This window comes from Providencia sp. UF-183 (assembly GCF_058246155.1).
On sequence record NZ_JBSICD010000001.1, the window covers coordinates 1 to 57,671 of the forward strand.

General features: G+C 42.8%; 49 protein-coding genes and 1 rRNA gene (1 of these 50 running past the window's edge). 31 read left to right on the plus strand and 19 right to left on the minus strand.

The features are described 5' to 3' along the window. The first annotated feature begins 191 nt into the window (after positions 1-191). The 6 genes from rrf to megL all read left to right on the plus strand — a co-directional run bounded on the left by rrf (position 192) and on the right by megL (position 6,548). A 5S ribosomal RNA gene (gene rrf / locus AC4IFT_RS00005) occupies positions 192-307 on the plus strand. A gap of 1,770 nt (positions 308-2,077) precedes the next feature. Further along, positions 2,078-2,869 (plus strand): endonuclease/exonuclease/phosphatase family protein, encoded by a 792-nt coding sequence (locus AC4IFT_RS00010; RefSeq protein WP_490734400.1) that lies wholly within the window; start codon positions 2,078-2,080, stop codon positions 2,867-2,869. 60 nt (positions 2,870-2,929) lie between these two features. Then, a complete protein-coding gene (locus AC4IFT_RS00015; RefSeq protein WP_490750302.1) occupies positions 2,930-3,514 on the plus strand; it encodes a DUF1287 domain-containing protein in 585 nt (194 codons plus the stop codon). Between the two features lie 222 nt (positions 3,515-3,736). Then, entirely contained in the window at positions 3,737-4,924 is a 1,188-nt protein-coding gene (locus AC4IFT_RS00020; RefSeq protein ID WP_490734404.1) for an NAD(P)/FAD-dependent oxidoreductase, read from the plus strand. Positions 4,925-4,937: 13 nt separating this feature from the next. Beyond that, positions 4,938-5,330 carry a helical membrane plugin domain-containing protein gene (locus AC4IFT_RS00025; protein ID WP_490734406.1) on the plus strand — a complete coding sequence of 131 codons (393 nt, stop codon included), beginning with the start codon at positions 4,938-4,940 and terminating at the stop codon, positions 5,328-5,330. A 15-nt stretch (positions 5,331-5,345) separates the two neighbouring features. Beyond that, positions 5,346-6,548, plus strand: a complete 1,203-nt coding sequence (gene megL / locus AC4IFT_RS00030; protein ID WP_490750303.1) for a methionine gamma-lyase — start codon at positions 5,346-5,348, stop codon at positions 6,546-6,548. 56 nt (positions 6,549-6,604) lie between these two features. Here the strand turns inward: megL and AC4IFT_RS00035 are convergent, their stop codons facing one another. Further along, positions 6,605-7,972 (minus strand): amino acid permease, encoded by a 1,368-nt coding sequence (locus tag AC4IFT_RS00035; RefSeq protein ID WP_490750304.1) that lies wholly within the window; start codon positions 7,970-7,972, stop codon positions 6,605-6,607. Positions 7,973-8,145: 173 nt separating this feature from the next. Here AC4IFT_RS00035 and queE point away from each other — a divergent pair, with 173 nt between their 5' ends. After that, a complete protein-coding gene (gene queE, locus AC4IFT_RS00040; RefSeq protein ID WP_490734411.1) occupies positions 8,146-8,817 on the plus strand; it encodes a 7-carboxy-7-deazaguanine synthase QueE in 672 nt (223 codons plus the stop codon). A gap of 62 nt (positions 8,818-8,879) precedes the next feature. Here the strand turns inward: queE and queD are convergent, their stop codons facing one another. Further along, on the minus strand, positions 8,880-9,245 hold the full coding sequence (queD, locus tag AC4IFT_RS00045; RefSeq protein WP_273840452.1) for a 6-carboxytetrahydropterin synthase QueD: 366 nt from the start codon (positions 9,243-9,245) through the stop codon (positions 8,880-8,882). 364 nt (positions 9,246-9,609) lie between these two features. Here queD and cysJ point away from each other — a divergent pair, with 364 nt between their 5' ends. From cysJ to rpoS, 15 genes are all read left to right on the plus strand, one after another. Beyond that, entirely contained in the window at positions 9,610-11,415 is a 1,806-nt protein-coding gene (gene cysJ, locus AC4IFT_RS00050) for an NADPH-dependent assimilatory sulfite reductase flavoprotein subunit (RefSeq protein ID WP_490750305.1), read from the plus strand. Continuing rightward, positions 11,415-13,148 carry an assimilatory sulfite reductase (NADPH) hemoprotein subunit gene (gene cysI, locus AC4IFT_RS00055; protein ID WP_490750306.1) on the plus strand — a complete coding sequence of 578 codons (1,734 nt, stop codon included), beginning with the start codon at positions 11,415-11,417 and terminating at the stop codon, positions 13,146-13,148. Before cysJ ends, cysI begins: the two co-directional genes overlap by 1 nt. Further along, positions 13,145-13,879, plus strand: a complete 735-nt coding sequence (locus AC4IFT_RS00060; RefSeq protein ID WP_490750307.1) for a phosphoadenylyl-sulfate reductase — start codon at positions 13,145-13,147, stop codon at positions 13,877-13,879. The genes cysI and AC4IFT_RS00060 overlap by 4 nt, the downstream gene beginning before the upstream one ends. A 460-nt stretch (positions 13,880-14,339) precedes the next feature. Next, a complete protein-coding gene (gene cysG, locus AC4IFT_RS00065) occupies positions 14,340-15,755 on the plus strand; it encodes a siroheme synthase CysG (protein WP_490750308.1) in 1,416 nt (471 codons plus the stop codon). A 14-nt stretch (positions 15,756-15,769) separates the two neighbouring features. Then, the gene (gene cysD, locus AC4IFT_RS00070) at positions 15,770-16,678 is read left to right on the plus strand and encodes a sulfate adenylyltransferase subunit CysD (RefSeq protein ID WP_490734421.1); all 909 of its coding nucleotides are present in this window, start codon (positions 15,770-15,772) and stop codon (positions 16,676-16,678) included. Between the two features lie 25 nt (positions 16,679-16,703). Further along, entirely contained in the window at positions 16,704-18,149 is a 1,446-nt protein-coding gene (cysN, locus tag AC4IFT_RS00075) for a sulfate adenylyltransferase subunit CysN (RefSeq protein WP_490750309.1), read from the plus strand. Positions 18,150-18,153: 4 nt separating this feature from the next. Next, on the plus strand, positions 18,154-18,762 hold the full coding sequence (gene cysC, locus AC4IFT_RS00080) for an adenylyl-sulfate kinase (RefSeq protein ID WP_490750311.1): 609 nt from the start codon (positions 18,154-18,156) through the stop codon (positions 18,760-18,762). Between the two features lie 170 nt (positions 18,763-18,932). Beyond that, positions 18,933-19,229, plus strand: a complete 297-nt coding sequence (gene ftsB / locus AC4IFT_RS00085; RefSeq protein ID WP_047757167.1) for a cell division protein FtsB — start codon at positions 18,933-18,935, stop codon at positions 19,227-19,229. Between the two features lie 59 nt (positions 19,230-19,288). Continuing rightward, on the plus strand, positions 19,289-20,011 hold the full coding sequence (gene ispD / locus AC4IFT_RS00090; protein WP_490734428.1) for a 2-C-methyl-D-erythritol 4-phosphate cytidylyltransferase: 723 nt from the start codon (positions 19,289-19,291) through the stop codon (positions 20,009-20,011). Between the two features lie 9 nt (positions 20,012-20,020). Continuing rightward, positions 20,021-20,533 (plus strand): 2-C-methyl-D-erythritol 2,4-cyclodiphosphate synthase, encoded by a 513-nt coding sequence (ispF, locus tag AC4IFT_RS00095; protein WP_490750312.1) that lies wholly within the window; start codon positions 20,021-20,023, stop codon positions 20,531-20,533. Next, positions 20,499-21,557 (plus strand): tRNA pseudouridine(13) synthase TruD, encoded by a 1,059-nt coding sequence (gene truD, locus AC4IFT_RS00100; RefSeq protein WP_490734430.1) that lies wholly within the window; start codon positions 20,499-20,501, stop codon positions 21,555-21,557. The genes ispF and truD overlap by 35 nt, the downstream gene beginning before the upstream one ends. Then, entirely contained in the window at positions 21,535-22,296 is a 762-nt protein-coding gene (gene surE, locus AC4IFT_RS00105) for a 5'/3'-nucleotidase SurE (protein WP_219246040.1), read from the plus strand. The genes truD and surE overlap by 23 nt, the downstream gene beginning before the upstream one ends. Continuing rightward, positions 22,293-22,919 (plus strand): protein-L-isoaspartate(D-aspartate) O-methyltransferase, encoded by a 627-nt coding sequence (locus AC4IFT_RS00110; RefSeq protein WP_490734433.1) that lies wholly within the window; start codon positions 22,293-22,295, stop codon positions 22,917-22,919. The genes surE and AC4IFT_RS00110 overlap by 4 nt, the downstream gene beginning before the upstream one ends. A gap of 314 nt (positions 22,920-23,233) precedes the next feature. Then, positions 23,234-24,313 carry a murein hydrolase activator NlpD gene (nlpD, locus tag AC4IFT_RS00115; protein WP_490750313.1) on the plus strand — a complete coding sequence of 360 codons (1,080 nt, stop codon included), beginning with the start codon at positions 23,234-23,236 and terminating at the stop codon, positions 24,311-24,313. Positions 24,314-24,367: 54 nt separating this feature from the next. Then, positions 24,368-25,354 (plus strand): RNA polymerase sigma factor RpoS, encoded by a 987-nt coding sequence (rpoS, locus tag AC4IFT_RS00120; RefSeq protein WP_273805090.1) that lies wholly within the window; start codon positions 24,368-24,370, stop codon positions 25,352-25,354. Positions 25,355-25,434: 80 nt separating this feature from the next. On the opposite strand, the gene miaE is transcribed toward rpoS, so the two are convergent. Together miaE and mutS are read right to left on the minus strand one after the other, a co-directional pair. Further along, positions 25,435-26,199 (minus strand): tRNA isopentenyl-2-thiomethyl-A-37 hydroxylase MiaE, encoded by a 765-nt coding sequence (miaE, locus tag AC4IFT_RS00125; RefSeq protein WP_490734435.1) that lies wholly within the window; start codon positions 26,197-26,199, stop codon positions 25,435-25,437. 1 nt (position 26,200) lies between these two features. Further along, entirely contained in the window at positions 26,201-28,768 is a 2,568-nt protein-coding gene (gene mutS, locus AC4IFT_RS00130; RefSeq protein ID WP_490750314.1) for a DNA mismatch repair protein MutS, read from the minus strand. Between the two features lie 214 nt (positions 28,769-28,982). Between mutS and AC4IFT_RS00135 the strand changes: the two genes are divergently transcribed. Next, on the plus strand, positions 28,983-29,312 hold the full coding sequence (locus AC4IFT_RS00135; protein WP_490750315.1) for a zinc ABC transporter substrate-binding protein: 330 nt from the start codon (positions 28,983-28,985) through the stop codon (positions 29,310-29,312). 22 nt (positions 29,313-29,334) lie between these two features. Continuing rightward, complete coding sequence (locus tag AC4IFT_RS00140; protein WP_490750316.1) at positions 29,335-29,679, plus strand: hypothetical protein; 345 nt, start codon at positions 29,335-29,337, stop codon at positions 29,677-29,679. A gap of 60 nt (positions 29,680-29,739) precedes the next feature. On the opposite strand, the gene AC4IFT_RS00145 is transcribed toward AC4IFT_RS00140, so the two are convergent. The 6 genes from AC4IFT_RS00145 to AC4IFT_RS00170 form a co-directional block, all read right to left on the minus strand. After that, positions 29,740-31,059: a cytochrome c gene (locus tag AC4IFT_RS00145; protein WP_490750317.1), complete on the minus strand. Its 1,320-nt coding sequence runs from the start codon at positions 31,057-31,059 to the stop codon at positions 29,740-29,742. Between the two features lie 11 nt (positions 31,060-31,070). Next, positions 31,071-31,637 (minus strand): (2Fe-2S)-binding protein, encoded by a 567-nt coding sequence (locus AC4IFT_RS00150; RefSeq protein ID WP_375084058.1) that lies wholly within the window; start codon positions 31,635-31,637, stop codon positions 31,071-31,073. After that, a complete protein-coding gene (locus AC4IFT_RS00155) occupies positions 31,634-34,552 on the minus strand; it encodes a xanthine dehydrogenase family protein molybdopterin-binding subunit (protein ID WP_490750319.1) in 2,919 nt (972 codons plus the stop codon). The genes AC4IFT_RS00150 and AC4IFT_RS00155 overlap by 4 nt, the downstream gene beginning before the upstream one ends. Before the next feature lie 422 nt (positions 34,553-34,974). Further along, complete coding sequence (locus AC4IFT_RS00160) at positions 34,975-36,210, minus strand: c-type cytochrome (protein WP_490750320.1); 1,236 nt, start codon at positions 36,208-36,210, stop codon at positions 34,975-34,977. After that, entirely contained in the window at positions 36,207-36,758 is a 552-nt protein-coding gene (locus AC4IFT_RS00165) for a (2Fe-2S)-binding protein (protein WP_353241920.1), read from the minus strand. Before AC4IFT_RS00165 ends, AC4IFT_RS00160 begins: the two co-directional genes overlap by 4 nt. Then, positions 36,755-39,550: a xanthine dehydrogenase family protein molybdopterin-binding subunit gene (locus AC4IFT_RS00170; protein ID WP_490734449.1), complete on the minus strand. Its 2,796-nt coding sequence runs from the start codon at positions 39,548-39,550 to the stop codon at positions 36,755-36,757. Before AC4IFT_RS00170 ends, AC4IFT_RS00165 begins: the two co-directional genes overlap by 4 nt. Positions 39,551-39,754: 204 nt before the next feature. Here AC4IFT_RS00170 and AC4IFT_RS00175 point away from each other — a divergent pair, with 204 nt between their 5' ends. After that, positions 39,755-40,318, plus strand: a complete 564-nt coding sequence (locus AC4IFT_RS00175; protein ID WP_490750321.1) for a nucleotidyltransferase family protein — start codon at positions 39,755-39,757, stop codon at positions 40,316-40,318. Positions 40,319-40,326: 8 nt separating this feature from the next. Further along, the gene (locus tag AC4IFT_RS00180; RefSeq protein ID WP_490750322.1) at positions 40,327-41,340 is read left to right on the plus strand and encodes an XdhC family protein; all 1,014 of its coding nucleotides are present in this window, start codon (positions 40,327-40,329) and stop codon (positions 41,338-41,340) included. Between the two features lie 57 nt (positions 41,341-41,397). Here AC4IFT_RS00180 and AC4IFT_RS00185 read toward each other — a convergent pair whose 3' ends face one another. The 4 genes from AC4IFT_RS00185 to gltS form a co-directional block, all read right to left on the minus strand. Further along, on the minus strand, positions 41,398-41,751 hold the full coding sequence (locus AC4IFT_RS00185) for a RidA family protein (RefSeq protein ID WP_219246053.1): 354 nt from the start codon (positions 41,749-41,751) through the stop codon (positions 41,398-41,400). A 2-nt stretch (positions 41,752-41,753) separates the two neighbouring features. After that, complete coding sequence (locus AC4IFT_RS00190) at positions 41,754-42,995, minus strand: D-amino acid dehydrogenase (RefSeq protein WP_490750323.1); 1,242 nt, start codon at positions 42,993-42,995, stop codon at positions 41,754-41,756. A gap of 56 nt (positions 42,996-43,051) precedes the next feature. Next, on the minus strand, positions 43,052-43,960 hold the full coding sequence (locus tag AC4IFT_RS00195) for a LysR family transcriptional regulator (protein WP_490734457.1): 909 nt from the start codon (positions 43,958-43,960) through the stop codon (positions 43,052-43,054). Positions 43,961-44,143: 183 nt separating this feature from the next. Next, positions 44,144-45,349, minus strand: coding sequence for a sodium/glutamate symporter (gene gltS, locus AC4IFT_RS00200; RefSeq protein WP_490734459.1), 1,206 nt, complete (start codon positions 45,347-45,349; stop codon positions 44,144-44,146). Between the two features lie 837 nt (positions 45,350-46,186). On the opposite strand from gltS, the gene mdlC reads away from it, so the two are divergent. Further along, the gene (gene mdlC / locus AC4IFT_RS00205) at positions 46,187-47,815 is read left to right on the plus strand and encodes a benzoylformate decarboxylase (protein ID WP_490750324.1); all 1,629 of its coding nucleotides are present in this window, start codon (positions 46,187-46,189) and stop codon (positions 47,813-47,815) included. Positions 47,816-47,985: 170 nt separating this feature from the next. Continuing rightward, positions 47,986-48,390: a RidA family protein gene (locus tag AC4IFT_RS00210; protein WP_490734463.1), complete on the plus strand. Its 405-nt coding sequence runs from the start codon at positions 47,986-47,988 to the stop codon at positions 48,388-48,390. Between the two features lie 56 nt (positions 48,391-48,446). Here AC4IFT_RS00210 and AC4IFT_RS00215 read toward each other — a convergent pair whose 3' ends face one another. Both AC4IFT_RS00215 and AC4IFT_RS00220 read right to left on the minus strand, forming a co-directional pair. Continuing rightward, positions 48,447-49,790 carry an NCS2 family permease gene (locus tag AC4IFT_RS00215; protein WP_490750325.1) on the minus strand — a complete coding sequence of 448 codons (1,344 nt, stop codon included), beginning with the start codon at positions 49,788-49,790 and terminating at the stop codon, positions 48,447-48,449. A gap of 32 nt (positions 49,791-49,822) precedes the next feature. Further along, the gene (locus tag AC4IFT_RS00220) at positions 49,823-51,598 is read right to left on the minus strand and encodes an adenine deaminase (protein ID WP_490750326.1); all 1,776 of its coding nucleotides are present in this window, start codon (positions 51,596-51,598) and stop codon (positions 49,823-49,825) included. A gap of 145 nt (positions 51,599-51,743) precedes the next feature. Here AC4IFT_RS00220 and AC4IFT_RS00225 point away from each other — a divergent pair, with 145 nt between their 5' ends. From AC4IFT_RS00225 to AC4IFT_RS00235, 3 genes are all read left to right on the plus strand, one after another. Continuing rightward, positions 51,744-52,670 carry a LysR family transcriptional regulator gene (locus tag AC4IFT_RS00225; protein ID WP_490750327.1) on the plus strand — a complete coding sequence of 309 codons (927 nt, stop codon included), beginning with the start codon at positions 51,744-51,746 and terminating at the stop codon, positions 52,668-52,670. Between the two features lie 231 nt (positions 52,671-52,901). After that, positions 52,902-53,804, plus strand: coding sequence for a hypothetical protein (locus tag AC4IFT_RS00230; RefSeq protein WP_490750328.1), 903 nt, complete (start codon positions 52,902-52,904; stop codon positions 53,802-53,804). 180 nt (positions 53,805-53,984) lie between these two features. Beyond that, positions 53,985-54,719, plus strand: a complete 735-nt coding sequence (locus AC4IFT_RS00235; RefSeq protein ID WP_490750329.1) for a vWA domain-containing protein — start codon at positions 53,985-53,987, stop codon at positions 54,717-54,719. A gap of 169 nt (positions 54,720-54,888) precedes the next feature. Here AC4IFT_RS00235 and efeB read toward each other — a convergent pair whose 3' ends face one another. The 3 genes in view from efeB to AC4IFT_RS00250 are tightly spaced (at most 11 nt apart) and all read right to left on the minus strand, a layout consistent with a single transcriptional unit that may run on beyond the window. Beyond that, on the minus strand, positions 54,889-56,160 hold the full coding sequence (gene efeB / locus AC4IFT_RS00240) for an iron uptake transporter deferrochelatase/peroxidase subunit (protein ID WP_490750331.1): 1,272 nt from the start codon (positions 56,158-56,160) through the stop codon (positions 54,889-54,891). Positions 56,161-56,171: 11 nt separating this feature from the next. Next, positions 56,172-57,074, minus strand: coding sequence for an EfeM/EfeO family lipoprotein (locus AC4IFT_RS00245; protein WP_490750332.1), 903 nt, complete (start codon positions 57,072-57,074; stop codon positions 56,172-56,174). Next, a protein-coding gene (locus AC4IFT_RS00250; RefSeq protein WP_490734480.1) for an FTR1 family iron permease crosses the window boundary here: on the minus strand, positions 57,052-57,671 show its 3' portion. Its footprint extends 229 nt past the window's final position; 620 of the gene's 849 nt are visible here — the last part of the coding sequence; the start codon falls outside the window, past its right edge; it ends in the stop codon at positions 57,052-57,054. The genes AC4IFT_RS00245 and AC4IFT_RS00250 overlap by 23 nt, the downstream gene beginning before the upstream one ends.

A 57,671-nucleotide genomic window follows, 5' to 3' on the forward strand; every position in this document is an offset into this window, starting at 1 on the left:
TAGCGATACGTTGAGCTAACCAATACTAATGAACCGTGAGGCTTAACCTGACAACACCGAAGGTGTTTTAGAGAGATGAGTTGATTCAATGAAGAGTCAGAAGCCGAAAGGTGAAGGACACACAGCTTGTTTAAGATTGAAGTTCTGGTTTAGTGCACAAAAGTGAATTAAACGGGAACGAACCGAATTTGTCTGGCGGCAATAGCGCGGTGGTCCCACCTGACCCCATGCCGAACTCAGCAGTGAAACGCCGTAGCGCCGATGGTAGTGTGGGGTCTCCCCATGTGAGAGTAGGGAACTGCCAGACATTAAATTAGTGAGAAAGCCACCCAATGGGTGGCTTTTTTGCGTTTGGGGGAAACGGGAAATGGCGCAATTTACGGTGGCGTGAGCCACGTGGTGTGCTTCGCTTTGTTTACTCTGCCCGTTACTTTTTATAGTTGAAAGAGGAAGCGGCTCAAATGCCATAAGTTAATCAATGATCCACTTATCATTAAAGGTGATAAGGCAATCAGTAGTCAGCTCAGCAATTAAGCCATTAGGTGAACAGGATGATGGCGAGTGGGTATTTCTTTGTTGACTCCACTAGTGACTTTTCGTGATGAGTCATTCAGCTAGCAACTGTTCTTTGCATTAATGCTATTGCTAATCAATACTGCACTCAATAACTCACGGGTATGTTACGCCAATTTTCATCATATTAGCCCTTATTGTAGTTCCTTTTCTCATCCGAAATCACCCCAGTATTTATGCGACACCTTTTATTGCTCATCAATAATCCACTTAGCAACTAACTTATCTGTTTATGGCACTTTTGTAATTTAAACGTACTTGAGAATGAATAGTGGTGCTTCACTTGGTTAATTTTGCCCACTACTTTTTATGTTTGAAAGAGGAAGCGGCTCAAAAGCCATAAGTTAATCCATAATTCACTCAGCAACTAACTTATCTGTTTATGGCACTGTAGTTGCGTAAGTGAGGCTGGTAAAGATTAGCGGGTATTCTTATTGTTGGTGCTGTCTTTTTAGCGTAGGTAAGGCCTGAAGATGAAGCGATAAAGCCCATCGCCAGTTAATGATAAGGCAATTAGTAGTCCACTTAGCAATTAACTTATTTATCTAGGGATCTTTTTATCATTGTTAATCAATAATACGCTTGGCAACTAACTTAGCTGTTTATGGCACTGTAGTCATGTAAGTGAAGTTGGTAAAGATTAGTGGGTGGACTCTGTCTTTATGCCACTTCTTGTTATTGTTAATCAATAATCCACTCAGCAACTAACTTAGCTGTTTATGGCACTGTAGTCGTGTAAGTGAGGTTGATAAAGAATAGTGGTGCTTCGCTTGGTTAACTTTGCCTGTTACTTTTTATGGTTGAAAGAGAATGAGACTAAAAAGCGATAAGTTAATCCATAATTCACTCAGCAATTAACTTGTGTATTTATAGTATTTTTGTAATTTAAACGCACTTGATAACAAAGAGTGGTACTTCGCTAGGTTTGCCTTTTCGTTACTTCTTGTGGTTGAAGTTGAAAGTGAAGAATACAAAAAGCGATTAATGTATCAATAGTTTACTAAGTAACTCGTTTTTGGGTGTTATCACAGCCCTTATCTCATTTATTTATAAAATTGGTAGTACAACTCTTTCAGTAATACATTTTCCTCTAATTCACCATTAACGATTAATTAGTGCTTTAAGGTATTTAATTCATTTGTTTACGACTCCATATTTTTTTCGCTCTTTCATGCAGGAAATTTTGCTTGCATTGTTGCTATCAATTCCGGCTTTATTGCACTTATGCGCCTCATAATGACCTTTTATACAAACTAGGATGATTGTTAATTAAGAATCATGTAGATGGATTGGAGCGTGAAGATAAAGCTATCAGACAGGATGTCTAGGCTGGCTGGGACTAACGATAATGATGGTCGCCTGATAGATGATATGGCAGAGCGAAAGAAGCCATTTGCTAAATTTGATAAGCCATAACATGGTGTATTTGGTATACTGAATCACAAGTACAAGTCATAAAGCCTAGAATTTATCATTTTATTGTAAATAATGTAGGAAGTTGAATTTGGCGAAGAGAACTTATTCTGTTCGATATATAGCAGGCCAACCCGCTAAACGCATTCAGCCTATGCCTGTTCATATGCTAGGGGAATCACTCCCAATTGGTTTACCTTTGTTTGCTGCTGGTGAAACGCTGGATGTTGTTATATGGAACATTTATAAACAACAGCGGCCAAATTGGAAAGCAGCGTTAAGCGAGTTAGTTAAAGATCGTAAGTTGATCTTATTGCAAGAAGCTCAGATGTCTCCTGAATTGATTTCTTTTGCTGCTTCCCAGCAGCTTATTGCCGATCAAGTTCCAGCTCTTCCTTTTTCTCCTCACCCATCAGGAGTCATGACCCTCGCAACCTCCCACCCTATTTATTGTTGTCCGTTACGAGAAAAAGAGCCTTTGCTTCGACTTGCTAAATCAGCATTGATTACGGTATATCCCTTGCCCAATGGTAAGCAATTAATGGTAGCAAATGTCCATGCTATCAACTTTAGCTTTGGCGTTGACGTTTATACAAGGCAATTGAATAAGCTTGGTGTTCATATTAGTAAGCATGTTGGGCCTGTTATTCTTGCTGGGGATTTTAATGCATGGAGCCGACAGCGAGTGAATGCATTAAAACGATTTATTCGTAGTGTTGGACTAAAAGAAATCACTTTTGATGAGGATTTACGGACTAAAGCGTTTGGTAGACCATTAGATTATATCTTTTATCGAGGGCTTAAAGCTATTGATAGTAAAGTGTTAATCACGGATGCCTCTGATCATAACCCGATTATGACTCGATTTGATGTGTCCAGATAATTAAGATTTTCATACCTTATTTTTCGCGGTTTTTACTGTAGATTTTATCCATATCTTTATATGGAGAATATTTCTTTGAAAACGACATTGTTAGTTGTTTTATTATTATCCCTTCCTCAAGTCGCAATTAGTGCTAATTTAGCCTTAGCAAAGCATGCCGAGGAGCTACCCCGTTTAGTTATTTATGATCCTGCATATCGGGAAATAGCCTATCCCAATGGAGATGTTCCTACGAATTATGGTGTCTGCTCTGATGTTGTGATACGAAGTTACCGAAAAATAGGTATCGATCTGCAACAATTAGTTCATGAAGATATGAAAGCTAACTTCAGTAAATATCCAAGCCAACGTATTTGGGGATTGCGTAAAACGGATACCAATATTGATCATCGTAGAGTACCTAATTTAGAAGTGTTTTTTTCACGTAAAGGGACGAATAAACCTATCACTAAGGATACAAAAGATTATGTACCTGGCGATATAGTGACATGGCGATTAGACAATGGAAGACCACACATTGGTGTTGTGACTTCAGTAAAAGCGGCAGATAAAAAAAATTACCTAATTATGCATAACATTGGTTATGGCCAAGTTGCGGAAGATATTTTATTTAAATGGAAAATCATAGGCCATTATTCTTATTGATATTTTTTTTGGAAAAAATGGTTACTGTGATGATAGTTTTTACCCTTAATTTATTCATGGGTATTTATACTTGGATGTGATTAATTTTTCTTGTTGTTTATGAAGTTATATTCAATTAATTCTATTGGTAATTATTAAAAACAAACTATATTTATAAGATATTAATTTATAAATTTAATTAATATCTTGCTATCTATTTTAATTATTTAGTTTGGAGATTTTATGATAAATATAGTGATAGTTGGTGGTGGCACCGGGGGGACAATGTTAGCAAATATATTATCCCGAAAATTAAATAAAGAAATTTTCTCCAAAAAAATAAATATCACGCTAATCACTGATAACCCGATACATTATTACAAACCTGCCTTTATGTATGTTGCATTTAATCTCTTTTTTAAAGAGGAGTTGATGAGAGAGCAAGGATCATTATTACGACCTGAAATACAATTAGAGATTGATAAAATTGAATCATTTGATTTTAATAATAAAGAACTACACTCTAGAAGTGGAAAAAAATATAACTATGATTTTTTAGTTGTCGCCACAGGTTGTGTACCGAGACCAGATAGAATTGAAGGTTTGAAAGAAATAGGAAATCATTTTTATGCTTATGATGCCGCGAGAAAATTAGCGGATCAAATTGCTAAGATTGAAAAAGGGCGTATTTTTATTACTGTTTCATTTCCTGAAACGCCAAATGTTCCTCATCAATGTGGAATAGCACCAATGGAAACAACGTTGATGCTTGATGAATTCTTACGTAAACGACGGGTTCGGGACAATATTGAAATTGTTTATACCTATCCAACAGTTTCTCAGTTACTTAGAAATTGTTTGTTTTTGCAACAACCCGTGTGTGAAGCGATACCTGAAATTTTTAATATTAAAAATATCAAAGCGCAACGTGGTTTTACCTTAGATAAGGTTGACCCAGATAAAAAAATTGCTTATTCAAAAGAAGGCGATGAACAACCGTTTGATATTTTAATTAGCACACCGCCAATTACTGCCGTCGAGGCTGTAGTCAATACGAATTTAAGTGAACATAAAAATGGTGAAGGTTGGTTGCCAACCGATCATGAAACGATGCAAGTATATGGTACAGAAGGCGTTTATGTCATTGGTGATACTGTTGATTTGCCAATAAGTAAAGCGGGGGGAAGCTGTCATAATCAGGCTGCAATAATTGCTGATAACATTTGCGGGGAGCTCACTTATGGATACCCTTCAGCAATTTATGATGGACGTGTCCAAGCTGTTGCACAGATGGGGCTTAATGCAGGAATGCCATTGCAGTATGACTATAAACACGATGTGATTCCGACACCAGCAACGAAAGTGGGTGGGCTATTAAGGAATGGTTTTAATCGAGGAATATATTGGGCTGCTATTCGTGGTTTAGTGTAATAGGGGAATAATCATGTCAAATAATGATCAACAAGCAAAACTTCTTGAATTGCTAAATAGCGAACCTGCGAATCATTTAGCAGATAAAATAGCCCCATTATTATATTTACAGCGTTTTGACAATATTGTGGATTTATTATCTTTGGTATCTGACCTCGTGGATATTATGGATACAGGCACAGTAGAGAAATTAGCGAATAGTTTTGAGGATACATTAACGCCTGTATGGGAACTAGGCACAGCTTACAATATGGCAAAGATGGAAGCCAAATATTCAGATAAAACACATAATTTTCGTTCAGTTTATAGTTTATTAAAAGATCCCGATACATTACGTGGAATAAGTACCGTTTTACGAACTTTACAAATTGTTGGTTCTCGATTGAATAAGGCCCAGGAGGGGTAATATTTCGGAGGTGGTATGATTTTAGATAAATTGCATTCTTTTGAAACTCGCATAATACATAATTATTATGATCCTGCTAAAAATTTAGGCTCATTAACTGCACCTATTTACCAGACATCAACTTATGTATTTGAGAGCGTAGAAGAAGGTGCAGCTTGCTTTAGTGGTGAATCAGATGGGTATATTTATACCCGTATCAATAACCCAACATTAAGTTTACTAGAAAAACGCATTGCAGATTTAGAGGGCGGGGATGCTGGGATTGTATTTTCTTCAGGTATGGGAGCGATAACATCAACACTTTGGACATTACTAAGTCCAGGAGATGAGTTATTGGTCGATATGACCGTCTATGGTTGTACTTATGCCTTCTTTCATCATGGCTTGGCCCGCTTTGGTGTAAAGGTTCGTCATATTGATATGAGTTCACCAGAGAATATCGCTCGTGAGTTAACGGATAAAACACGCATTATATTTTTTGAATCACCAGCGAACCCAAATATGCGTTTGGTAGATATTAAGGCTGTGAGTGATATTGTTCATCAATATCAACAAACTCATCAACAGGAAATATTCACGATAGTGGATAATACCTATTGCACGCCCTATATACAAAGACCATTAGAGTTAGGGGCTGATATTGTTATTCATTCATTGACCAAATACATGAATGGTCATGGTGATGTGATGGCAGGCGCTGTGGTCACGACAGAAGCTTTAGCGAAACAAATCAGGCTGGTAGGTCTAAAAGATATGACAGGGGCTTGCTTATCCCCTCATGATGCGAATCTTGTATTACGAGGAATGAAAACGCTACCTGTCAGAATGGAACGCATTGTAGAAAGTACGCAAATAGTGGCTGAATACTTAGAATCACATCCTCATGTTGCTCAAGTTATGTATCCTGGATTGCCCAGTTTTGCTCAATATGAACTGGCTCAAAAGCAAATGAGATTATCGGGGGGAATGATAGCGTTTGAGCTTAAGGGCGGGTTAGACGCCGGTAAGCAATTTTTGAACCGTTTAAATTTGTTTGCTCGAGCAGTTAGCTTGGGGGATTGTGAGTCTTTGGCTCAGCATCCAGCGAGTATGACGCACTCAACGTATACGGCAGAAGAACGCCAACAATACGGTATTAGTGATGGATTAATTCGCTTATCTATCGGGTTAGAAAGCCCAAGAGATTTAATTGAAGACCTTAAACAGGCATTAGCATAATGAAAAAAGCCCAATATCATTAATGGTATTGGGCTTTTGGCTATCTGACCTAGAAACTATTTGGTTTGAAATTTACGCATAATAAAAAATGTTACGCTGAGTATCACAACCCACGCAAACCCAACCAACAGTGCCACTTGTGTATCTTTAAAGAAGCCCAGTAATGCAATAACGAACACCATAAAGGCGATAGTGATTGCAGGCCCGACAGGCCAAAATGGCACAGGGAATTTCAGCTTTTTAACGTCTTCTTTGCTCATTTGGCGGCGCATCGCGACTTGGGAGAGTAAGATCATCAGCCAAACCCAGACCGTTGCAAATGTTGCAATTGAGGCAATGATAACGAAAATTTTCTCAGGTAATAGGTAGTTGAGATAAACGCCAAGTAACATCACCACTGACATCACGAGAACGGTTACCCATGGCACACCATTTTTCGTTAGCTTGGTAAAGACTTGCGGCGCTTGTTTGTCTTGTGCCATGCCGTACATCATGCGGCCAGCACCAAAAATATCGCTGTTAATTGCAGAAATTGCCGCGGTGATGACAACAACGTTTAAGATATTTGCAGCAGATGAAATATTTAAACTGGAGAAAATTTGCACAAATGGGCTACCATTTTGACCAATTTGGTTCCATGGATAGATACACATCAGGATAAATAATGTTAGTCCATAGAATAATAAGATGCGAAGAGGCACCGCATTAATCGCTTTCGGTATGGTTTTTTCTGGGTTTTGCGCTTCACTGGCGGTGATCCCAATGACCTCAATCCCACCGAATGCGAACATAACAATGGCAAGGGAGGCAATCACCCCTGAAATACCATTTGGCATAAACCCGCCATGCTCCCATAAGTTTTGGATACCCACTGCATGGTCTGTTTCTTGGCCAAAGCCGTAAAACATCAAGAAGGTTCCGCCAATAATCATCGCAATAATGGCAGACACTTTAATGATGGATAGCCAAAACTCCATTTCGCCGAAGATTTTGACGTGACATAAATTCAGGGCGCCGATAAATAGCACGATACTTAACACCCATATCCATTGATCAACGTCTGGGAACCAAAAGCCCATATACATCCCAAAAGCGGTGATATCTGCTAAGCAAACAACCAGCATTTCAAAGACATAGTTCCAACCCGTTAAAAAGCCTGCTAGGGGACCCATATAATGGCTGGCGTAGTGAGAGAAAGAACCAGGGACAGGATGATGCACGGCCATTTCGCCTAAAGCGCGCATGACCATAAATACGGCAGCACCGCCAACCATATAGGCCAGCAGAACGGCGGGACCCGCAGCTTGAATTGCGGATGCGGAACCATAGAATAAACCAGTCCCAATCGCCGACCCTAAAGCCATAAAGCGAATGTGCCTGACACTCAGTCCCTTTCTGAGTTGGTTTGTTTGACTACTTTGCATGTCTTTTCCTGTCTTTTCTTAGGAGATATCGTTCCGAATGTAGTTTCGGTATTGTTTATTAAGTTGGACGTACATTATTGAACCCAAGGTGGCTACATTATCACAAACTCACTTGTTCGTGAGATAGATATCTGCAATATAATGTCCACTTAGTTAACTAATTTAGGAGTGATATGAAATACCCAATTAATGAAATCTTCCAAACATTGCAGGGAGAGGGGGTTTTTACAGGTGTTCCAGCAGTTTTTATTCGTTTACAAGGCTGCCCAGTAGGGTGTAGCTGGTGCGATACCAAACAAACGTGGGAAAAAGAACAAGACAAACAAACCACCTTAGGCGATATTGCATTAAAGACGCTTGATTCAGATACATGGGCAATGGCCGATAGCGATGCATTGATTCAACTAATGAAAGCAAAGGGATTTACCGCAAAACATATTGTCATTACAGGGGGAGAACCTTGTATTTATGATTTAACACCACTGACGGCGTCATTAGAACAAAGTGGTTATCAATGCCAAATTGAAACCAGCGGGACTTATCCCATTCATTGCTCAGAAAAAACCTGGGTAACAGTTTCACCAAAAGTGGGCATGAAAGGCGGGCTTGAGGTTTTGGCTCAGGCAGTAAACCGAGCAAATGAGGTGAAACATCCGGTTGCCCGGGAAAAAGATATTGAGGCACTCGATGCTATTTTAGCCTTGCGTACATCAGACAACCTACCAATCGTTGCGTTGCAACCGATCAGCCAAAAAGTGGCCGCCACAAAATTGTGTATTGAAACTTGTATTCAACGCAATTGGCGTTTATCAATTCAAACTCATAAGTATTTGAATATTCAATAACTGATACCCCAGTCATAAAAATGAGATGGCTGGGGCAAAATAGACCTAAATAATTATATTATTTAAGCTTCCCCGCGATAAACACAACCTGCAGTACAGGTTTCCTTCACCGTGACAGCGCTGAGTAATGGTAAACGCGGCTTAGTTTGTTGCCAAATCCACTGCGCTAAAACTTCACTGGTTGGGTTCTCTAAGCCTTCAATATCATTCAGATAATGGTGATCTAGCTGTTCCCAAATCGGTTTAAATATCCCTTTGACCTCAGAAAAATCAATGATCCAGCCACTGTGCGCATCGACTTCACCAGTAATTTCCAAACGCACCATGAAAGAATGCCCATGAAGGCGCCCACACTTATGTCCCTCTGGAACATGGGGTAATTTGTGTGCAGCTTCAAAGGTGAAATCTTTATAGATAGTTGTGCTCATTAGTGGCTCCTTAATGTTAATAAACAGCGTATTGTACTGTATTTTTTGAACAGATTGTCGTTATTTGCCAAATTATAGTTAACCTGTTTTATCAATATGATCCATCGGGTAATTCATTTAGGCTTTTTAGTTATGATTTATGGCTATCGTTTCTTATCCCGTTATTGACGGTTGTTATAACCTAATCGTATACCCTGCATATTGGAGGTAACACGGCATTTTTTGCTTTGTTACCTGAATTATTTAGGGGAACGATTGAGCGATAGGTTGTCGATCTTTTCCGAGTGAGTGGTTGCACTAATTAGCCCACTTCACTCGCTTGTGAGAAAAATTCAAAGATGAGCGACATTGGGGTTACAGGATAATGACAAAAAAACAGCCGCCATTAGCATTGCTGCCAATATCAACTGAGCAATTAACGCGTCTACAAACTGCAGTCGACGACTTTTCATCTCACCAGCTCGCGTGGCTGTCGGGATATTTGTGGGGAATGGTAAACCAAACAGCAACCACAGATGTGTCTGTGAGTGCCCCTGTTGCACCTGAAGAAACCGTGACGATTATTTCTGCATCCCAAACGGGGAATGCCCGCCGTTTATCGGAACAGCTTAGAGAGCGTTTAGTTGGCGAAAAAATTAATGTCAATTTAGTGAATGCAGGCGACTATAAATTTAAGCAAATTAACCAAGAAAAACTGTTGGTTATCGTGGCATCGACCCAAGGTGAAGGGGAACCTGCGGAAGAGGCGGTTGCGCTCTACAAATACCTGTTCTCGAAAAAAGCCCCTGATTTATCACAAACAGAATATGCAGTATTTGCGCTGGGCGATTCTTCCTATGAAAAATTTTGCCAAGCGGGGAAAGACTTTGATTCACAACTTGCCTTATTGGGCGCGAAATCATTATTTAAGCGAATTGATGCGGATGTGGAATACCAATCCATTGCCGATGAATGGGTTGAGAACCTAACGAGCGTTTTGAAAGCGCGCGTACCAGCACAAAGTGACAGCCAGCTGTTGTCCGCACAAACGGGTAGCGTGAACGAAATTCACACATCACCGTACAGTAAAACAGCGCCATTAACGGCATCACTGCTCAGTAACCAGAAAATCACTAGCCGAGATTCACAAAAAGACGTGCGGCACATTGAAATTGATTTAGGGGATTCTGGGCTGCGTTATCAACCGGGTGATGCGCTAGGCGTGTGGTTCGATAATGACCCTGCTTTAGTGGATGAGCTGGTGGCATTACTGTGGCTGAAGGGTGATGAAGACGTCTTTATTGGGACTCAACGCCACGCTTTGCGTGATGCGCTGATTTACCAATTAGAGTTAACACAAAATACCCCTGTGATTGTGGAAAAATACGCTCAGCTTTCTAAAGATGATGCGTTGTTATCGCTGATCAGTGATAAGCCCGCTATTTTGCATTACGCACAAAATACGCCAATTGTGGATATGGTACGCCAAGCAGCATCTCAGCCAAGTGCACAAGAGTTTATTGATTTGCTGCGCCCATTAACGCCTCGTTTGTATTCCATTTCATCGTCTCAGTCAGAGGCTGAAGATGAAGTTCACGCCACGGTGGGTGTGGTGCGCTATGACATTGATGGTCGCCCGCGTACTGGTGGCGCATCGGGTTTTTTAGCTGACAGACTCAATGAAGGTAATGAGCTACGTATTTTCATTGAACACAATGATAATTTCCGTTTACCTGCAAACCCAGAAACGCCTGTCATTATGATTGGGCCTGGAACAGGTATCGCTCCATTCCGTGCATTTTTACAGCAGCGGGATAACGACGGTGCAACGGGTAAAAACTGGTTATTTTTCGGTAACCCCCATTTTGTTGATGATTTTCTATATCAAGTGGAATGGCAGCGTTATGTGAAAGATGGCTTATTAACGCAAATTTCTTTGGCTTGGTCGCGTGATCAACAACAAAAAGTCTATGTACAGGACAAGTTGCGCGAGCAAGGGGAAGCGGTGTGGCAATGGCTGCAAGAAGGCGCGCATATTTACGTCTGTGGCGATGCAAACCGAATGGCGAAAGATGTTGAACAGGCTTTATTGGATATCATCGGTCAGTACGGCAACATGGACGCTGAAGCCGCCGATGAATTTTTAAGTGAGCTGCGCGTAATGCGCCGTTATCAGAGGGATGTTTATTAATGAGCAATGAACAGCAACAAAAACCCTTAATCGTCGAAGGCAAATTGGCCGATAGCGAACGTATGAAGCAAGACAGTAACTATTTGCGCGGAACTATTAAGGAAGACTTGAAAAATGGTTTAACGGGTGGCTTTGATGGGGACAATTTTTTATTGATCCGCTTCCATGGCATGTACCAACAGGATGACCGCGATATTCGCGCTGAGCGTGCAGAGCAGAAATTAGAGCCTCGCCACGCAATGATGTTACGCTGCCGCTTGCCGGGGGGAATTATCACACCAAAACAATGGCTTGATATTGATAAGTTCGCTTCAGAGCACACGTTATATGGCAGCGTACGCATTACTAATCGGCAAACATTTCAGTTTCACGGCATCCTTAAAGGAGATGTGAAACCTGCCCACCAGATGTTAAGCCATGTCGGATTGGATGCACTCGCCACAGCAAACGATGTTAACCGTAATGTGTTATGTACATCTAACCCTGTGCAATCAGAGCTACATCAGCAAGCTTATGAGTGGGCAAAGAAAATTTCTGAGCATTTATTACCGCGCACCAGTGCTTACGCTGAAATTTGGCTGGATAAAGAAAAAGTGGTGACAACGGATGAAGAGCCAATTTTAGGGCAAACTTACTTACCCCGAAAATTTAAAACCTCGGTGGTGATCCCACCGTTGAATGATGTGGATTTACACGCCAACGACATGAATTTTGTGGCGATTGCCGAACATGGTGAGCTGATTGGCTTCAATGTGTTAGTGGGCGGCGGCTTAGCGATGACTCACGGTGATACCGCAACATTTCCACGCTTAGCCAGTGAATTTGGTTTTATTCCATTAGATAAAACGCTGGCGGTTGCTGAGGCGATTGTTACCACACAGCGTGATTGGGGTAACCGTACTGAACGCAAAAATGCCAAAACTAAGTACACCTTAGAACGTGTTGGCGTCGATACATTTAAAGCAGAAGTTGAAAAGCGCGCAGATGTGAGTTTTGAGCCGATCCGTCCTTATGAATTTACTGAGCGCGGTGACAAAATTGGTTGGCTCAAAGGGATCGACAATCGTTGGCACTTAACGTTATTTATTGAAAATGGCCGATTGATTGACTTAGAAGATAAACCGCTGAAAACAGGCGTTGCAGAAATTGCGCGTATTCACCAAGGGGATTTTCGCTTAACGGCTAACCAAAATCTTATTGTGGCGGGGGTGCCAGAAAGTGAAAAAGCAACCATAGAAGCCATTGCGAGAGCCCATGGGTTAATGAGCGATGCGATTACACCGCAACGTGAAAACTCCATGGCTTGTGTTTCTTTTCCGACATGCCCTTTGGCGATGGCAGAAGCTGAACGCTTTTTACCTGAGTTTACGACCCATGTTGAAAACATTATGGCGGCACACAATGTAGCGGATGAGCACATTGTTCTACGCATTACAGGTTGCCCTAATGGGTGTGGAAGGGCGATGCTAGCGGAAGTTGGGTTAGTCGGTAAAGCGTTAGATAGGTATAACTTACACCTTGGCGGCAATCGCATTGGAACCCGCATTCCTCGCATGTATCGCGAAAATATTAGCAGTGCAGAAATTTTATCTATCCTAGATGAGCTGATTGGTGATTGGGCGAAAAACCGCTTAGCACAAGAGGGATTTGGTGATTTCCTGATCCGCACTGCGGTGGTGAAACCGGTACTAAATTCTGCCGTGGATTTCTATGAGGTTAAGGAGGCGGTATGAGCCGACTTCAGCTTTCAGCGTTACAGGGGTTAGATAAAGCGCAGCAAACGACGTATTTATCTGAGTTTAATGCCTTGCTGGAAAATAAGACTGCGCAGCAGCGTATTGAATGGGCGGTAGAACACTTACCGGTGCAATTTGTGTTGTCATCCAGTTTTGGCATTCAAGCGGCGCTCACCTTGCATATGGTGACGCAGGTATTGCCTGACATTCCAGTGATATTGACTGACACGGGGTATCTTTTCCCTGAAACCTATCAATTTATTGAGCAATTGACACAGAGACTCCACCTGAATTTGCAGGTGTATCGCGCTAAACAAACTGCTGCTTGGCAAGAAGCAATCTACGGGCAGCTTTGGACGCAAGGCCTTGATGGGATTGAACGTTATAACAAATTGAACAAAGTTGAGCCCATGGAAAGAGCCTTAAATGAGTTACAAGCGCAGAGCTGGTTTTCAGGGTTAAGGCGAGAGCAATCCGCAAGCCGTGCAAATTTATCAGTGCTAGGCATCGGCAAAGGGATTTTTAAAATCCTACCTGTAATTGATTGGAACAATAAACAAGTTTATGAATACCTAACAAAGCATAACTTGCCATACCACCCGCTGTGGGAGCAAGGTTATCTCTCTGTTGGGGATACTCATACAACTCGCAAATGGGAAGCGGGTATGAATGAGGAAGATACGCGTTTTTTTGGCCTGAAGCGGGAGTGTGGGCTTCATGAGAACTAATTACTCGTCATCCTCGTCATAATTCAAGCTGTCGCGTTGTTGGCTGCGTGCATTCTCGCTAGTCACATACTTATGTATGCTCCTAGCGACTCATTGACTTGCCGCCTAGCGACAACATGAATTGCTTAGAGTATGGGGTAGTCCTGATTTAAAGCATAGTTTGAGTTTAAAATTTAGATAGTTATAGATTTAATAAAATATTTGTTTAATTACAAAGGGATATTTTTATTTAAAAAATGGATATCTATTATTTTTTATAAATAATTAATAAAAACAAAGTTTAAGTTAAGTTTTGGTCATTTTGCATTTTTTGACCTGATTTCTTGCCTGTTAGTGAAAGTTTGGCTTATTCCTTTCAGTTACAAGTCATATTCTTTTAGCATTTCAAACCTTAACTTTTACGCCATATAGTCAATTTTATGTTTCATATAATTTGTTTGTATAACGATGGGTGAGCAAGATGGATTATTTACCGTTATTTGTCGATGTACGTACGCGCAAAGTGGTGCTAATTGGCGGTGGCGTAGTGGCTGCGCGCAAGGCCGAATTACTCATCAAGGCACAGGCTCTGCTTGTGGTGATCTCCCCGTCGTTATGTCCTCAATTACAAACGCAACACCAGCAAGGTCACTTTGAGTGGTTGGCACAAGAGTACCGTTCTTCGTTGCTGGATGATGCTTTTTTAGTGATTGCAGCAACGGATGACGCACTCCTCAATGAAACCGTATTTTACGATGCCAATGAGCGCAAAATTTTTGTCAACGTGGTTGATGACCAGCCGCTGTGCTCGTTTATCGTCCCTTCTATTATCGACCGCTCACCGGTGATTGTGGCGATATCCTCTGGTGGTACGGCCCCAGTGTTGGCGCGCTTGCTCAGAGAAAAGCTGGAAACCATGCTGCCATTGTCGTTAGGCAAAATGGCGGAGATTGCAGGGCGCTGGCGTGGGAAAGTCAAAGAGACGCTAAGCAATATGCGAGAAAGAAAGCGTTTTTGGGAAAAAAGTTTCAGTGGGCGTTTTGCTTCTTTAGTGGAAAAAGGGCAGTTAAGCGAAGCAGAACAACAACTTGAGCGTCAACTGTATGAGAAAAATAACCGCGGCGAATTGATTTTAGTTGGTGCAGGTCCTGGTGATGCAGGGCTGCTCACACTTAAAGGGCTACGAGTACTGCAAAGTGCGGAAGTGGTTTTATACGACCATTTGGTGAGCGAGGAGATCCTCGAATTGGTACGCCGTGATGCAGACAAAATTTGCGTAGGTAAGCGGGCGGGGAATCACAGCGTTTCCCAAGAAGAAACCAATGAAATGATCGTGAAATTTGCTCAGCAAGGTAAAAAAGTTGTGCGGCTAAAAGGTGGCGATCCGTTTATTTTTGGGCGTGGCGGCGAAGAGTTGCAAGTTGCTGCAAAAGCGGGGATCCCCTTCCAAGTGGTACCCGGTGTCACCGCTGCAATCGGCGCGACGGCCTATGCAGGTATTCCGCTCACTCATAGAGAGCATTCACAGAGCATCACATTTATTACTGGGCATTGCCGTGAAAATGGTGCGGATCTGGATTGGCAGGCATTGGCGCGTGGTCAGCAAACGCTAGCAATTTACATGGGTACCGTAAAGGCGGCCAATATCAGTGAACAATTGATTAAATTTGGTCGTGCGAGTGACACCCCTGTCGCCGTTGTGGGATGTGGGACACGGCGTGACCAAAAAGTGGTAACGGGCAAATTGCATGATCTCGACGCTCTAGCCAAGCAAGCTCCCGCACCTGCATTGATTGTCATTGGCGAGGTCACTGCATTGCATAACGAACTCGCATGGTTTGGTTCGCAAACAGAAGAAGATATCCGCTGGCGCAGTGCTGTGCTGGAACTGGCTTAATGATGGAGGTTATTGTGAACGAGAAAAAATTGACCCACTTACAGCAATTAGAAGCAGAAAGTATTCATATCATTCGTGAAGTTGCCGCTGAATTTGCGAACCCTGTGATGCTGTATTCCATCGGCAAAGATTCTTCTGTGATGTTGCATTTAGCGCGTAAGGCCTTCTATCCGGGGAAATTACCGTTCCCATTATTGCATGTGGATACCGGGTGGAAATTTCGCGAAATGTATGAGTTTCGCGATGCGACGGCGCAAAAATACGGTTTTGAATTATTGATCCACCGTAACCCTGAAGGGGAAAAGTTGGGGATCAACCCGTTTGTGCATGGTAGTGCAAAGCACACGGATATCATGAAAACCGAAGGCTTGAAGCAAGCGCTCGATAAATACGGTTTTGATGCAGCTTTTGGTGGTGCACGGCGTGACGAAGAAAAATCCCGTGCAAAAGAGCGGATCTACTCATTTAGAGACCGATCTCATCGTTGGGATCCAAAAAACCAACGCCCAGAACTTTGGCACAATTACAACGGGCAGATCAATAAAGGGGAAAGCATTCGTGTATTCCCACTGTCAAATTGGACAGAGCTGGATATTTGGCAATATATCTACTTGGAAAATATCGATATTGTTCCGCTATATTTTGCGAAAGAGCGCCCAGTGATCCAGCGAGATGGCACCTTGTTGATGGTAGATGATGACCGCATTGATTTAAAAGTGGGGGAAGTGATCAGCAAGCAGCAAGTGCGTTTTAGAACGTTAGGCTGCTGGCCGTTAACGGGAGCGGTTGAATCCCAAGCTCAGACATTGCCTGAAATCATTGAAGAAATGTTGATTTCGACCACCAGTGAGCGACAAGGTCGGTTGATTGATAGTGACCAGTCAGCATCCATGGAGCTAAAAAAGCGCCAAGGTTATTTTTAATTCGCAAGATTAAGATGGGGAGCAAATGATGGCACAAGTTGTTTATAACGAATCAATCGCGCTGCAAATTGAACAGCAAGGCGGCGTGGAATCTTACTTACTTGCGCAGCAACAAAAAGGGCTTTTACGCTTTCTCACCTGCGGTAATGTGGATGATGGAAAAAGTACATTAATCGGGCGTTTATTGCACGATACCCGCCAAATCTATGAAGATCAGCTCACAACGCTGCAAAGTGATAGTAAGCGACTGGGAACGCAAGGGGAAAAGCTCGATCTCGCCCTGCTGGTGGATGGCCTTGCAGCAGAACGTGAGCAAGGGATCACCATCGATGTGGCGTATCGCTATTTTTCGACAGAGAAACGCAAATTTATTATCGCAGATACCCCCGGACATGAGCAATATACTCGCAATATGGCGACAGGTGCATCAACTTGCTCACTTTCTATTTTGTTGATCGATGCTCGAAAAGGCGTGCAAGAGCAAACGCGTCGCCACAGCTTTATTAGTACATTGCTGGGGATCCGCCATTTGATTGTTGCAGTGAATAAAATGGATCTGGTGGAATACAGTGAAGCTGTATTCGACAAAATTAAGCAGGATTACCAACAGTTTGCTACTGAATTACCTGTTGAATTAAATGTATGGTTTGTGCCGATTTCAGCGCTTGATGGCGACAATATCGTTAACCCGAGTGAGCAATTACCTTGGTACCAAGGGGAAACATTGCTGTCTATTTTAGAGAATGTGCAGGTTGAGCAAAAGGCCTTCGAGCAAGCGCTGCGTTTCCCTGTGCAGTATGTGAATCGACCCAATTTAGATTTTCGTGGTTATAGCGGCACATTATCATCAGGGATTGTCCAAGTTGGGCAGGCAGTGAAAGTGCTGCCATCGGGGGCAACGGCCAAAATTAAAGAGATTGTGACATTTTCAGGCTTGCAGGATTTCGCCATACCCGGTGAGGCCATCACGTTGGTGTTGGATGATGAAATTGACATTAGCCGCGGAGATTTAATCGTCGCAGAAAACGAAAACTTGCAAGCCACGCAACATGCGTTGATTGATGTGGTGTGGATGGCGGAACAACCCCTTGTTCAAGGCCAGCAATTAGATATTAAAATTGCGGGAAAACGCAGCCGTGGGAAAGTCGAAAACATTCAATACCAAGTGGATGTGAATAATCTCACCCAAAAAGTCGCTACGGAATTGCCGTTAAATGGTATCGGCTTAGTGGAGTTTTCCTTTGATGAACCTTTGTTGTTGGAAAACTACCAACGTAACGCTGACACAGGTGGCATGATTTTTATCGACAGGCTGACAAATGTGACGGTGGGCGCTGGGCTTGTACGAGAGGCACAAGAGCCAGTTTTTGAGGCAACGGGAGAATTTAGCGAATTTGAAATTGAGCTTAACCAGCTGATCCGTCGACATTTTCCTCATTGGGGCGCTCGGGACGTACTGGGTGGAAAATAAACCAATGACTCAAGATAATAATATTGTGTGGCATCAACACGCGGTGACTCGCCCTTTGCGGGAAAGCAATAATGGTCATAAAGGAGCGGTCCTGTGGTTTACAGGGCTATCTGGGTCGGGTAAATCGACACTGGCAGGGGCGGTTGAACACCAGCTGGCTTCGATTGGCGTGAAAACCTATTTATTGGATGGCGATAATATTCGCCACGGGTTATGCCGCGACCTTGGGTTTAGTGAGGCTGACAGGCAAGAAAATATTCGGCGAGTGGGTGAAGTTGCTAAACTGATGGTGGATGCGGGGTTAGTCGTGGCAACCGCGTTTATTTCGCCTTTCCAATCGGATCGACAAAGTGTTCGTGAATTATTCGAACCAAATCAATTTTTAGAGTTATACGTTGATACGCCAGTCGACGTGTGTGAACAACGTGACCCAAAAGGGTTATATCAACAAGCGCGGGAAGGTAAAATTAAGCAGTTTACAGGGATTGATTCCCCTTATGAAATCCCCTTAAGCCCTGAATTACGACTTGATGGGCAGCTACCTATCTCCGATTCTCTTTCTAATATTATTGCCCTATTACTGCGCAATAATATCATTCAAATGGATTATTAATGCCACTTAGCTATCATCTTAAATCCCAGTTTTTTATTTTTGGTGATAAAATAAGGTGATAGTTAAGGGTTACAAATCCGATTTATTCTGACTTTTTAATATAATTTTTTGTCACAGTAGCGCGATTCGCTGAGTTATGGGATGATTAGCACATCATTTCAGGGGGCAAGATGGGTAAATTAACGCTACTATTAATCGCGATATTAGCATGGTTGCAGTATTCCTTATGGTTAGGCAAGAATGGCATACATGATTATGTCCAAGTCAAAGATGATGTTGCCGCGCAGGAAATTGTTAACTCGCGCCTGAAAATGCGTAATGAACAACTATTTGCTGAAATTAATGACCTTAATGATGGTCAAGATGCAATCGAAGAGCGTGCGCGTAGTGAACTCGGTATGATTAAACCGGGTGAGTCTTTCTATCGCATGGTAAAAGAAAGTAGCAACCAGAAATCAGCTCAATAATATGAATCCTAAAATAATGCGCCCATTTGCCTGATAATTTCTGATGTAAGAACCAAATAATGACAAATCCAAGTGTTGCCCCACAAATTGTTGCACTGATCCCAGCAGCAGGTATCGGCAGTCGTATGAATGCTGATTGCCCTAAGCAGTATTTACCCGTCGCGGGCAAAACGATTATCGAACATACCATTGATGCATTGTTAGCGAATAACACCGTTAATACGGTGGTTATTGCACTTAGCGCCGATGATGATTATTTTCAGCAACTTGATATTGCTAAAGACCCTAGGGTGACCGTCGTCACGGGGGGAAAAGAGCGTGCCGATTCTGTTTTGGCAGGGCTTAACTACCTTAGCTCACAACCTGATTATCATGATTGTTGGGTACTGGTGCATGATGCGGCGAGGCCTTGTCTCCACCAACACGATCTCAACAACATTATTCAACTAGCAACGGAACAAGGTTGCTGTGGCGGTATTCTTGCCGCCCCTGTGCGTGACACCATGAAACGTAGTGTAAAAACATCCGTATTCATCGACCATACCGTCGAACGTGAGTCACTATGGCATGCATTGACGCCCCAATTTTTTCCGTTGGAACTCTTACGGAACTGTCTAAGTAAAGCCTTGAAAGAAAATGCCACGATCACCGATGAAGCCTCAGCACTTGAGTATTGCGGCTACCAACCTGTTCTCGTGGCAGGCCGTGCGGATAACTTAAAAGTGACGCAGCCTGAAGACCTCGCGTTGGCAGAGTTTTATCTTTCAAGAATGAATAACTAAGGAAAAATAATGAGAATCGGACACGGTTTTGACGTACACAAGTTTGGTGGCGAAGGCCCTATCGTAATTGGCGGCGTGCGTATTCCCTACGAGCAAGGTTTACTGGCCCATTCAGATGGTGATGTGGTGTTACATGCATTAACGGATGCGATTTTAGGTGCTGCGGCACTAGGGGATATCGGTAAATTATTCCCTGATACTGACCCTGCATTTAAAGGGGCGGATAGCCGTGTTTTATTAAGGGAAGCCTTTTGCCACGTGCGTGCTAAAGGTTATCGTATTGGTAATATCGATATCACCATTATGGCGCAAGCCCCGAAAATGCTGCCTCATATTCCCCAAATGCGCGTGAATATTGCAGAAGTCTTAGAATGTCATATGGATGATGTGAATGCGAAAGCGACAACAACAGAGCAATTAGGCTTTGTCGGTCGTAAAGAAGGCATTGCGTGTGCCGCCGTTGTCCTTTTAGTGAAAGATAATAGTAATGAAAGCAATGAATGTTCAGTACCTGCATGGTAAACCTCTTTCTTCAGGAACATTAAAAAGTACTCCTGAAGATTTTATCGTGAAAGAAGACCTAGGCTTCGAGTTAGATGGCGAAGGCGAGCACGTGATGGTGCGTGTGGAAAAAACAGGCTGTAATACGCTGTTTGTGGCAGAGCAACTTGCCAAATTTGCTAAAATTTCAGCCCGTGTTGTGAGCTATGCCGGTTTAAAAGATAGACATGCGGTGACGGAACAGTGGTTTTGCTTGCAAATGCCAGGTAAAGACACGCCTGATTTCTCAGCGTGGCAATTAGATGGTTGCCGTGTGCTTGCCGTGACGCGACAAAAGCGTAAATTACGTATTGGTTCTCTGAAAGGAAATCAATTTGAAATCACATTGCGTGATATTTCAGATGCCAATGACGTTGAGCAACGCCTGCAAAAAATCGCCACTTCGGGTGTGCCAAACTATTTTGGTGAGCAGCGTTTTGGCCGTGATGGGCAGAATTTGACCCAAGCTTTACGCTGGGCTAACCAAGAAATTCAAGTTCGTGAACGTAATAAGCGTAGTTTTTATCTATCAGCAGCGCGTAGTGCCATGTTTAATCATGTGGCGAGCGAGCGAATTGCTCAAGGGACCACGCAGCAAGCGCTGTTAGGTGATGCACTGCAATTAACGGGGCGGGGCAGCTGGTTTGTAGCAACACAAGAAGAACTTCCATCATTGCAAAGCCGTTTACACACATCAGAGTTGAGTGTCACAGCACCCTTGCCTGGAGATGGTGAGTTAGGTACGCAAGATGACGCGCTGGCATTCGAAACAGCATGTTTAGCAGAATATCAAGCATTTATGCCACTGATGCAGCGCGAACGTGTTTCGCCAGCTCGTCGTGCAATTATTGCTAAACCGCAAGATTTTACATGGCAATGGTTAGATGATTCAACGGTAAAACTGACGTTCTTCTTGAATTCAGGTTGCTTTGCGACCAGCGTTGTACGAGAAATTATTAATCAAAACGGGCAGGATAATGTCGATGCTAAAGATTTTATTGAGTAATGACGATGGCGTAAATGCGCCAGGAATTCAAACTCTTGCGGCAGCGCTGCGCCAATATTATCATGTTCAAGTGATTGCGCCTGACCGCAATCGCAGCGGCGCATCTAATGCACTGACATTAGATAGACCACTAAAAATTCAAACATTAAGTAACGGTGACCTTTCTGTTCAAGAAGGGACACCAACCGACTGCGTATACATCGGTGTAAATAAAGTTGTTCGCCCGCGTCCGGATATTGTCGTGTCGGGGATCAATTGCGGCCCTAATTTGGGGGATGACGTGATTTATTCAGGCACCGTAGCAGCCGCAACGGAAGGACGCCACTTAGGGTTGCCGTCGATTGCGGTTTCGTTAGATGGTGAAGTCCATTATGAAACGGCGGCAAAAGTGACTTGCGACATTCTTGCTATGCTACAAAAGAACCCGTTACGTGCAGGGAATATCCTGAATATCAATGTGCCGGATATTCCTTATGAAGAACTTAAGGGCATCAAAGTCACGCGCTGTGGTAGCCGCCATGCTGCGTCAGAAGTGTATAACCTTGAAGATCCTAAAGGGAATATGCTTTACTGGTTAGGGCCTGTTGGCGAAATTCGCGATGCAGGGCCGGGGACAGATTTTGAAGCTGTCCAAAATGGTTATGTTTCCATTACGCCATTGCAAGTCGACTTAACTGCGTATAAAGCGCATACATTAGTTGAAGAGTGGCTGGAGAAATCAGGAGTGACAGTAAAATGAAAACAGGGCTCATGAAAGAACTCTTGGCACAATTGCGCCAACAGGGAATTCACGATGAGCGCCTATTGGATGCAATTTCACAAGTTCCGCGTGAACGGTTTGTGGATGAAGCGCTCTCACATAAAGCCTACGATAATATCCCGTTACCAATCGGTCACGGGCAAACTATTTCACAGCCGTATATTGTCGCAAAAATGACGGCGTTGCTGTCGTTAACAGCCAATGATAATGTTCTGGAAATTGGCACAGGTTCGGGGTATCAAACGGCAGTATTAGCGCATCTTGCGCACCATGTTTTTTCAGTTGAACGCGTTAAAAGCCTACAATGGACAGCCAAACGTCGGTTAAAACAGCTTGATTTGCACAATGTGTCCACGCGTCATGGTGATGGCTGGGAAGGGTGGCAGTCTAAAGGCCCATTTGATGCAATTATTGTCACCGCAGCACCGACAGAAATCCCGACACTGTTATTAGGGCAGATGAAAGATGGTGGGCGTATGGTATTACCTGTGGGGGATAAAGAACAGTCTCTGAAGTTAATTACTCGACGAGGTAATGACTATCACGCCAATGTCATTGAAAAAGTGCGTTTTGTGCCACTTATTGCGGGTGAGCTACTTTAATTTATTTGCAATGGTATTTCTGAATTATAAAAGTGAATTGATTTTTTATAATGATGTTAAATAAAATGCCATTGCAAAAGTTTTACTAACTCAAATAGCAGTAAAACTATTCCAAATATGATATTTTACCCATCTAAAATTGAATCAATGGCTTAAACTATTAAGTCATAATCTCAAATTGTTATCTTTTTGATATATTTAACTTGTTCACTATTTTGTATTTCTGCTTTAATAAGTGAAATATTTTATGGTAACTCTATTACTGACATAAAACTGAATTGTCGCGTCAGATTTTTCTTCACGGGAGAAGAAGCATGAAAATTGTTAGCCCTATAAGCAGAATTCGATGGGCAGTCATCTTTTCATTTAGCGGAGCGTTATTGGCAGGTTGTTCTACGCCATATCACCCAGCAGCACCTATTTCGAGTGTGAATGATAGCCAATCGCGTCAGCCAGTGGCTCAAAGGACGACATCTACTGCGCCAAGTAACACAGGGATGAGTACGGCAATGCCGTCATCGCGCCCAAATTTATCAAGTAATACCAATAATCAGCCAGTAAATCGTACATCAGCACCAGTGAACACCAGCACTGATGGACGCATTGTTTACAACCGTGATTATGGCAGTATTCCAAAAGGTAGTTATAGCGGAAATAGCTATACCGTTCAGCGTGGTGACACGTTATTTTACATCGCATATATAACCGGTAATGATTTCCGTGAGTTAGCATCGAAAAACAATATTCCTGAACCATACAGCTTAAATGTTGGTCAGGTAATTAATATTGGTAACACAAATGTGAACTCGAACACGCAATTGGCGTCAAATTCATCAAATAGTCATCAGCAACCGGTTGATCTTCGAACAACTAATGAGTATCCTGCAAATAGTGGTGGTCAAACTTCCGGTAAGATGTTGCCGAATAATAGAAAACCTGCAACGCAAGTTTCTACGACAACAACAACGAACACGGCTACCGCACCAACTGCTTCTACGGCAGCAAGTGGCACAAATAATTCGTCAATTAAGTGGCGTTGGCCAGCAGAAGGGAAAATGATTGAAGGTTTCTCTGATGCTCAAGGCGGGAACAAAGGGGTGGATATTGCCGGTTCTCGAGGTCAATCTGTGCTCGCTTCTGCGCCAGGAAAAGTCGTTTATGCAGGCAATGCACTGCGTGGATATGGAAATCTAATAATTATAAAACATAACGATGACTACTTGAGTGCTTATGCACACAACGATACGTTGCTTGTGCGCGATCAACAGGATGTTACTGAAGGTCAAAAAATAGCTACGATGGGTAGTACTGGTACAAGTTCAGTTAGACTACACTTTGAAATTCGTTACAAGGGAAAATCAGTAAACCCGTTGCGTTATTTACCGCAACGATAAACTGGGCAGAGTGCTTTGACATTCTGTCCGCATTATCTAGGGTAGGAGTCACTGATGAGCCAAAGTTCGCTGAAAGTTAACGAGTTATATAATGACCTTGACGAAAGCAATTTAGACGACGCTTTTGATGAGAGTCAGTTTAAAGAAGAAGATCTGGTTTCTGAACAGGAAGAAGAAATGGATTTACTCCAGAACACGAGTCAACGTGTTCTGGATGCTACCCAAATCTATCTAAGTGAAATTGGATTTTCACCACTCCTCACCGCTGAGGAAGAAGTTTTCTATGCTAGACGTGCACTGCGTGGCGATGTCGCTTCGCGTCAGCGCATGATAGAAAGTAATCTTCGCTTAGTTGTGAAAATATCTCGCCGTTATAATAACCGAGGTCTTGCTTTACTCGATCTGATCGAAGAGGGCAATCTTGGGCTGATTCGCGCTGTTGAAAAATTTGATCCAGAAAAAGGATTCCGTTTTTCGACGTATGCGACGTGGTGGATCCGTCAAACGATCGAACGCGCTATTATGAATCAAACCCGAACGATCCGCCTTCCTATTCATATCGTCAAAGAACTCAATATCTACCTTCGTACTGCACGTGAATTAGCCCAGAAGTTGGACCATGAGCCAAGCCCTGAAGAGATCGCTGAGCAGCTAGATAAACCTGTCGAAGACGTCAGCCGCATGTTGCGTTTAAATGAACGCATTACATCTGTTGATACTCCAATTGCAGGGGACTCAGAGAAATCTTTGCTTGAGGTATTGTCTGATGATAATGATTCAGGTCCAGAAAATACAATTCAAGACAACGACTTAAAAGATAATATCGTTAAGTGGTTATATGAATTGAACCCAAAACAAAGGGAGGTTTTAGCACGACGTTTTGGGCTTTTAGGTTATGAAGCAGAAACTCTTGAAGAGGTTGGGCGCGAAATTGGGCTCACTCGTGAACGAGTTCGTCAGATTCAGGTGGAAGGTTTAAGGCGATTAAAAGATATTTTACATGGTGAAGAGCTGACTTTAGAGTCGCTATTCAATATGTAGAGTGTTAATGAGATAAAAGATAAATAAAAATCCCTATAAGTGAAAGTTTATAGGGATTTTTTTATTGGCTAGAAATAGTGTTAATTAATTGGGACACCGCTATGAAATTTAAAATCATCATCAGGCGTTGAAATTAATTCAGCTTCAATAATTCCAAAATAATTAACCCGATCAGTAATATCTTGTTTACTAATTAACTGAGCTAACTGCAAATAGTCTTGGTAGTGGCGAGCTTCAGAGCGTAATAATGAAATATAAAAATTAGCCAGCTGTTCATCTAAATAAGGCGCTAACTTTGCAAACCGTTCACAAGAACGCGCTTCAATATAAGCCCCAATAATCAGTTTATCGACTAACGTTTTAGGATCATGTGGGTCAATATGACTAAATAAGCCTTTTGCATAGCGCCCCGCCGTGATGCCATCATAAGGAATATTGCGCTCGTGCATGATTTCCAATACTTGGTAAAAGTGATGTAGCTCTTCTTTGATTAGCAGCACCATTTTATCAATCAAATCTTGGCTGTAAGGTGATTGCTTACGTGCCAGTATCTGTTTGGATATTTGGTTTTTATTTCTTAAGGTGTGAACATCCCCAATCCTATCGTAAGCAAAGGTCTCATAAGGCTTAAACCACTCAAGTAATGTGGCGGCACTGTCTTTATCCACGGCATATTTGCGGATCAAAAACAGGGCACTTTGCGCCGCTTTTAACTCACACAATAAGTGGTCTTTAAGGATAATTGGCAAGTTTTCAGGTTGACTGGCTTTTTGCACCCATTCATCCGGGGTTTCGCACTGTAAAAATTGCCGAATTGGCGCAAGTAGCGCCGCATACTCATCCATGTTAGCTATCCATATCCTTTAAACGATACAGCCAATCAAGGGCTTGGCGTGGCGTTAGTTTGTCGGGATCAATGCCTTCTAATGCGACCAATACTGGGGATGGCTCAGCTTCTTCAGCCGTTAAGAAGCTCAGTTGTGCGCTATCTACATGGCTGGAGTTAGCATTGTTGGAGATAACCTCTAACTCTTTTAGCTTTTGCTTTGCACGCTTAATCACGTCTTTTGGCACACCTGCTAACGAGGCAACCGCAAGACCATAACTCTTGCTTGCTGCACCTTCTTGAACATTGTGCATAAAGGCGATGGTATCACCATGCTCAATGGCATCGAGATGGATATTCACAGCACCTTCCAGTTTTTCAGGTAAGGTTGTCAATTCAAAATAATGGGTCGCGAACAATGTCATTGCTTTGATTTTATTGACTAAATTTTCAGCGCACGCCCATGCAAGGGAAAGCCCATCATATGTTGAGGTGCCGCGACCGATTTCATCCATTAACACTAAGCTATGTTCGGTCGCATTGTGTAGAATGTTAGCCGTTTCAGTCATTTCCACCATGAATGTTGAACGACCAGAAGCAAGGTCATCCGAGGCACCGACACGGGTAAAAATACGGTCAATCGGGCCAATAACCGCTTTGCTCGCGGGCACAAAGCTACCAATATAGGCAAGCAGCGTGATCAGTGCAGTTTGTCTCATATAGGTACTTTTACCGCCCATATTTGGCCCCGTGATGATCAACAAACGGCGTTGTGGGGATAATGAAAGTGGGTTGGAGATAAATGGCTCACTGAGCACTTGCTCAACTACTGGGTGGCGGCCTTCGGTAATTTGAATACCTGCTTTTTCAGTGAGTTGCGGGCAAGCATAGCCTAGTGTTTCTGCACGCTCAGCAAGGTTGGTTAAGACATCAAGCTCTGATAATGCCTCTGCACTGGTTTGCAGTGCAGCAAGATGTGGAAGCAGCATATCAAACAGTTCGTCATACAATGCTTTTTCGATGGCTAATGCTTTTCCTTTAGAGGTCAGAACTTTATCTTCATACTCTTTGAGCTCAGGGATGATATAGCGCTCAGCATTTTTTAAGGTTTGGCGACGTACATAGTGGATTGGTGTTAAGTGGCTTTGGCCACGGCTGACTTGAATGTAATAACCATGAACCGCGTTATAACCCACTTTTAGGGTATCGATACCCAGCTTTTCACGCTCACGAATTTCTAAGCGATCAAGGTAATCTGTAGCGCCATCAGCTAAAGCTCGCCACTCATCGAGCTCGCTGTTGTAGCCTGGTGCAATTACACCGCCATCACGCACTAATACGGGTGGCGCATCAATAATCGCGGTTTCCAGCAAACTTTGTAGCTCATCGAATTGGCCAATTCGACTTTGCAGTTCTACTAAATAAGGGCTGCTGGACTGGCTAAGGATCTGATGAATGTCGCTATATTGTTGAAATGCATGGCGCATGCGAGTTAAGTCACGTGGTCGGGCAGAGCGCAGTGCAAGGCGAGCAAGAACCCGCTCTAAGTCACCAATTTGGCGCAGAAATGGTTGTAATTCAAAACCTTGTTCCTGCAAAGCGCTGATTGCTTGCTGGCGGTTATTCAATACTTGAATATTGCGCAGTGGGGTATGCAACCAGCGCTTTAACATGCGGCTGCCCATTGGCGTTACGCACATGTCTAAAATAGATGCGAGGGTATTTTCAGTGCCACCTGCGAGGTTTTGGGTGATTTCTAGATTACGACGCGTTGCCGCATCCAAAATAACATTATCATTTTGTTTTTCCATCACAATACTGCGAATATGCGGCAATGAGGTGCGTTGGGTATCTTTGACATATTGCAGTAAACAGCCCGCGGCACGCAGGGCTTTATGGGCATTCTCTACACCAAAACCGATTAAATCTTTAGTGCCAAATTGCAAGCCAAGCTGTTGTTTTGCCGTGTCCAGTTCATATTCCCACAGTGGACGGCGGCGCAAGCCTTTATTGTGCTCAATCAGTGACATACTGGCGAAATCTTCAGGGTACAGAAGCTCCGCAGGGCGGGTACGCTGTAATTCAGCTTGTAGGGCTTCCTCATCAGAAATTTCGCTGATAATAAAGCGGCCAGATGTGATGTCTAATGTGGCAAAACCATAGCCTTGAGCATCTTGCCAGACTGCGGCAAGTAGATTGTCTTGACGTTCGTTTAATAATGCTTCATCAGTAATGGTGCCTGGAGTGACAATACGTACCACTTGGCGCTCAACGGGGCCTTTGCTGGTCGCAGGGTCACCAATTTGTTCGCAGATTGCGACAGATTCGCCCATTTGCACGAGTTTAGCAAGGTAACCCTCGGCCGCATGGTGCGGCACACCCGCCATTGGAATAGGCTGACCCGCTGATTGCCCGCGTTTTGTTAGGGAGATATCCAGTAATTGTGAGGCTTTTTTAGCATCATCAAAGAAGAGTTCGTAAAAATCCCCCATACGGTAAAACAGCAGTATGTCTGAATGTTGTGCTTTTAGTTTTAAATACTGCTGCATCATGGGTGTGTGGGATTCGAAGCTTTGCGTATCAGTCATAGTGTTGTCTGTTCTAACGTATTGAGTTAACGAAGTTCTGTGAGCGAGTTGAACGTTCACGAAAGGGTATAAAATACCACAGATCCCATCAAATGAGAGTAGGCAAACGTGTTACGCATGGATTTCCCTATGGTATTACGCCAAGGTGATAGAGGGCAACTTGAGTTTGGTGATAAAGTGTCTGAAATATTTATGAGAAGAGAAAGAAAAGTCGATGACTAAGAACGAAATCTATGTGGAAATGTTATTTGGGGTGTTACCTCATCTCAGAAATATACAAACTCAAGATAGACAGTTAAGACTAAAAGATATGTCCTGCTATTATGAATCTGAATTGGTTCATAATCTGCCAAATAAATTATTGAATAATGCGTTTACCATGAATGATATTTCATTTTTAAACAATCAAGCTAAGTATTACCACGATAAATGCAATGCGAATATCAGCATTCTTTATAACAGCAATTTAGCCTTGATTAAAAAGCTGTTTGAGCTTGTTCCAAACGAATTAAAACCACAACTTGAATGGGCGGGACCATTGTGAGTAAAACCGAGAGGTGAGTAATATGGCGTTTATCGATCTCCCTGATGAAATTGATTTTTTAAGCTTTTTTGAAAGTGAGCCTATTCATCGAGATATTGAAGATGCGGTGACATTTGGCTATGAATTCAAACAGGGGAATATTCGTCTATTATTCTACTTTACGGCCTATGAAGGCTGTGTCTCCTTGATATTAAAGCAAGAAGATAAGGACTTGCTTTCATTATATTTGAGTGAAATAACAAGAATTTCAATTACTGAAGATGAACGTGCATTGATCATTTGGCCAAAAGCAAATAGTGCCGAAAATAATTATTATGTGCAAGTTAGGCCAACAATCCTAATTAACAATAAAGGATATGCTGGATAATAATGTCTGTATTGTTGATTTTGTGAAAAAACGCCCCTTAATTTAAGAGGCGTTTTTGAGTTATTGCATCGATTTTTTCAGCTTTTCAACTTGTTCGGCGGTAACGGGCTTGCCTTGACCACCCCATTCAGCACGTGCCCATGAAAGCAAATCGGCGATTTCTTGAGGGTCTAAATCGTCGGCAAAACTTGGCATGGCGTACATGCGTTGCCCATTAGGGAATGTGGTGGTAGGAATACCCGTTAACACTACGCTAATAAAAGTTTCAGGGCTGTCCATCGCTAAAATGGCATTGCCTTTGAGGGCGGGAATACCATTCGGTACGCCTTCACCTGTAATGCCGTGGCAACCTGCGCAAGTGGACATATACATCAAGCGACCCGTTTCCATTGTTGCGCCAATATCCGCGGTAGGTTGAGCACTGGCTTCAGGTAATGGCGCGGGTGGTGCTTTGGCGCCTAACACCTTTCCTTGTTTATCCGTCATCAAATAAATCGCCATGTCGTCGACATCGTTTTTCTTCATTTGGCTGGTGGAAAAATGTGTCACGGTGCTCATATCGGCAAACGCTGAGCCTTGAGGGGCATTACCTGTCAGTAAAAACTGGCTCAAAGACGCAGTGTCATAGCCATGTTTAGATAACGCTTGTGCAGTGATATCTGGAATTGCCAGACCCGCTTCTTCCCCCCCTTGTAATGAGCGAGAAAATTCGACGCCCATCATCAGGTTACGTGGTGAATGGCAGGCACCGCAGTGGGCAAGACCCTCCACGATATATGCACCTCGGTTCCATTGCTCAGAGCGCTGTGGGTCATGTGGCGCATTTTGTTTCGGGAAATTAAGCAGCGTCCAAAAGTTCATAAACGGGCGAACAGGTAAAACAAATACGCCTGTATTCTCTTTGTTGGGCACGGCCATTGGCGGCAAGGTCATCACATAGGCATACAACGCATCAATATCTTCTGAAGTCGTCATATGCGTGAAAACAAACGGCATGGCAGGGTAGAGGTTACCTCTCTCTTTGCCAATGCCATCTTTAAGCGCACGATGAAAATCGGCACGGGTATAGTTACCAATACCAAATTGTTTATCAGGAGTGATATTGGTGGAATAAATGGTACCAAAAGGTGTCCCGATAGCACGTCCGCCCGCAGCAAGTGGCCCTTCGGGTAATGAGTGGCAGCCAAAGCAATCTCCTGCCGTTGCGAGCTCTTGCCCACGAGGTATTAACCTTGCCACTTCTTCTGAGGTAAGCGGTTTATCTAAGCCAGGGCCAATACTGGAAGTACGAAATGCACCAAACAGGATTGCCAGCATCAGCACAAGAAAGAGCCCGATGATGATATAGAACGTTTTACGTATGGAGCGAGATTTAGCCATCGTCGTTCTCCCTAATCAATCACGCAGCCGGGAGTGTCGAGGGCGACTTTTCTCACAGCTTCGTAGTAACGCACATACCCAGTGCAGCGGCAAATATGTTCATTTAGCGCCTCTTCAATGGCCTGTTCAAGGTCAGCCCGTTTAACTGGATTTTTCTTGAGCTTATCGAGGAACACGGTAGCGCCTGTCACAAAACCTGGGGCACAGTAGCCGCATTGGAACGAAAAGTTTTCGATAAAGGCTTGTTGGATCGGGGTTAATTCAACCACTTTACCTTGCTCATCCAGCTTTGCTTGCCCTTCGATAGTGACAATGTTTTTGTTATTAAAATAGTGCGCGCCAAAAATACAGGTACGGCTTTCAACGGTGGTGCCATCGGGCTGAATTTCCATGATGGTGCAAGCGTGGCAAATACCTTGCCCACAACCAAAGTGAGTCCCTGTCAGGTCGAGGTATTCATGAAGGAACTCAATCATTGGCATCCCAACAGGGACGTCAATAGGGCCAATTTTTTGACCATTGATAGTCAGAGTTAATGGCTTGCGCTCAATAATCGGAACGGCATTGGTGATATTCATGAGAGGGCCTTTTTAATTTTATCTACCGTAATTGGGAATTCATAAAAACGCTTCCCCGTCGCGTGGGTGAGTGCGTTGCTGGTGGCAGGCAGGATAGGGATCATCCCCAGTTCTGCCATGCCTTTTGGCGGCGAAGTTTCAGACAGCGGCGGCAAATAATCGATAGTTTGTTGCCAAACAGCCACATCTTTTGCACGGGGTAAAACATAGCGGTTAAAGTTCCACGTACCGTTACCTGGGCCATCTTCATACAGCGGCAGTTCTTCCATTAATGCATGTCCGATACCCATTGCCGTACCACCTTGAATTTGCCCAGAAACCAGCTCTGGGACTATCATGGTACCGGGGTCCATAATCATATGATGGCGCATTACATCCACTTCCCCCGTCATGGTGTTGACGTTGAGCTCGACTAAGCAACACGCGGGAGTGACCGTTGTTGGGTCTGCTTTCGCCCTCTGAGTTGGTGGGTAGTACGCCATTTTACGTTTAATAAAGTGGTAACCGCCCGTTGTCATTTGTTTCTTCAATTCATTTGGCGCACCATCACCGTAGCGAATGGATATGGCATCAAGAGGCAGGTTTTTTAGCCCCACTGTTGGGATATCAAAGTCTGCACGAGCCCATTGCCAACTAGAATAACCATGTACCGCAATCCCTGTAATTAGCCCTATTTCATGGGCACGCTTAGCTAAAATATTGAAGGGGATTGGTTTCATACCACCGCCGCCAATACCCTCGGGGCCAACACGAATATCTGAAAACTCAACATTTAGGCCATTGAATGCACCGCCGCCTGGGCCCTCGCTCCAAATGCTTTTTGCCGCAGGCCATAAGGTATTTTCCAGTAAAAAATGACCCGCTTGGCGCGTTCCGAAACCGATGTAGTAGACGCCACTGGATGAGCTCATGTCTGGGATCAGGGCGGGGGTCCAATACGGGTCACTTTTGGCGAGTTCATCTTGTTTTTTCTGATCAGCCCAGCTGGTTTTTAACGGTAATTCTGCAAACTCGGTGACGCCAAATTCCACCACATCAGGGGCTTTACTGAGGGCTTGCCACACCATCACTTGCTGGGCGGTGGTTCCCCCTGTACCGATTTCTTGCATGCAGTGGCGCATGGTCAGTTTGCCATCTGCGTCAAATTCAAGGGAAAGAATAGTGGGAACGCCACTGGAGCCATACACTTGTTGAACTTGTGCAAAGCCAACGCCATACAGTTTTCCGGGATTTTTGGCGTCGTATTCCGCTTTGTTTTTCTCACGCTCGACCCAAATTGGGTGTTTTTCGGCGAGGTTTAGCATTTCCACATTGCGTGGGTCTCCGGCAATCACGCCCCCTTGGGTATTTGGGTAACCTTCTAAAATAGCGTTACGGCGACGTAACTCTATTGGGTCGATATTCAGGTTATGAGCGATTTCGTCCACCATCAACTCAGTCACCGCCATGGACTGTAACGAACCAAAGCCCCGCATTGAACCTGCTTCAACCGCAGGTGTTGCCATGGCGAGTGCGGTTAAATCTGATTTAGGGAAATAATAAATCGACTGTGCGCCACGCACCGCAACGTGAGAAACCGCAACGGATAAGTTTTCACGCCCTCCGCCATTGCAGTTATACGTGCCTTTTAATACATCGAATTTACCTGTTTTTTTATCGCCAATGATGGTCACATCCATTTCAATAGAATGGCGCTTCATACCCATTTGGAACTGTTCATAACGGTCATTCGCCATGCGCACAGGCAGGCCATCTGCATAGAAACTGGCGACTAAGGCATAGAATGGAAAAACCGAATAATCCTTTGAACCATAACCCACCGTTGAGCCTGTTAATAAAACAATATTTTCAACAGCAAAGTGTTTGTTATTTTTGGATAATTCTGCCGCAGCATTGACTACACCCGCAGGGGATTGTGTTGCTGTCAAAATATGCAGAGTTTTAGTTTCGGCATCATACCATGTGTTGCAGTTATCCGGCTCCATGGCGCAAGGGTCGATGGATTGGGAAAAGCCGTGACGCTCAAGCACAAATTTGTCTGGATTTTGGCGTGCGGCGGCAATTTCTTGTTCAATTTCCCGTGCATAATCCATGGCTCTTTCTTGTTTATCAGGCCGTTGTTCTGCTTGATGAAGGGCTTGAATAAAGCCACCGCCACGATCTTTGCGGATAACGGGGGGAACCGTGATGGCATGTTTGGGGTCATAAGGGGGCCAAACAGGCGTATTGCCATCAAAACCCCCTTTGATACCAGAATCTTGGTAAGGGGAGAAAATTGACGGGGAAAGCGGGGTTTCTCCCCCAATTCGCACATAGCGAGCTGCACCATAGTTTGCTGGCGGTTTAGGGCCTGTGACTGCGCCATATTTCACCGTATTTGTCGCAAAGCGCAACATACGCTGTGCCGCACTGTATTTATCAAAGTCTTGGTAAATCAAAATGGCGACAGGGTGGCCAATAATAGGGGCAGTTTCCCCTAACGGAACAAGCACATTGGTACCATAAAACCCTTTGCCCATTCCTGTATCTTGCGGGATATTTAGGCCGTCACGGATCAAGTCTTCTTGCAAGACAACTCTGTCAGGCTGTAGATTTGGCCCTAACATAGAAATATCAATGCCTTCGAACGTTTTCTCTGCATCCGTCGCTTTTAACATAAAGGCATAGCTTTGCTTTTTCGGCCAGCCGGGAATGTCTTTGGCACGGTAGTCGCGGGCGAAATTTTTTCTACCCGTGACTTTTTCGACGCCATCCCAGCGAAAGCGCGCTTTACCATTTTGCCCAATCCAGTCGGTTTTCGGTGAGTCAGAGTCTAACTCAACGGCAAGGGCAAAAGGGAGTTTACCTACCATGACGGTAATGCCTGCGATGGTGCCCAATTTAATAAAATTACGTCTAGAAATATGTCCCGTCATTATGTACTCCCAAATTTTATTATTAGGGGGATTTGCATTAGAGGTAGCAATAAATAATGTATTTGCATCATTAAATGTAAGATTATTTTATGATAAATAAAATAAGTCATATTTAGATGATTAATGTGCGATTACTCAATAAGTTACATAAATAGTATGGGTATCTATAAAGGGTTATGGGAAGTGAGTAAAGCGTTTTATACAAGAAAGTGAATAATCTTGGTAGAGTCATCTTTATTAGATAATTTTAACGAAAACCACTACCTAAAATGATTGTTTTAATTAATGGGATGAAATGATTTTAATTATTTAAAAACAAATCCAATATGTAATTAAATATATAACGATTCTATTTTAGATTTATTATTAATTAATTTAAATGGCAAACCAGACTAATATTATTAGTCTGGTTTTGTGGGAGGTTATTGACGTAATGCTTTAACGTGTTCTGGTGTGATATCGGCAGGTTGCCCACCCCATTCAACACGCAAGAAGTTGACTAACTCGCTGATTTGTTGGTCATTCAGTTTATTTGCAAACCCCGGCATGCTTTGTAGGCTTTGGTTATTCGGAAATTGTTGTTCAGGTAAACCATCCAAAATAGTATTAATCAGATTGGTACTGTCTACATCGCGTAATGTTGAATTGCCTTTCATCGCAACGGCAACATTTGGTTTGCCACTACCATCGTAAGAGTGGCAGCCTGAACAGGTTTCTAAATACACTTGTCGACCTTGTGAGTTACCTTCTCCCATTTTTAATGGCAATGTCGCGGGTGGGTTGTCGCCCATTAGGTAAGTGGCGATTGCGCTATTATCCTCAGGGGTTAAATGCTGCGAACTCAGGTAAATCACAGGGTGCATATCACTATAAGCTGAGCCCTGAGGGGCAATGCCTGTCATGAAAAACTGCTGTAAATCCTGTTTTGTCCAACCTCTTGCGGCGAGTGCTTCTGGCGTAATATCTGGGGCGATAAAGCGGCCTAAAGCACCGCCTTTCATAAAGTTATCCAACTCCATTTCACCCAATGCACCTCTTGGGGTGTGGCACTCGGAGCAGTGTTCCAATACGTTAACTAAATATTTCCCTCGTTGCCATTCAGGAGAGCTACCTTGGGAGCTATCTGGAAGCGGCTTGTCATTAAAAAACAGCAGGTTCCAACCAATCATTGCCATACGCTGGTTGAGTGGGAAAGGTAACGAATTTTCGGGTGGTGCGACATCCACCGCTGGGCGGCTCATCAAATAACTGTAAATTGCATCGGAATCTTCCCGTGTCATGCCCTTATAAGAGGTATATGGCATCGCAGGGTAGAGGTGTTTGCTGGGTGGTGAAATCCCTTGGGTTAGTGCTTTATAAAACTCATCTTTTGTCCAGCGACCAATCCCAAAGTCCGCAGAAGGGGTTAAGTTACTGCTATAGATGGTACCAAAAGGCGTATCAAGGGGAAAGCCGCCCGCAAGTGGTGCGCCGTTAGCGCTGGTATGGCACGCTGCGCAGTCACTGGCAAGAGCTAGGTAACGGCCTCGTTCAATTTCTTGGGGTGTCGAAGTCACCTTTTGCACAGGACCATCTAATGTTCGGCTTTCATACCAGTAAAGCACCGCCCAAACGACAATGACAATCGCCACAAGCCATAAAATGATTTTTTTGATCATTTGATTGCCTCCTTAATCAGCCCAGGAGTAGCGAGAACAACTTCACGCACCGCTTCATAGTAACGAACATAGCCTGTGCAGCGACAAATATGGTTGTTCAGCGCCTGCTTAATGGCTTCTTCTAAGTCTTCCTCTTTGATTGGGTTACGTTGAAGTTCTTCAATAAAAATGGTGGCTGCATTGACAAAACCTGGGGTGCAATAGCCACATTGAAAACTAAAGTTTTCGATAAAGGCTTGTTGTACAGGGGATAATTTTACATCCCCATTTTCTTCTTTTGTCGCCGCGCCCTCGATGGTACGAATGCTTTTGTTGTTAAAGAAGTGAGCGCCGGTGATGCAGGTACGAACTTCTTCACTGGTGCCAGATGGGTGGTCTAAGATCACCACGCAGGCGTGGCAGATGCCTTGACCGCAGCCTAAACGTGAACCCGTTAAATCGACGTATTCGTGAAGGAAATCAATCATCATGAGGCCTTCAGGTACATCCATTGGTCCATAAGATTGGCCGTTAATGGTTAAGGTCAGTGGAAGGAAATTTAAACTCATGATAATACCTCTTGAATATCTGTAGCACGCACAGGGAGGTGCAAGAAATGGTGGCCAGTTGCATCGGCGATAGCATTGACGATAGATGAAACCACTGGGATCATCACTACCTCAGCAACCCCTTTTGGAGGATCGGTGTCTGAGAGTCCCGGTAGGATTTCACTGGTCTGCTGCCAAACTGCAACGTCACTGGCGAGCGGAAGATGGTAACGGTTGAAGTTCCATGTTCCATTGCCGGGTCCGTCTTCATACAGAGGTAAATATTCATGAAGGGCATGGCCGATACCCATAGCGAGCCCGCCTTGGATTTGCCCTGAAACCAATTGTGGAACGATTAAATTACCGCATTCCACAACGGTGTGGTGGTCAAGTAATTCAACCTGCCCAGTGGCTTTATTAATGGACAATTCTGTGACAGTCGCCACCGCACTGTAGTAGGTTACACCTGCGTTATTTCTTTGTGTATCAGGGTAATAGGCTTTTTCACGATGGCAGACTTGGTAATCCTTTTCAGCAAAACGCAACGCGAGCCCATCGACGGGTAAGCGGCGCATTTCGCCTTGAATGCTAAAATCGGCTTCAGCCCATTGCCAGCGATTAAATACGTGGCTAACCACACCAGTCACACCACCCATTTCAAAGGTGCGATCGATTAATCGCTGTAAGCTCAGCACTTCTAGCCCATCGGCCGTTAGCCCCTCGGCAACCCAACGTGCATCTTCGCGGCGCACAACTAATGGTGCCGCTTGTCCTCCGCCAATGCCTTCTTGCCAAATTGACATTGCGGCAGGCCACAACCCATGTTCGAATACGAGTCGTGCCGCTTCTTCGGTACTGTGGGTAAAGTAGTATGCGGAGTTACTGGCACTTGACGGTGAGCAATAATTTGGCGTCCAGAGTGGGTTTTGCGCTAAGCGGTCTTGTTCTTCCTGTGCCATGGCAAACGGGTTACCCGTTGATACCATAGGTAAAATCGACCAATCAGCTACAGAAAAGTGAGCAAGTTCAGCGGGTTTTCCAAGCCATTTTGCGCATACAACGGCTTGAGAGGTTGACATGCCCGTCCCCATTTCAGCCCCACTGTGGTAGATGGCAATTTTGCCTTCTCGCGTTAGCTCTACACGAGCAAATGATGATTCCGCGCCTGTCCCAAAGTCTTTTTGCACACAGGAAATCCCTGTACCAAAAAATTTCCCACTATTTTTGGCTTCGTAATCGGCTTTGCGTTTGGCCCTTTCGGTCCACATCGGGTGAGCTGCGCAGCGCGTTAATACTTCATCGGCACGAATAGCGCCGCCCGGGATTGCCCCTTGGGTATTTTTCATCCCTGATTTGATTAGATTGTTTAGGCGAAATTCAATGGGGTCAGCCTTGAGCAGCTTCGCCGCTTCTTCCATTAACATATCGGTAGCAGCCATGGCTTGCAGCGTGCCATAGCCTCGTGCCGAGCCTGCATCGACTGCCCGTGATGCAATACCAACCGCAGATAGGTCACTACGAGGGATATAATAAATGGCCTGCGCACCTGTGGCACCCACCATGACAACGGATGGCGTAAAGTTACAGCGCCCACCACCATCACCAATAAATGAGGCATTGAGCGCTTCAATTTTATGGGTTTTCTTGTTGACGGCTAATGTGTAATCCATGTCGAAGGCATGGCGTTTGATACTGGATTGGAATTGCTCATATCGGTCATTGGCCAGACGAATAGGTACGCCATCGCCATATAGTGTTGCCATGGCGCCATAATAAGGGAATGGGGCATGGTCTTTTGAACCATAACCCACTGTAAAACAAGGATGTAGGAATATTTGCTTAATTGGGAACGTTGATTTAGCCAGCATTTCAGGCAACGATGCCGCCACTTCTTGTGGTGACTGAGTTGGGATCACAAGGTGGAATGATTGCGTTTTTGCATCATACCAGCCATTGGCATTGTCGGGCTCTAGAGCCGCGGTATCAATGGATTGGGTCGTATATTTACGTTTAATCACCAACCAATCTTCTGGTGGGTTTTCCAGCTGTTTTGCCAGCTCGTCAGCAAACAACATGCCTTCTTCATCCAGTTTTCCACCTTCACGGCCTTCAGGCCATACAGGGAGGTGTTTTTTCATCCCAATCGGTGAGATAGGCATGTCTTTCATACTGGAATAAATATCTGGGTCGTAAGGATTTTCACTTCCAATACGTACCCCACGGTAGGTGCCCCAAGGGTCGCGCTCTAATGGCCCAGTAAATGCGCCATATTGAATAATATCATCGTGGAATTTAAGTGTTTCTTTGGCAAAACGGAATTTGGCAAAGTCATGGTAAATGAGCAGTGCCACAGCTTGGCCTAAATAGGCAGGGGTTTTTCCTTCGGGAAGAAGCAAGTCTTCTCCGTAAAACTCAGGGAAAGCCACACCGTCTTTTTCTAAGTCACTTGCCGTCACAATACGGTCTGGCATCAAGCCATCGCTGAGCCTATCGAGGTTAAAACCTTGGTAAATTTTGTCCGCTTGCGTCACTCTGAGTAAAAATGCGTGACCTTGTTGTTTTGGCCAGTGAGGGATATCTCGTGCTCGGATGTCTCTGGCGAAAACTTTTTCACCTTGCACTTTAGAAAAGGCATCAATGCGAAATTTGATTCGCTTATCAACGGGGTTCCAGTCTGGGGACTGGAGAATTTTTTCCTCAAATAGCACATCAAAAGCGCGGCTATATAAAGGGGCGAGATACACTGAAATTCCAGCAACAACGGCACATTTAAGAAAGTGTCTGCGGGAGAGTCCAACATTGCTTTTGCTCATAATAAACCCTTACACTTATTATATTATATTATATTATATCTATATTGTTGTATTTATCATTACTCTGAAAAGTATTACATACTGATTCAAATATTGTCTAAATGTGAATGGATTTCAAGCAAGGATAAATAAAAGCTTGTTATCTTATTGAATATCCTTTATTTATTAGAACATAAATAAATATACTGATGAATAATAAAAATTATGAATATTGGCATATTAATATTAGCAGCTGGTCATAGTCGGCGTTTTAAAAATGCGGGTGGAAAAGGGAGTAAGTTAAACTACTCTTTAGGAAAGCAAACTGTATTTGAAAAAACACTATTAAATTCAATAGGAAGTGGGCTTCCTGTTCATGTGGTAACACGTTTTGATAATGAAATTGTTATTCACAATTGCTTACAATTTAACGTCTCTTTTTCATTGTTGAATAGTGATGGGTTAGGTGAATCTATTGCGTTGGGTATTAAAAATACATCTTATTTGGATGGTTGGTTAATTCAGTTGGCGGATATGCCCTATATAAGTAGCGAGCTATTTATGAGTGTCGCAAATAATTTAAATCAATATTCATTAGTTAGGCCTGTATATAACGGGCAGCCTGGTCACCCTGTGGGAATATCTACAAAGTATTATTCGGAGTTAATTCAATTAACCGGTGATGAAGGGGCAAAATCAATATTACGTCACCATTTTGTTTATGAATTAGAGATAAATGATAAAAGTGTTATTAAAGATATTGATTATCCAATAGTTGATAATGAATAGGAGCAAGTATGTTGCGTGAAGATGTTTTTGTTATCTCTCAAGCCCTTTCTTGGATAAAAGAAGAGCCAATTTGGTTATGCACAGTATTGAGTACGTACGGTTCTTCACCTCGTAGTCCAGGCTCGCTCCTTGTTGCAAAGGCTGATGGCCAATATGTTGGGTCATTATCGGGCGGTTGTATTGAAGAGGATTTCATTCAACGAGTCCAAGATGCGAAATACCTACAGGGTAGCCAAGTTGTTCGCTATGGTCGTGGCGGGTTAGAGGCCAAAGTGAATTTACCTTGTGATGGTAGTTTAGATGTTTTAATTGAATATTTACCTAAGAGTGATGAAAGTATTAGCTATCTCACTGAAATACATCAAGCACTATTGGGATATACTGCAATTAATAAAAAAATCACCTTACCCCAACGCGGTGAAATTAGCACAGTCAAGAATCAACAAATTCCAACCCAAATAGAGCGCACTGGTGATGATATCCAATTTTTTATTGCTGCACCGCCACGGTTAATTATTGCAGGGATCTCGAATGTGGGGATTTATTGTGCAAGTTTTGCAGCAACATTAGGGTTTGAAGTGATCATTTGTGAACACCGTGAAGATGAATTAATGCGTTTTGCTGGGCAGCTTTCTGACCAGTTTGACGTCATTAAATTATTTCCAGCCCGTTATCTAGAGTCGCGAAGTTGTACACCCAATACGGCGATTGTCTCTTTAACACATGACCCTCGCATTGATGACTTAACATTAATGGAGGCTGTGCATACTCCAGCATTTTATATTGGCGCTATGGGGTCAAGCCGTACGAGTGCACGCCGCCGTGAACGGTTATTGGGCACGGGGGGAATGTCACTGACGGAAATCGACCGCATTCACGCCCCCATTGGTATTCCCATCGGGAGTAAAACACCGCCTGAAATAGCGTTAGCGATAATGGCGGATATTGTTGCATACAAAAATGGCGTCAAAGGCCAACAAGATAAACAAGATAAATGCCATTTATCGGCAGTAAATCAGTGAGTTATCAGTCGAAATAGGGCGGTAATTTTGTCGCCCTTTACTCAATAATATTCGGCGTTATCGTTGAACTGCCGTCACCATAATTTCTACCAGAACTTGCTCTCGCGCCATATTCGCCTCAACAGCTGCACGTGCAGGGCTATGCTCAACAGGCATCCAGCTTTCCCAAACTGCGTTAAATGCAGCAAAGTCGCGTGGCATATTTTTAATCCATACCTGAGCAGATAAAATGCAGGTTTTATCGCTTTGGCTTGCTGCTAATAATGCATCAATTTTATCAAGAACCTCTTGAGTTTGCTGGGTAATATCGCCTGTTAAATCACTCGGAACTTGGCCAGATAAGTACACAAGGCCACCAAACTCAACACTGTCTGCTAGGCGCGGTTTTGGGTTATTACGTTTAATACTCATGTTTACCTCGTTAATCCTGTAAGAGAAATAGGGGATGTTTGTGCGGTGATCAATTGGCTTAATATCTCGGCACTGCCCGCCGCTAAAGTAAACCCTAAACTCCCATGACCAATATTTAGCCAAAGGTTTTTGTATGCAGTTTTTCCTAATAACGGGGGGCCTTTTGGCGTTGAAGGTCGTAACCCATACCAAGCGGGTGCATCATCCACTTTAGGTAAATGCGGGAATGTTTTTTTTACGATCTCTTTTAAGGCATTCACACGGTTAATACGCAGCCCTGAATCATCATAACCAATATCAACCATAGCTGCGATACGCAGTTGGTCGTTTAATTTGGCATAAACAATTTTATTACCATAATCTGTCACATTAATTTTGGGCACACAATGCTCAGCTTGTGGATATTCAACACTAAGGCTATACCCTTTTAAACCTAACATAGGAACATTAATTCCCAGTGGTTTCAGTAATTCTCGGCTGCCGTTGCCCGCACAAACAATAACTTCATCCGCTTGAATATTTCCCTGGTGAGTGACGATTCCGGTAATGCAATTATCGTGTTGAATAAATGACTTAACACTGTGCTGCAAGCCGAGGGTAAACTGTGGCTGCGTGTGTAAATATTGCAGCAGGTTTTTACAAAACAAATAACAATCTGCACTTTCATCATCGGGGGCATAAATTGCACCAACGAGTTGGGACTGAATATGCTTTAAGGATGGCTCTAACTCAATCACTTCTGCGGAAGTTAAGATTTTTTGAAATTGACTATCAACCGTTTCGCAGGCTTTTTGAAAGCTTTTTTTATCGCGGTGAATAATGAGTTTCCCTGATTTTTCCCAAGCAAAATCAGCGATATCACCTGTTTCTCGCCACATATTCATGATTTTTTGGCTTAATAGTGATAAACGCAAAAGATGTGCGCCATTCACTTTATTGGTTTTGCGGTTACAGGCTAAGGTAAATTGCGCTAGCCACGACCATTGCTGAATTGATGGGGTTATTTTTAGATTAAGTGGGGAGTTATTTTTCCCCATCCAGCGTAGCCCTTGTAAAGGAACTCCCGCATCAGCAAGTGGCGAAACATAGCGGTAACTCAGTTGCCCGCCGTTAGCAAAACTGGTTTGCATACCGACATCTGAATCAGATTCAAGCAATGTGACGGTTTGACCCGCTTTAATTAGCGCGTATGCGGTGCTTAACCCAATCACACCCGCTCCAATAATCACCACATGTTTAGCCATAATATTCCGTAACCCATAATAACGTAGGAATGAATATTTAACGGCGAATAGGTTAACTAAACAATTGAGTTTTCATTACTAGAGTATAACTTTTGGTTAACGACTTTATTCCTTTTTTCTAGAGTTAACGCTAATGTGTTGACGTAATTTTGTGCGGCTTTAGTTAATGGCCTATCAGCACGGTGGAAAACAGAAACGGCTAATCGCAACCCTTCTTTTAACGGATAAATCATCGACTCAGGCAACGTGTGTTCTGCTGAAAAAATATCCGTAATACTGCAACCTAAGCCTGCTTGAACAAACTCGGCAGCCATATGGTAAGTGTGTACGCTGATATTTGATTCAGTAAATTGATGGCGCTTTTGTAGCAGTTGCGATAACGAATCAGAGCCTGGATGGATCCAACGTTCTTGGTCGATATCAACTAAGGAAACGGGTGAGTGTAATGGCGGCTTACTGTCGACGTAGACCAAGGGAATATCGGCAATTGGTAGTACAGTAATACCCCCTTCGATTTCAAGATTAAAGCCGATACCAATGTCTAAATCTTGCTGGGTTAATAATTGCAGAATATCTGTGGTGTGATGTGTCCCAATCGTAAGTTTGATATTGGGGTGTTTTTTAATAAACAGGGCAGTGACTTCAGGCACTAAGTTTAGACCTAGGCTTGGTAAGCAACCTATTGCTAACTTACCTTGCGGATTACGGGATAAATTTTGTGCTAAAATTCTGAGTTTATCTAAATTTTGATAAACTTCTTTTGCCTCTTCAAACAATAAATTCGCTTCATCCGTTGGAATGAGTTTCCCTCTAATTCGTTGAAATAACACCAATCCAAGTTGCTGCTCTGCATGCTTTAACGCTTTACTCGCCGCTGGCTGTGAAATATGAAGAACCTCTGCGGCTCGTGTTAAAGACCCACAAGTCATGACTGCGTAAAAAATATCAAGATGCCGTAATTTCATTCTATGAAACCTACCCTTTTGCCTATCAAAGTATTTTACCGAATTAATCCTATTTAACCCGATGAGGTTGTCATTTTGTGATGAGATGCGAGAAAAGAAGTTTTTAAATGAAGGGAATATTGACGAGAAAGGAAAATGCCAGCTCATATCTTTTGGTTATAAGCTGACACTTTATAAAATAGATTAGGTAAAATAAGTACCTATCTCGATGAATATTTTAATTAAGATACTGTTTGAGATATCCACAATAAATGCACCCACCATTGGCACAACTAAGAACGCTTTATGGGAAGGGCTAAATGCTTTTGTGACGGTTTGCATATTCGCAATTGCAGTCGGCGTTGCTCCCATACCAAACCCACAATGCCCTGCGCTGATAACGACAGCATCATAATCTTTACCCATCATCTTAAAGGTGACAAAGCAGGCGAACAGCACCATAACCACCGTTTGTACGGCAATAATTAATAAAACAGGGCCTGCCATACTGGCTAGCTGGCCGAATTTTAAAGACATTAATGCCATGGCTAAGAATAACGATAGCGCCACACTACCAAGAACATCAACGGTCGGCTCGAACACTTCGTGTTTAAATACATGGGTTAATACATTACGGATGATAATGCCGACAAATAAACACCAAACGAAGGTTGGTAATTGCAGGACGGTATCTTTGAATAAGGCACTAATATAGCCACCAACCACAATACAGATAATCAGCATTGAGATAGTTTCAATGACATTGTTGGCATTGATTTTACGTTTAACACTGGGTTGTTCAAAGGCTTCAACGATAGTTTCTTTTTCTAATTCAGTCGCTTTCGGGATTGTCACTTTTTTCAATAAATGGCGTGCTACTGGGCCACCAATTAACCCGCCTAAGACTAAACCTAATGTGGCACATGCCATTGCTAATTCAACGGCGCCTGTAACACCATACTTGTCGGCTAATATTGGCCCCCAAGCACCTGCGTTGCCATGGCCACCTGTTAAGGTAATTGAACCTGCAATTAAGCCAATAAATGGACTTTCATTAAGCATCACAGCCATACCCATACCGACAGTATTTTGAATAGCAATTAAAATGGTGACGGCAATAGTTAATAATACCAGCGGTTTACCGCCTTTGATTAATCGCGAAAAATCTGAGCTCAACCCAATTGACGAGAAGAAGGTGATCATCAAGATGCTTTGTAAGGATGCATCGAAAGTAAAGGAATACCCTGCCGTTTTATCGACAATCAATAAGATAATCGCCACAATAAAACCACCAACAACAGCTTCAGGAATATGGTTTTTTTGTAAAAAAGGCGTGTATTTAACAACAAACATTCCAATCAATAGCGCTAAACAAGCGACTAATAATGTGTAGCTGGCATCTAAAATCATTATTTTACCTCAAATAAGCTTACCTGAGCTTTTTCTATCGTTATTTAACATTAATGATAAAATAAGCTACTTTGTGCAACCTTTGTTTAACAATGAGTTTTGTTTGGGTATCTATAACCTTTAGTTAACTCTGCGTGGATTGTTAGAATAGAAAGTAATGCGCTTTTGTATGTGCATTTCTTAATAGGAAATAGCGAGAGGTAGCGTGAATAGCAGACTTGCAGAAAAAGCGCTTATTTGAAGGTAGCGATACAACAATAAAATCGTTTTTTTTTCGAGCAAATAGGATGACGCACTATGAAACCAAGTAATTATAAGAAATGTGATGTACAACATAAAAGAAAATGTGCTGTTAAGCGTTAAAAATGAGGCCAATAATCTATTTTTGTTGATTTACCTAAATTTTACTTAGCTTATCGTCAACAGCCCCTTAGTTGAACATATATGATTATCCGATTTTTTAGATGGTAATTTATTGATAGTTAATTTTAAATGGAATAAGTACAAATATAATGACCAAAATTTATTTAATAATTTTGTTTCATGTTCATATTTGGTTTTTTTTACCATCTTATTCAGGCTATCGAATTTGGCTAATTTATTAATGGCTTGTTTTAATACGCTTATTGTTATTAAAAATATTTAAAACACATATAAAAGTAAAATTTACGCGAATATATCGTGAGTCAATTGTTTGCTATGATGGCCATAATTACAATGGGTTAGGTCGTATTCTGACTGTTTTATAATGATGTAATGTACAACTTTAAACAGCTTTTAAACTTAAACTTTCTTTTTTATTAGATAATTTTAATATTGTTTTATGGAGTGTTTTAAATGCAAAAAACGATCCGCCAAGTTACTTTCGATTTATTACGTAAGCTGGATATTACCACCGTTTTTGGGAACCCTGGTTCAACAGAAGAAACATTCTTAAAAGATTTTCCGAGTGATTTTCGATATATCCAAACCTTACAAGAAGCCTCAGCCGTTGCTGCCGCCGATGGCTACGCACAGGGAATGCGTAAAGTTGCCATGGTGAATGTGCATACCTCTGCAGGTTTAAGCAATGCGATGAGTAATATTTTGACCGCATATATGAACCGCACGCCATTAATCATCACTGCGGGAAACCAAACGCGGGAAATGTTATTGATGGAGCCTTGGCTAACGAATATAGAACCTGAAACTTTACCAAAACCATGGGTAAAATGGAGCTACCAGCCTGTGCGCGCAGAAGATGTCCCAGCGGCCTTTATGCGCGCTTATGCTATGGCACTACAACCGCCAGCGGGCCCCGTATTTTTGTCAATCCCACTGGATGATTGGGATAAGCCTGCATTGGCACAAGAAGCGGTTGTTCGGTCAGTCCCACAGCGTATCGGTTATGACCCTGCTCGATTACAAGAGTTTGCTACTGAGTTATCCAACGCAAAGAACCCAGTGCTGATTTATGGCTCCGCGATTGCTCGGGGTGAAGGGTGGGATATAGGCATTAAACTTGCTGAAAAATTAAATGCCCCTGTGTGGGCAGCGCCTGCTTCTGAGCGTCCGCCATTCCCTGAGACGCACCCTTTATATGCTGGTGGGCTGCCGTTTGCGACCAAGCCATTATCTGAAAAACTTGAAGGACATGACTTAGCCATTGTTATTGGTGCCCCAGTATTTAGATATTATCCTTATGTTGCAGGGAGTTATATTCCAGAAGGGTTACGGTTATTGCATATTACGGATGACCCAATCGAAGTCGGTAGAGCCCCGGTTGGTGATAGCTTATTAAGTGATGCGGTGCTTGCGCTTGAAGGGTTAATCAACTTAGTTGCACCGCGTGTCGCATCAAAAAATGTGGTGAAACAACTCCATGGTATGGCGCCACACCCTGCGGCACCAGAACAAACGAGCCAGAGCTCAACATTGAGCGCAACACAGTTATTTCGCGCGTTAAGGGAAGTTTCACCTAAAGAAACTGTCTTAGTGGAAGAGTCCCCATCAAACCTTGGAGAACTTCACCGTGAGTGGCCGATTGAATTCCCTGACTCATTTTATACATTTGCAAGTGGTTCATTAGGTTGGAATTTACCGGCAAGTGTAGGGATTGCATTGGCTGAGAGGGACAGTGGGCGTCATCGCCCAGTGATGGCCATTATTGGTGATGGCTCCATGCAGTATTCGATTCAAGGTTTATGGAGTGCGGCGCAGCAGAATTTACCAATTGTATTTATTATTCCAAAGAACAATGAATATGCCATTTTAAAATCCTTTGCGGTATTGGAAGAAACTCCGGGTGTGCCGGGGCTTGATATTCCAAATTTAGATATTGTGGCTTTAGGTAAAGGATACGGTTGTGCTGCGGTAAGAGCAGAAACAGTGGATGACGTGAAAAAAGCGTGTGAAGAGGCGTTTAAGCGTAATGGGCCAACGGTAATTGAAGTTCCTATTTTACCCTCAATTCCACCACTGATTTAATATTAGTGATTTTATTAAATAGCTCCTCGTTAGGGGCTATTTTTTTGCACGTTATTGTGTGTTTTGATGCTCTATAAGTGCCATTAAAACGCCGTTTGCTCGATGTTTAAAGAATTAAAGACGAAATTATTTATACTGCATCACTGTTTGATTAATGAGGGAATAAAAATATGGAAAAAAAATCAATTAACCCTGCAACTGTCTTTAATTCTTTGCAGTATGGCTTTAGCCAAGCAATAGAAACAACCGGAACTCGCCAATTATTTTTATCGGGCCAAGTGGGCGTAAATGCTAATCAAGAAACGGTGTCTGGGGGAATTTATGAGCAAACGGTTCAGTCACTGGTGAATATCGAACATGTACTGCGTGAGGCAGGGGGCGATTTATCCAATGTGGTTGTTTTGCGTATTTACATCAAGGATGGGGCGAATAGCCACGAAGAACAATTAGACATCGCTAAGGCATTAAAAGAAAAATTTGGTGATGCGCCACCCGCTTCTTCATGGATTATCGTTACGGGGCTTTCACTGCCGGAGTGGTTAATCGAAATTGAAGCCCACGCAGTTTTAAATTAACTCCCAAAAAATAGAAAAAGCCGATAATTAAATCGGCTTTTATATCTCAAGGTTTATTAGTGTTTAACGAGCGTCGAGAAATAATAAACTAACGGAACCGCGAGGATCCACAAACTAATTGGAATTTCTTTCCACTGGCCTGCAACTGCTTTAATTAAAATATAAAATAACAGCCCGCCTGCGATACCTGTCCCGAAACTATTGGCAATTAACGTAATCATCACCATCATTAATACAGGCAATCCGTCAGTAAAATTAGCTAAATCGACTTTACGTAACCCACTGAACATATTTAAACCAATTAAAATCAATGCAGGTGCTGTCGCTTGCGCGGGGATCATTAACGCAATTGGGGTAAATAACAGCATCAATAAAAACATAATAGCAGCTGCTAAGGCAGTCATTCCTGTTTTACCGCCTGCTTCTGCGGCAGCAGATGACTCAATTAATGCCGTCGCAGCGGGGATCCCCACCCATGGTCCTAATGCCGCTGCAATGGAGTCGACAATAAACGGGCGGTTAATATTAGGCATGTTACCTTCTTCATCTAATAAACCCGCCTCACCGCCAACGGCCAATGTGGTACCCATTGTGGAAAAGAATTCGGCGGCAAAAAAGACAAATAAGAACGGTAAAAAGGCAATATTCAAGGCACCAATTAAATCCACTTGGCCTAATACTGGGGCAACCGAATGTGGCACGCCAATAAAGCTTTCAGGTAATTTTGTGACACCAAAAGGAATACCTAAAAGAGTGGCAAATAAAATGGCCCACAAAATACCACCGGGGATTTTGCGTGCTTGCAAGGCAATGGCAACAAAAAAGCCTGCCAGTGCAACGAGGGCGCCGGGAGATAAAAAATCCCCTAACATCAGTGCATTTGTTTTTGGGTTAGCAAGGACTAACCCTGCATTTCGAAAGCCTAATATTGCGACAAATAAGCCGATTGATGCAGTTAATCCGAGTTTAATTGATTGCGGAACAGAACGAGTGACAACTTCGCGCAAGCCAAACTTAGTGAGCAGGAAAAATAAAATGCCCGACCAACAAGCGATACCTAAACCGATTTGCCAATCAATGCCTTCACTGCCTGCAAGGGTGATACCCACTAATACCGAACCGCCAATTCCCGGGCCGACAATAAAAGGTAAATTGGCATAGAAAGCCATTAATAAGCTCGCGATAACGAAGACAATAATCGTGCCCGTGGTTGCAGCGCCTTTATCCATTCCGCCCGCAGCAAGTAAGCCGGGGATGACGACTAAAAGGTAAGCGGCAGCCAAGAACCCCGTGATCCCCGCTAAACATTCAGTTTTGACTGAACTGCCGCGTTCACGCAAGGCAAAACGTTTTTCAAGCCAATTCCCTGATACTGGCTTATTCATTGAATTGTCAGCCATGAGTTGGCTCTCCTTTTATTATTTTAATTAAGTTATGCATGTTCATTACGGTGGATAACAGCATCAACAATTTGACGCGTTGTGCCATCAGTGAGCCCTAAATCGGTTAAATGCGGCCCTGCATTGCATGCAAGACAAGTGCCTTCAATTGCTTTAAATACACGGTAAGGTGGTTCCCAATCCGCAATTTCGCTGCTCAACTCACGGAGTTGGCGAAATTGTGCAGCAAGCTCGGGGGCTGGGAGGTCAGAGAGCATTCCCGCAATTGGCATCGCAACGTGAGCTAAGACTTTGCCATTTTGCACTAATGCCATACCGCCACCGCTTTCAATTAATAAATTGCATGCGATGGCCATATCTTGCGGGTCACGCCCTAATACAACAAGGTTATGAGAATCATGGGAGTAACTTGTTGCGATGGCACCACGAAGTTCCCCCCAACCTGCAAGGAGCGCGATTTGTGGCTCTGCTTCATGGCGTGCATGGCGGTGTTGGACACGAATAAAACTAAAGTTATCAGGAAGCTGGACAACACCATCATTAATTTTTACGTCAACTTCTCCCCATTGCGTAAAACGGGCGCCTTGAATATGGCGTAAACGTGCTGTACCGTTATTGATGCCATCAATTCTAAGCTTGCAATCATCAGCAGTGATCGGGGAAAGGCGCATTGTTTCACGAGGCGGCAAAACGTCATTTGGTGAACTGATAGCGGTGAGTAACTTACCCTTTTCAGCAATTTTTTGGCCAGCGACATACACCGAATGGGCTTTTAATGATTGTAATGAATCAAAAGTCACTAAGTTGGCTTTTCGACCTGCAGCAATTAAGCCTAAGTCATTGCGTTGTAAACGGATGGCACCATTCAGCGTTGCAAAGCGCAGTGCGTCAGTCGCAGGCATACCGTGTTCAATCAATAAGTTAAGCAGAGCAATAATGCCGCCTTTTTCCAGTAGCATATCAGGTGGAACATCATCGGTGCACACGGTAATTTGTGAAGATAAATGGGGCAGTGATTTTAATGCAGTGACAATGTCAGGTAACAGGTAAGGGTGTGAACCGCGAATTTCGAGAGTGAGTCCTGCCCGTAATTTTTCGAGGGCATCTTCTGCTGAGGTCAGCTCGTGATCGGATGTGACACCTGCCGCTAAGTAGGCTTGTAAATCCGCCCCTTTTAGCCCACGGGCATGCCCTTCAATCAATTTCCCTGAGCGCAGCCCAGCTTCTAAAATCTCTTCCATCCGTTCACTGCCATGAAGAACACCAAACATGTCCATGACTTCAGCGACGCCATGGACTTCTGGCCAACTCAGCATGGTCGACATATCTTTGCCTTCGAAATCGGCACCTGACATTTCTAATCCCGGAGTGGAAGGCACAGAGGAGGGCGCGGCGACCATCACGTCCAGCGGTAAATTTCGACTGGCATCAATGGCATAACGCACACCTTCAAGGCCTAATACATTCGCAAGCTCATGGGGATCCCAAAAGACGGTTGTTGTGCCTTGTGTTAAGACAATTTCGGCATAGCGTATCGGTGGTAAATGGGAGCTTTCCAAGTGTACGTGTGTGTCAATCAGTCCCGGGGAGATAAAGTAGCCTGATAAATCATGGGTTTCCTTTGCATCTGTGCGTGTTCCCGTTGGGTGAACGCTAGCAATAAGGTTACCCGTGATGCCAATATCCGCAGGGCGAATTTCACCCGTGACCATATCAATGATATTGGCATTGGTGAGTAAAAGGTCAAAAGGAATATCCCCTTTTGCAGATTGAACGACGTGACGTCGGCTTTGCTCTTTTTTGCACATAAGACACCATCCCTACAAATTATGACAGTTACTTTATGAGCAACGCAAACGTTTGCCAAGATGATAAAATTTATCAGATCATAAGAACAGGTTATAATGCGGTAAATACTTCAGGAATATTTAATCAATTTAATAATAGGCCGCTATGACTGAACCTTGGCAACGCTTGCCCGCGCTCACGCTTAAGCAACTTCAGTATTTTGTCACTTTGGCAAAATTACGTCATTTCACGGAAACGGCAAGCCGTTTAGCGGTCAGTCAGCCTGCATTAAGTAGCGCGATACGGCAAATCGAGTCTGTTTTAGGTGGAAAGCTGATTAACCGAACGGCTTCATCCGTTTCTTTAACAGAGTTAGGGGCGGCTATTTTGCCCCATGCTCAACAGATATTGAGTGTCTCACATCGTGCATTTAGTGAAATTCAAAAAATTATAGAAGAGGGGGGCGATGGTACATTGCGAATTGGCCTTGTCCCTTCGGTGAGCTCATTGCTGTTTCCTGCGGTGCCTGAATTATTAAGCCAACACTTTCCAAGGCTAAAGATTGAATTTTATGATCAAACTAATGATTCGCTGGTCAATAAATTGATTAATCATGAAATTGACTTTGGGATCGGTGTTATTGATAGCTTTGTGCCTCAAGATTTACGTATTTTTCCTCTGCAAGATGACCCATTTGTGGCTGTTATTCATTGTGATGATGCATTGGCTAATAATGAGTTTCACCTACCTTGGAAATTACTTAACGGCCGTGATATCGCCGTTTTTTCAAAAGGAAATATTCAGCGATTGGTGACGGCAACCATTGAAAGCCATCGATTAAAACTGAACCCACGTTACCAAGTTGATTACATTGAAACGCTGTACGGTTTAGTACGATCAAAATTAGCAATTGCAATTTTACCCCAACTGTATACAGCCCATTTATGCGATCCTGAACTAAAAGTACTGCAACTTCAACAGCCTGAACTTGCTCGAACTGTCGCTTTAATTCGTAATAATTCAGCGTCAACACCGATGATAGAGTCTATTTTTCAGATACTTTTGACTGCACTTAAGGGCAAAAAAGGGTAACGAAATCGTTATGCTTTTTTATCGAGTGTAACTCTGTTGATTATTATAAAAATATGACTAAGTACTTACCTAAGATTAAAGCATTTATCGTAAAGTATTTTTTATTCATTTAGATTTAAATTATTTAGATAAATAATTTTAAAATGCATTCTAGTAAATACTTACCTGTATAAAAATAACTAATTGATTTTAAATACATTACTAGAATGCTCAGTCTATTGAGAGTATTCAATGAAAACACTACTGAGATCCATCTGCTTAATGGCCTCGTTGTTATTTCTTTCGGCATGTGATGACTTAGGGGTTAGTGGAAGTAAAGGTAAATTTCACTACAGCAACCCAAGCACGAGTAATATTTCATTTAAGGTTGATGGGAAAAAATATGAAGTGTTACCCAATGGAAATGGCGTGGTTATGCTTTCGAGTGGGGTGCACCATTTAGAAAATGCTCAAGGTGAAATAACGGAGTTTATGGTTTTTGAAAATAACTCTGGAGGGATCCTTAATCCCGATCATTTTGTCTATTACACTTTATCTGAAGTCTATGCTGTAGATGGGAAAGCAGAGCGTTTTAAGCCTGCAAGTTACCCAATCACGATTAATGGCCATGATTTAGAATTGCCTATTCGCAGTGCAAATGCCGTAATCATCGATACTAATTTATTTCGCTGTAGTTACCCAATTGGGGAGGCTTTTCCTGATTCGATAACACTTTATGATGACAAGTCAGATGGCAATATTAAATCGAAATGTTTTGATCAACTTGAATTAATTAAGTATATGGCGAATGAATATGAGCAAAACTTAATGCCTGCAACGTTAGATGATGAAGGTGTTAACTCCATCAATATGGTATTTAATTATAATCTACCTAAAGCTGAATTTAATGATAACAATGTACAATTAAAGGCCCAACAGCTTGTTGAGCTTACTGCACAACTGCAAAATACAGATAATGTAGATATTCATAAAGAGCTAAATAAAGCGTTTCATCAGGCAACCATTGAGCTGGTTCATGAGCATGCTTCAAGTGCAGTAAATAATACGGTTGCAGAAAATGTGAAATATAATGATTTTATTCAGGAGGTGAATTTACTTAGGGGTAATGGCATCTGGATAAAAAAGGCGAATTAAATTTTCTTAAAGTGTTTTTCTAATTACCTTAAATACTCAAAATTAAGGTAATTAAATTTGTGTGTTTTTAATTCAGAATATGCTTATTCAGTAAGCAGAGTAATCTTATGTGAAATAATGCTGTAAAACGAGACATTGGTAATGGCGATACTTATATTAACTTCACCAAGGAACTCGGCGATGAACCTCACGAAACAGTCTATTTTCACCGTCATATCAGCAGCATTTCTATTGTTTTTTTCTTCGATTTCAACAAGTAAAACGATCGTTGAAACCAAGACAGATCCTGAAGTGCTAGATTTGGTCTTTATTTTAGATAAAAGCGGCTCAATGTCTGGCTTCGAGTCAGACACTATTGGTGGGTACAATAGTGTACTTGCCGAAAATAAAGATAAAAAATCACAAACATTTATTACAACTATTTTGTTTAATGACAAAACGAGCTTGCTGCATAATCGTGAACCGATTAGCAAAGTGTCTAACTTAACATTGAATGATTACCCTGTAGGTGGTTATACCGCATTATTAGATGCCATTGGTGAGGGTATCGAAAAAATGCGCGAAAATAGAAAAATCACCAAAAATAATAATGTGCTTTTTGTAATTATTACCGATGGTCAAGAAAATAGCAGTCGCAAATATTCATCTTCTAAGATTAAAGCCATGATTAAGTCGGCAGAAACAGAAGACAAATGGGACTTTATTTTCTTAGGTGCCAATATTGACGCGGTTTCAGAAGCTGAAAATATTGGTATTAAAAGTTCTAACGCAACAGGATATGTACAAGATGGCGAGGGGTACGATAAAGCGTATCGCGCTGTAAATAAAGCAGTCGAAGCGAAGCAAAAAGCTGCACCAATATCAGAGGATTGGAAACAGGAAGTTGAAGCAGATGTGAAGGAACGCAAAAAATAATAAGGTAACCAAGCCTAAAGGGAGCTCGTCAAGGATGAAGTTTCAGGGATGAGTTAGCTAAAGGAAGTAGGCTAACAGAAGATTGGATCAGTAAATGAAAGTGAAGTTGTAGACTAAAATGCCCTTAAGAACAGTTAATGTCTTGAGGGCATTTTTATTGAATAATCAATTAGTTTGCTTGTTTTAATGCATCAAACATTTTATTTGCAATGTTATCTTGTGGAGATTGCATGCCCGGTAAGACAAAATAATATCCCCCGCCAAATGGCTTGATATAGCGCTCAAGAGGTTCGCCATTTAAACGTTTTTGAGTGTCGATAAAACCTGTTTTCAAGTTACTTTGGTAAGAAACAAAAATTAACCCCATATCCAAAGCACCAGCATCTGTTAGCCCTAAAGAATAACTGTAACTTCGGCGCCTTAATTTAGCAGTATGGCGCTCAGGATTACGAGGCTCGGCACGGCGCATGTGGGAGTCAAATAACACGCGATCACCATGAGGGTCTTTATCAAATGCAGGGTCGTCATGCTCTTGTTTCATACCCATTGGTGCACCTGTAGTTTTATGGCGACCAAAATCATTTTCTTGGTCTTCGAGTGGCGTCCTATCCCAAAACTCAAGGTTAAAACGTATCAAGCGTACGGCCTGATAAGTGCCACCATCACACCATGCAGGTTCTTTACTGCCTGAAACCCAAATTAATTCATTCATCAGCGCGGCATCATCGGCGGAGGCATTCCCTGTACCATCTTTGAAACCAAACAGGTTAATGGGGGTGCTGCGATTATCAATGTCACGAGAGGGCAAGAAGCCATCAATTTTCCAGAGTGGAAAGCTGTAAGGTGAAATATGACGCAAAATGTCTCTTAAGGCATAAATAACACTTTCTTGGCTGTTTGCGCAGATTTGCAACATGATATCGCCGCCGCACCACTTTGCTTCTAAGCGATCATTCGGAAAACTGGTCATTTCTACGAGCTGTTTTGGCTTGATTTTGCCCAGTCCAAAACGTGAATCAAATAAGCTATCCCCTAAAGCTATGGTGATAGTGAGTGAGTCAGGCTGTAGGTGAGTGCCAAGAATACCAGACTCAGCAGGAGGCATTTTATCATTTTCAGTTGATGGTGCCTGTTGAGGTTGAGTGAGGTAGGCGATCCGCTGTGATAAAAGCGAAAAAACAGTTTGCAGTTCATCTAACTTGGTTGTGGTGATATTGAAAGCAATAAAAGAGGCATTTTTTTGCTCAGGGGTTAATACCCCTGCTTGGTGCTGACCAAGGAAATTTATCGCTTTGTCATAATTTAATTGGCAGTTAGCGATTTGCTCTTTCGCTTTTAACGCTGGGGCTGCGAAAATGGCACTGCCAATTGCCAGTGCTTTTAACGCGGAACGGCGAGATAACCCGTTGGTGGGGTGTTGGCTTCTAAGTTTAGCTTGCATAAATTTATGCCTTAATATTTATAGTAAACATCAACATCTAGCTGGGCTCTTAATGTTGCTAAGATCTCAGCTTGTTGAGTTAATAAGGAATAGAGTGCCATTTTGTCTTTTTGTTGTAATTGGCTGTAAGGTTGATACAGGCCATTTGAAACTTGATAGGCCTGCACAATCTTATTCATTTTTTGGTCATTTTCTTTTATTTGGTCTAAGGTTTTAGGCTCAATAAAGGGGCTAATGATTTCAATGATTTCTTGAGAACCTTTCAGGTTCGCTGCAATATCAGTTAAATCCGACAAACTATAGATATTTTCTTTGCCGTCTAACTTTGTTTCAATGACCATTTCTACAAAATCAGCAGAGGCTTGAACTAATTTAGGAACTTCAATGGTTTCAGTCAAAACACGCTTTTGTAAGTCACGCCCTTTCAATAATAACTCTTCAGCAGGGACAAGCGCTTGCTGGACAGACTTTTGGTCAAATAATTGATATTCAACGAGATGGAAGCCCGTAAAACGGTAATCTTTTTCTTTGTCGAGAAAATAGTCAGCGCGTGGATTAATGGTTCTATCGGTATTACCGAATAACACAATAATCGGGCGGATTGTCTCATAATGCTGGTGGGCCGCAATATAGGCGGTTTGCGCTTTGGCTAAATCACCTTTCTTCAGGGACTGTTGTAACAGGTCTAACTCTGTAACCATTTCAGCTAATTCAGCATTAGCAAAATTCAGATAAGTTTGGATACTCGTTTGGTATTTTTCAGGGGTAGGAATATCCCCTTTAGCGACAATAATTTCATCCCCTGTTTGCACAGGGGAACGTAGCGCCTTACCTTGAACCGTGGTAGGTACAGTAATGGCGAGTATTAAACTAAAAAAAATCCATCTTGTATTATGCCTTAGCGAGCTGTGCATGTTTTTTGCTCCGTGCAAATAGTGGAATAACGATTAGCCAATAAAGGACAAAAGTGATTACACTTAACCAAATAGGCTGAGACCGATATGCGAAGAAGGATGAAATAAAGTTCCCTGCAATGCCTGAATCATCAAGTAAGGCAGTGGTATCCCATGCTGGATAGATTAAAAATTCAGGGATTGAATAATCATATTCAATTAATAAATTTGCGCTTTCCTCGACACCTTTAAGTAACAAGGATAGAGCCAAAAATAACAGAATAACACCGGTCACTCGGAAGAATATTGCCCATGAAATAAGGCGGTTGGTGAGGAGGAATATATATAAAGTTAAGCCTGCGATGGCTATACCCCCGCCTACCTCGATAAAAAATTCAGACGCATTTGCCGATGTTAGCGACATAATGAAGCTGGAGAGGAACACCACGATTTCGCTTCCTTCGCGAGCGATAGCAATGGCGATGATCAGTGCAGCTCCCCACCAATTATGGTGTGCAGCATTGCGGTTAATACCTGATTCTATCTCTGATTTCATCGAGCTGCCGTGTTTATTCATCCAATATACCATTTGGACGATTAATATACAGGCAAGCAATT

Bases quoted from the DNA above. Each gene is read 5' to 3' on its own strand.
- AC4IFT_RS00135 (WP_490750315.1), top strand. From the start codon at position 28,983: ATGACTAAGAACGAAATCTATGTGGAAATGTTATTTGGGGTGTTACCT.
- ftsB (WP_047757167.1), top strand. From the start codon at position 18,933: ATGGGTAAATTAACGCTACTATTAATCGCGATATTAGCATGGTTGCAG.
- AC4IFT_RS00015 (WP_490750302.1), top strand. From the start codon at position 2,930: ATGGAGAATATTTCTTTGAAAACGACATTGTTAGTTGTTTTATTATTA.
- AC4IFT_RS00020 (WP_490734404.1), top strand. From the start codon at position 3,737: ATGATAAATATAGTGATAGTTGGTGGTGGCACCGGGGGGACAATGTTA.
- efeB (WP_490750331.1), bottom strand. From the start codon at position 56,160: ATGCAAGCTAAACTTAGAAGCCAACACCCCACCAACGGGTTATCTCGC.
- queD (WP_273840452.1), bottom strand. From the start codon at position 9,245: ATGAGCACAACTATCTATAAAGATTTCACCTTTGAAGCTGCACACAAA.
- AC4IFT_RS00165 (WP_353241920.1), bottom strand. From the start codon at position 36,758: ATGAGTTTAAATTTCCTTCCACTGACCTTAACCATTAACGGCCAATCT.
- AC4IFT_RS00185 (WP_219246053.1), bottom strand. From the start codon at position 41,751: ATGAGTATTAAACGTAATAACCCAAAACCGCGCCTAGCAGACAGTGTT.
- surE (WP_219246040.1), top strand. From the start codon at position 21,535: ATGCTAAAGATTTTATTGAGTAATGACGATGGCGTAAATGCGCCAGGA.
- cysI (WP_490750306.1), top strand. From the start codon at position 11,415: ATGAGCAATGAACAGCAACAAAAACCCTTAATCGTCGAAGGCAAATTG.
- cysJ (WP_490750305.1), top strand. From the start codon at position 9,610: ATGACAAAAAAACAGCCGCCATTAGCATTGCTGCCAATATCAACTGAG.
- AC4IFT_RS00230 (WP_490750328.1), top strand. From the start codon at position 52,902: ATGAAAACACTACTGAGATCCATCTGCTTAATGGCCTCGTTGTTATTT.
- truD (WP_490734430.1), top strand. From the start codon at position 20,499: ATGAAAGCAATGAATGTTCAGTACCTGCATGGTAAACCTCTTTCTTCA.
- AC4IFT_RS00160 (WP_490750320.1), bottom strand. From the start codon at position 36,210: ATGATCAAAAAAATCATTTTATGGCTTGTGGCGATTGTCATTGTCGTT.
- AC4IFT_RS00110 (WP_490734433.1), top strand. From the start codon at position 22,293: ATGAAAACAGGGCTCATGAAAGAACTCTTGGCACAATTGCGCCAACAG.
- cysG (WP_490750308.1), top strand. From the start codon at position 14,340: ATGGATTATTTACCGTTATTTGTCGATGTACGTACGCGCAAAGTGGTG.
- AC4IFT_RS00035 (WP_490750304.1), bottom strand. From the start codon at position 7,972: ATGCAAAGTAGTCAAACAAACCAACTCAGAAAGGGACTGAGTGTCAGG.
- AC4IFT_RS00225 (WP_490750327.1), top strand. From the start codon at position 51,744: ATGACTGAACCTTGGCAACGCTTGCCCGCGCTCACGCTTAAGCAACTT.
- queE (WP_490734411.1), top strand. From the start codon at position 8,146: ATGAAATACCCAATTAATGAAATCTTCCAAACATTGCAGGGAGAGGGG.
- nlpD (WP_490750313.1), top strand. From the start codon at position 23,234: ATGAAAATTGTTAGCCCTATAAGCAGAATTCGATGGGCAGTCATCTTT.
- AC4IFT_RS00210 (WP_490734463.1), top strand. From the start codon at position 47,986: ATGGAAAAAAAATCAATTAACCCTGCAACTGTCTTTAATTCTTTGCAG.
- miaE (WP_490734435.1), bottom strand. From the start codon at position 26,199: ATGGATGAGTATGCGGCGCTACTTGCGCCAATTCGGCAATTTTTACAG.
- AC4IFT_RS00245 (WP_490750332.1), bottom strand. From the start codon at position 57,074: ATGCACAGCTCGCTAAGGCATAATACAAGATGGATTTTTTTTAGTTTA.
- AC4IFT_RS00060 (WP_490750307.1), top strand. From the start codon at position 13,145: ATGAGCCGACTTCAGCTTTCAGCGTTACAGGGGTTAGATAAAGCGCAG.
- AC4IFT_RS00180 (WP_490750322.1), top strand. From the start codon at position 40,327: ATGTTGCGTGAAGATGTTTTTGTTATCTCTCAAGCCCTTTCTTGGATA.
- AC4IFT_RS00140 (WP_490750316.1), top strand. From the start codon at position 29,335: ATGGCGTTTATCGATCTCCCTGATGAAATTGATTTTTTAAGCTTTTTT.
- megL (WP_490750303.1), top strand. From the start codon at position 5,346: ATGATTTTAGATAAATTGCATTCTTTTGAAACTCGCATAATACATAAT.
- AC4IFT_RS00220 (WP_490750326.1), bottom strand. From the start codon at position 51,598: ATGTGCAAAAAAGAGCAAAGCCGACGTCACGTCGTTCAATCTGCAAAA.
- AC4IFT_RS00190 (WP_490750323.1), bottom strand. From the start codon at position 42,995: ATGGCTAAACATGTGGTGATTATTGGAGCGGGTGTGATTGGGTTAAGC.
- AC4IFT_RS00145 (WP_490750317.1), bottom strand. From the start codon at position 31,059: ATGGCTAAATCTCGCTCCATACGTAAAACGTTCTATATCATCATCGGG.
- mdlC (WP_490750324.1), top strand. From the start codon at position 46,187: ATGCAAAAAACGATCCGCCAAGTTACTTTCGATTTATTACGTAAGCTG.
- ispD (WP_490734428.1), top strand. From the start codon at position 19,289: ATGACAAATCCAAGTGTTGCCCCACAAATTGTTGCACTGATCCCAGCA.
- AC4IFT_RS00170 (WP_490734449.1), bottom strand. From the start codon at position 39,550: ATGAGCAAAAGCAATGTTGGACTCTCCCGCAGACACTTTCTTAAATGT.
- AC4IFT_RS00195 (WP_490734457.1), bottom strand. From the start codon at position 43,960: ATGAAATTACGGCATCTTGATATTTTTTACGCAGTCATGACTTGTGGG.
- mutS (WP_490750314.1), bottom strand. From the start codon at position 28,768: ATGACTGATACGCAAAGCTTCGAATCCCACACACCCATGATGCAGCAG.
- AC4IFT_RS00025 (WP_490734406.1), top strand. From the start codon at position 4,938: ATGTCAAATAATGATCAACAAGCAAAACTTCTTGAATTGCTAAATAGC.
- AC4IFT_RS00155 (WP_490750319.1), bottom strand. From the start codon at position 34,552: ATGACGGGACATATTTCTAGACGTAATTTTATTAAATTGGGCACCATC.
- gltS (WP_490734459.1), bottom strand. From the start codon at position 45,349: ATGATTTTAGATGCCAGCTACACATTATTAGTCGCTTGTTTAGCGCTA.
- AC4IFT_RS00235 (WP_490750329.1), top strand. From the start codon at position 53,985: ATGAACCTCACGAAACAGTCTATTTTCACCGTCATATCAGCAGCATTT.
- ispF (WP_490750312.1), top strand. From the start codon at position 20,021: ATGAGAATCGGACACGGTTTTGACGTACACAAGTTTGGTGGCGAAGGC.
- AC4IFT_RS00150 (WP_375084058.1), bottom strand. From the start codon at position 31,637: ATGAATATCACCAATGCCGTTCCGATTATTGAGCGCAAGCCATTAACT.
- AC4IFT_RS00215 (WP_490750325.1), bottom strand. From the start codon at position 49,790: ATGGCTGACAATTCAATGAATAAGCCAGTATCAGGGAATTGGCTTGAA.
- cysN (WP_490750309.1), top strand. From the start codon at position 16,704: ATGATGGCACAAGTTGTTTATAACGAATCAATCGCGCTGCAAATTGAA.
- rpoS (WP_273805090.1), top strand. From the start codon at position 24,368: ATGAGCCAAAGTTCGCTGAAAGTTAACGAGTTATATAATGACCTTGAC.
- cysC (WP_490750311.1), top strand. From the start codon at position 18,154: ATGACTCAAGATAATAATATTGTGTGGCATCAACACGCGGTGACTCGC.
- AC4IFT_RS00175 (WP_490750321.1), top strand. From the start codon at position 39,755: ATGAATATTGGCATATTAATATTAGCAGCTGGTCATAGTCGGCGTTTT.